The sequence below is a fragment of the Moorena sp. SIO1G6 genome (assembly GCF_010672795.1).
Classification (GTDB): domain Bacteria; phylum Cyanobacteriota; class Cyanobacteriia; order Cyanobacteriales; family Coleofasciculaceae; genus Moorena; species Moorena producens.
In genome coordinates this window covers 57,672-115,342 of sequence record NZ_JAAHFZ010000005.1, presented here as the reverse complement: position 1 = coordinate 115,342, position 57,671 = coordinate 57,672, and the positions used below count along the sequence as shown (strand labels likewise).

Annotated in this window: 39 protein-coding genes and 2 pseudogenes (2 of these 41 cut by a window edge); 22 read left to right on the top strand and 19 right to left on the bottom strand. The window is 43.2% G+C overall.

The window, feature by feature from the left end; translation table 11 throughout:
* Positions 1–1,451 carry the 5' portion of a phenylalanine--tRNA ligase subunit beta gene (gene pheT, locus F6K63_RS06785; protein ID WP_287311384.1) on the bottom strand. It extends 994 nt beyond the left edge of the window, so 1,451 of the gene's 2,445 nt are visible here — the first part of the coding sequence; its start codon is at positions 1,449–1,451; its stop codon lies beyond the left edge, outside the window.
* Positions 1,452–1,695: 244 nt separating this feature from the next.
* On the opposite strand from pheT, the pseudogene F6K63_RS06780 reads away from it, so the two are divergent.
* Both F6K63_RS06780 and F6K63_RS06775 read left to right on the top strand, forming a co-directional pair.
* A pseudogene (locus tag F6K63_RS06780) lies at positions 1,696–2,935 on the top strand (RNA-guided endonuclease InsQ/TnpB family protein).
* A gap of 323 nt (positions 2,936–3,258) precedes the next feature.
* A complete protein-coding gene (locus F6K63_RS06775) occupies positions 3,259–4,860 on the top strand; it encodes a serine/threonine-protein kinase (protein WP_009149252.1) in 1,602 nt (533 codons plus the stop codon).
* Between the two features lie 301 nt (positions 4,861–5,161).
* Here F6K63_RS06775 and F6K63_RS06770 read toward each other — a convergent pair whose 3' ends face one another.
* Positions 5,162–6,970: a DUF7380 domain-containing protein gene (locus F6K63_RS06770; protein WP_287311383.1), complete on the bottom strand. Its 1,809-nt coding sequence runs from the start codon at positions 6,968–6,970 to the stop codon at positions 5,162–5,164.
* A gap of 368 nt (positions 6,971–7,338) precedes the next feature.
* Here F6K63_RS06770 and F6K63_RS06765 point away from each other — a divergent pair, with 368 nt between their 5' ends.
* Positions 7,339–7,473, top strand: coding sequence for a hypothetical protein (locus F6K63_RS06765; protein ID WP_267872078.1), 135 nt, complete (start codon positions 7,339–7,341; stop codon positions 7,471–7,473).
* 241 nt (positions 7,474–7,714) lie between these two features.
* Here F6K63_RS06765 and F6K63_RS06760 read toward each other — a convergent pair whose 3' ends face one another.
* The 4 genes and pseudogenes from F6K63_RS06760 to F6K63_RS37650 form a co-directional block, all read right to left on the bottom strand.
* A complete protein-coding gene (locus F6K63_RS06760) occupies positions 7,715–7,951 on the bottom strand; it encodes a hypothetical protein (RefSeq protein ID WP_009149254.1) in 237 nt (78 codons plus the stop codon).
* A gap of 189 nt (positions 7,952–8,140) precedes the next feature.
* The gene (locus tag F6K63_RS06755) at positions 8,141–8,569 is read right to left on the bottom strand and encodes a hypothetical protein (protein ID WP_287311381.1); all 429 of its coding nucleotides are present in this window, start codon (positions 8,567–8,569) and stop codon (positions 8,141–8,143) included.
* Positions 8,570–8,810: 241 nt separating this feature from the next.
* On the bottom strand, positions 8,811–9,146 hold the full coding sequence (locus F6K63_RS37655) for a XisI protein (protein WP_044494438.1): 336 nt from the start codon (positions 9,144–9,146) through the stop codon (positions 8,811–8,813).
* A 36-nt stretch (positions 9,147–9,182) separates the two neighbouring features.
* A pseudogene (locus F6K63_RS37650) lies at positions 9,183–9,578 on the bottom strand (DUF29 domain-containing protein); the annotation flags it as partial.
* 1,445 nt (positions 9,579–11,023) lie between these two features.
* On the opposite strand from F6K63_RS37650, the gene F6K63_RS06745 reads away from it, so the two are divergent.
* From F6K63_RS06745 to F6K63_RS06730, 4 genes are all read left to right on the top strand, one after another.
* Positions 11,024–12,508: an Ig-like domain-containing domain gene (locus F6K63_RS06745; RefSeq protein WP_287311379.1), complete on the top strand. Its 1,485-nt coding sequence runs from the start codon at positions 11,024–11,026 to the stop codon at positions 12,506–12,508.
* Positions 12,509–13,115: 607 nt separating this feature from the next.
* Positions 13,116–13,493, top strand: coding sequence for a VOC family protein (locus tag F6K63_RS06740; protein WP_009149275.1), 378 nt, complete (start codon positions 13,116–13,118; stop codon positions 13,491–13,493).
* A gap of 27 nt (positions 13,494–13,520) precedes the next feature.
* Positions 13,521–14,837: a recombinase family protein gene (locus F6K63_RS06735; RefSeq protein WP_287311377.1), complete on the top strand. Its 1,317-nt coding sequence runs from the start codon at positions 13,521–13,523 to the stop codon at positions 14,835–14,837.
* Between the two features lie 763 nt (positions 14,838–15,600).
* The gene (locus tag F6K63_RS06730) at positions 15,601–15,834 is read left to right on the top strand and encodes a hypothetical protein (protein WP_287254135.1); all 234 of its coding nucleotides are present in this window, start codon (positions 15,601–15,603) and stop codon (positions 15,832–15,834) included.
* A gap of 55 nt (positions 15,835–15,889) precedes the next feature.
* Here the strand turns inward: F6K63_RS06730 and F6K63_RS06725 are convergent, their stop codons facing one another.
* A complete protein-coding gene (locus F6K63_RS06725) occupies positions 15,890–16,150 on the bottom strand; it encodes a MoaD/ThiS family protein (RefSeq protein WP_287311375.1) in 261 nt (86 codons plus the stop codon).
* A 628-nt stretch (positions 16,151–16,778) separates the two neighbouring features.
* Positions 16,779–17,102: a hypothetical protein gene (locus tag F6K63_RS06720; protein WP_287311373.1), complete on the bottom strand. Its 324-nt coding sequence runs from the start codon at positions 17,100–17,102 to the stop codon at positions 16,779–16,781.
* Between the two features lie 827 nt (positions 17,103–17,929).
* On the opposite strand from F6K63_RS06720, the gene mutS reads away from it, so the two are divergent.
* The 4 genes from mutS to F6K63_RS06700 all read left to right on the top strand — a co-directional run bounded on the left by mutS (position 17,930) and on the right by F6K63_RS06700 (position 23,680).
* Positions 17,930–20,971 carry a DNA mismatch repair protein MutS gene (gene mutS / locus F6K63_RS37645; RefSeq protein WP_287311371.1) on the top strand — a complete coding sequence of 1,014 codons (3,042 nt, stop codon included), beginning with the start codon at positions 17,930–17,932 and terminating at the stop codon, positions 20,969–20,971.
* 347 nt (positions 20,972–21,318) lie between these two features.
* Positions 21,319–21,588 (top strand): hypothetical protein, encoded by a 270-nt coding sequence (locus F6K63_RS06710; RefSeq protein WP_287311369.1) that lies wholly within the window; start codon positions 21,319–21,321, stop codon positions 21,586–21,588.
* A 280-nt stretch (positions 21,589–21,868) separates the two neighbouring features.
* The gene (locus F6K63_RS06705; RefSeq protein WP_071106366.1) at positions 21,869–22,123 is read left to right on the top strand and encodes a hypothetical protein; all 255 of its coding nucleotides are present in this window, start codon (positions 21,869–21,871) and stop codon (positions 22,121–22,123) included.
* Between the two features lie 396 nt (positions 22,124–22,519).
* Positions 22,520–23,680 (top strand): hypothetical protein, encoded by a 1,161-nt coding sequence (locus tag F6K63_RS06700; RefSeq protein WP_287311366.1) that lies wholly within the window; start codon positions 22,520–22,522, stop codon positions 23,678–23,680.
* Between the two features lie 79 nt (positions 23,681–23,759).
* Here the strand turns inward: F6K63_RS06700 and F6K63_RS06695 are convergent, their stop codons facing one another.
* Both F6K63_RS06695 and F6K63_RS06690 read right to left on the bottom strand, forming a co-directional pair.
* Positions 23,760–24,077: a DUF4359 domain-containing protein gene (locus tag F6K63_RS06695; RefSeq protein WP_287311365.1), complete on the bottom strand. Its 318-nt coding sequence runs from the start codon at positions 24,075–24,077 to the stop codon at positions 23,760–23,762.
* Between the two features lie 71 nt (positions 24,078–24,148).
* A complete protein-coding gene (locus F6K63_RS06690; protein WP_287311363.1) occupies positions 24,149–24,349 on the bottom strand; it encodes a hypothetical protein in 201 nt (66 codons plus the stop codon).
* 396 nt (positions 24,350–24,745) lie between these two features.
* Between F6K63_RS06690 and F6K63_RS06685 the strand changes: the two genes are divergently transcribed.
* Positions 24,746–25,930, top strand: coding sequence for an AAA-like domain-containing protein (locus F6K63_RS06685; RefSeq protein WP_287311362.1), 1,185 nt, complete (start codon positions 24,746–24,748; stop codon positions 25,928–25,930).
* 214 nt (positions 25,931–26,144) lie between these two features.
* Positions 26,145–27,440, top strand: coding sequence for a family 10 glycosylhydrolase (locus F6K63_RS06680; RefSeq protein WP_287311360.1), 1,296 nt, complete (start codon positions 26,145–26,147; stop codon positions 27,438–27,440).
* 236 nt (positions 27,441–27,676) lie between these two features.
* Here the strand turns inward: F6K63_RS06680 and cobN are convergent, their stop codons facing one another.
* From cobN to F6K63_RS06640, 8 genes are all read right to left on the bottom strand, one after another.
* Complete coding sequence (gene cobN, locus F6K63_RS06675) at positions 27,677–31,885, bottom strand: cobaltochelatase subunit CobN (RefSeq protein ID WP_287311358.1); 4,209 nt, start codon at positions 31,883–31,885, stop codon at positions 27,677–27,679.
* Between the two features lie 64 nt (positions 31,886–31,949).
* On the bottom strand, positions 31,950–33,170 hold the full coding sequence (locus F6K63_RS06670) for an RNA-guided endonuclease InsQ/TnpB family protein (RefSeq protein WP_287311356.1): 1,221 nt from the start codon (positions 33,168–33,170) through the stop codon (positions 31,950–31,952).
* A gap of 174 nt (positions 33,171–33,344) precedes the next feature.
* Positions 33,345–34,307, bottom strand: a complete 963-nt coding sequence (locus F6K63_RS06665; protein ID WP_287295264.1) for an abortive infection family protein — start codon at positions 34,305–34,307, stop codon at positions 33,345–33,347.
* A gap of 352 nt (positions 34,308–34,659) precedes the next feature.
* Complete coding sequence (locus F6K63_RS06660; RefSeq protein ID WP_287295262.1) at positions 34,660–35,784, bottom strand: DNA cytosine methyltransferase; 1,125 nt, start codon at positions 35,782–35,784, stop codon at positions 34,660–34,662.
* A 1-nt stretch (position 35,785) separates the two neighbouring features.
* A complete protein-coding gene (locus tag F6K63_RS06655; RefSeq protein ID WP_287295260.1) occupies positions 35,786–36,529 on the bottom strand; it encodes a hypothetical protein in 744 nt (247 codons plus the stop codon).
* Between the two features lie 162 nt (positions 36,530–36,691).
* A complete protein-coding gene (locus F6K63_RS06650; protein WP_009149325.1) occupies positions 36,692–36,937 on the bottom strand; it encodes an SDR family NAD(P)-dependent oxidoreductase in 246 nt (81 codons plus the stop codon).
* Positions 36,938–37,089: 152 nt separating this feature from the next.
* A complete protein-coding gene (locus F6K63_RS06645; RefSeq protein WP_287311354.1) occupies positions 37,090–38,301 on the bottom strand; it encodes an RNA-guided endonuclease InsQ/TnpB family protein in 1,212 nt (403 codons plus the stop codon).
* A 371-nt stretch (positions 38,302–38,672) separates the two neighbouring features.
* Complete coding sequence (locus F6K63_RS06640) at positions 38,673–39,047, bottom strand: hypothetical protein (RefSeq protein WP_009149334.1); 375 nt, start codon at positions 39,045–39,047, stop codon at positions 38,673–38,675.
* Positions 39,048–39,404: 357 nt separating this feature from the next.
* Between F6K63_RS06640 and F6K63_RS06635 the strand changes: the two genes are divergently transcribed.
* Both F6K63_RS06635 and F6K63_RS06630 read left to right on the top strand, forming a co-directional pair.
* The gene (locus F6K63_RS06635) at positions 39,405–42,008 is read left to right on the top strand and encodes a UvrD-helicase domain-containing protein (protein ID WP_287311352.1); all 2,604 of its coding nucleotides are present in this window, start codon (positions 39,405–39,407) and stop codon (positions 42,006–42,008) included.
* Positions 42,009–42,424: 416 nt separating this feature from the next.
* Positions 42,425–43,126, top strand: coding sequence for a choice-of-anchor E domain-containing protein (locus tag F6K63_RS06630; protein WP_287311350.1), 702 nt, complete (start codon positions 42,425–42,427; stop codon positions 43,124–43,126).
* Between the two features lie 313 nt (positions 43,127–43,439).
* On the opposite strand, the gene F6K63_RS06625 is transcribed toward F6K63_RS06630, so the two are convergent.
* Entirely contained in the window at positions 43,440–44,897 is a 1,458-nt protein-coding gene (locus F6K63_RS06625) for a dolichyl-phosphate-mannose--protein mannosyltransferase (protein ID WP_287311348.1), read from the bottom strand.
* Between F6K63_RS06625 and F6K63_RS06620 the strand changes: the two genes are divergently transcribed.
* The 7 genes from F6K63_RS06620 to F6K63_RS06590 all read left to right on the top strand — a co-directional run.
* On the top strand, positions 44,833–44,997 hold the full coding sequence (locus F6K63_RS06620) for a hypothetical protein (protein WP_287311474.1): 165 nt from the start codon (positions 44,833–44,835) through the stop codon (positions 44,995–44,997). The two genes, F6K63_RS06625 and F6K63_RS06620, sit on opposite strands and share 65 nt — an antisense overlap.
* A 1,149-nt stretch (positions 44,998–46,146) precedes the next feature.
* Positions 46,147–46,686 carry a hypothetical protein gene (locus tag F6K63_RS06615; RefSeq protein WP_009149351.1) on the top strand — a complete coding sequence of 180 codons (540 nt, stop codon included), beginning with the start codon at positions 46,147–46,149 and terminating at the stop codon, positions 46,684–46,686.
* Between the two features lie 191 nt (positions 46,687–46,877).
* Positions 46,878–47,753: a PEP-CTERM sorting domain-containing protein gene (locus F6K63_RS06610; RefSeq protein ID WP_287311346.1), complete on the top strand. Its 876-nt coding sequence runs from the start codon at positions 46,878–46,880 to the stop codon at positions 47,751–47,753.
* 1,068 nt (positions 47,754–48,821) lie between these two features.
* Entirely contained in the window at positions 48,822–49,553 is a 732-nt protein-coding gene (locus F6K63_RS06605) for a peptidylprolyl isomerase (protein ID WP_009149356.1), read from the top strand.
* 451 nt (positions 49,554–50,004) lie between these two features.
* Entirely contained in the window at positions 50,005–52,983 is a 2,979-nt protein-coding gene (locus tag F6K63_RS06600) for a peptidase domain-containing ABC transporter (RefSeq protein WP_009149359.1), read from the top strand.
* A 426-nt stretch (positions 52,984–53,409) separates the two neighbouring features.
* On the top strand, positions 53,410–55,032 hold the full coding sequence (locus F6K63_RS06595; protein ID WP_287294475.1) for a beta-barrel domain-containing protein: 1,623 nt from the start codon (positions 53,410–53,412) through the stop codon (positions 55,030–55,032).
* Between the two features lie 564 nt (positions 55,033–55,596).
* On the top strand, positions 55,597–57,671 hold the 5' portion of the coding sequence (locus F6K63_RS06590) for an ATP-dependent Clp protease ATP-binding subunit (RefSeq protein ID WP_287294474.1). 313 nt of this gene lie beyond the right edge of the window; 2,075 of the gene's 2,388 nt are visible here — the first part of the coding sequence; it begins with the start codon at positions 55,597–55,599; its stop codon lies off the right edge, out of view.

The following is a 57,671-nucleotide window of genomic DNA, read 5'->3' as shown; positions in this document are numbered from 1 at the left end:
AAATCAATTTCCCGCTCTAAATCCCGGTAGCGGTAGGGCGGTACAATCACTTTCCATTGGGGAGAATCTTCGGTGCAGCGCGGTTGTAGTTGACATCCGAGGGCAGTAAGGATTCTTTCCACATCTTCTGGCAGGATTTCCCCAAGCTCCTCTGCCTCATTAACTGGTCCTAAAATCTGATTGACACGGTCAAGACGTAACTCAATCGAACGTGCCCAAGTGGAGGGGTCAGGGCGCTGGTCAGCAATACTCTGGGTTGTGGGGGTACCAGCAGCTAACTCAGTAATTAATGCGATCGCTCTTTTACAAGCAATATCCAATTCTGCTTGATTGACACCACGCTCATAACGGGCAGATGATTCTGTCCGTATGCTTTGACTGCGGGAAGAACGACGAATAGTCACTGGATCAAACAGTGCTGCTTCCAAAACAATAGTTTGGGTGTTGTCGTTCACTTCTGTGGCTTCCCCACCCATAACCCCAGCCATAGCAACCGGTTGGTCGTTAGCTGTGATCAGTAACGCTTGTGGTTCCAGGGAACGGGTTTGACCATCAAGAGTAGTCAGGGATTCCCCACTGTTAGCAAAGCGGACACCAATGGTCAGGTTTTCGACCCCAGCAACAGCTTGCAAGCGTTCCCGGTCAAAGGCATGGAGGGGCTGACCCCATTCCAAGAGAATGTAATTAGTGACATCCACTACATTATTAATCGGTCGCACTCCAGCGGCTTTCAAGCGCTGTTGTAACCAATCCGGAGAAGGACCAATCTTCACCCCTTCAATCACAGTGCCAATATAGGCGGGGCAAGCTTTCGGTTCAGATACTTTCAAGGTCAAGGCATGGGATGCTTCTGGAATAGACACCTCAACAGTTTCTGGCAAGCTTAAGGATGCCCCAGTTAAGGCCACTACTTCTCTGGCCACGCCCACCATACTTAGAGCATCCGCCCGATTAGCCGTAGACGTAACATCAAGAATGATATCAGTTAACCCCAGTAAAGGACGAGCATCACTGCCTAGGGGTATAGTTTCTGCCTCGAAAATATGAATGCCAGCGGATTCCTTGGCCAAGCCCACTTCTGCTAAGGAACAAATCATCCCTTCTGAGCGAACACCTCGCAGTTTTGAGGCGCGAATTTTCAAATCAATAGTTGGTAGGTAGGTTCCGATGGTGGCCACCGGCACGTAAATGTCTGGTCGGACATTCGACGCACCACAAACAATATTCAATGGGTCACTCCCACCAATATCCACTTGACAAACCCGAAGCTTATTTGCATTAGGGTGAGGCTCTACCTCCAGAACCTTGCCAATCACCACGCCATCGGCCAGGGTTCCCAGGTCTTCAATATCTTCTACCTCAAACCCAGCCATAGTTAAGGTTTGAGCTAGCTCTTCTGGTGTCAGAGTTACCTCTACTAGTTCTCGCAGCCAGTTTAACGATATACGCATGGACTCCTAAATTTTTTTGCTGAACTCTAATATAAGGTAATAAATAAGGTGCAAGTTGCCGGTTACTTCCACCAAAACATTTTTCTATTGTGATCGGGATAACCCCTTAACGCTTGACCAAAAATAATGGGTTTCAAGCCCCGTCCTAAAAGGACGGCTTTAATTTTAATGGCATCCATTCTTGAGCTAACGCTTGCATCATAGCTCAAGAATGGGTGATAATTAGGCTAAGGAGGTAAGCAAAGTGTTTAATCTCACCTACGAGTTCAAGCTAAAACCCACCAAACAACAATCAAAAATATTTGAAGACTGGTTGGAGCAATGCCGCAAGGTCTATAATTATGGATTAGCTGAGCGCAAGGATTGGTATAAGTCTCGTAGCTGTCAGATTAACGCTTGCTCTGTCCGTAGTGAGTACATTATTCCAACAGATGCGTGCGCGTCCTACTTATGCCAGTCAGTGTCGTGGGTTAACTGCTGCTAGGAAAACTATTGAAGAATTAAGAGCTGTTCAAGTTCATGTTTTACAGCAAACACTAAAAAGACTAGAAAAAGCTTTTGTTAGTATGTGGGAGCAAGGCCATGGTTTTCCTCGCTTTAAGAAGCACGGACAAATGCGGTCTTTTGTTTTTCCGCAACTAGGTGTTAAACCCCTCGAACCTGGCAGAGTAAAACTCCCCAAGATTGGCTGGGTGAAGTTGAGACAATCACGAGAGATACCTGGCTTAGCTAGAGTCAAGCAAGCTAGAGTGATTAAACGATCCTCGGGTTGGTATGTAATGCTCACGTTAGCGTGGGACGTAAATATTCCCCAAGTTATGCCTCACGGAGAAGCATTGGGGATTGATGTGGGAATTTCGCATTTTGTGGCTGTCAGCAACGGTGCTCTGTTTCCTAATCCGCGCCCTTTCAAACGCCTCGAACGCAAGCTTAAATTGCTGCAAAGGAGGGTAAGTAGGAAACGCATTGGAAGTGGAAACCGTCGCAAAGCACAAGAGAAAGTCAACAAGTTACACGAACGAATCGCTAACATCAGAAAAGATGACTATTGGGAATTAGCTCATAATCTCTGCGATTGGGCTGGGATGATCTTTGTTGTTGGCGAAGCCTGTCCGAAGGACATAGATCTAAATCTCAAAGGGTTGGCTAGAGGGATGTTGGGTAAGCACTGCCTAGATGCAGGATGGGGACAGTTTTTCCAGGTATTAGAGCAATGCTGTTTTAAGCGTGGCGTTTATTTCCAAAAAGTAGACTCTAAAAAGACTAGTCAAGTCTGCCCCAATTGCTTAACTGAAACTGGCAAAAAGACGTTAGCTGAGCGTGTACATCGTTGTGAAAATTGCGGCTACACAACCGATAGAGATGTGGCAGCTGCTCAAGTAGTCCTTCTACGTGGACTTGCAGCCGTGGGACACAGGGTCAAGATGCTTTCCGAGGGCAAGTTTGTTGGAATCCCTATGAAGAAAGAATCCTCGTCCTTCTAGGACGGGGAGTGTCAAAAAAGTACACTACCTATGGTCAATACTAAATAAACGCTCTAAAATATAGGTAGCTTCATATACATTTTACTTGAATAACCCTTTACTTAACTCAAAATTGTCCTTTGTACCCTTAGATGGATGCCAAAAATAGGGTATCCTGGTTGAGGATCAGGTTTCACCGGAATAGTTGTCTAACTAAGGGGGTAGTAAAAGGCATTTTGCAGAAAATAAAGAAAAGTAAAAGACTATAAATAATCTTTGCTGCTCAGGTACTCCGAGCCAAAGTTTTAGTTCCAGTATGGGCAAAGGAACATCAGTAACGCTGAATGAGCTACTGTCTAAATCCTACCTGCACTCAGGCAAAAAACCCACAACACGCCGACTTTTGTCAGGCGTGCAGTTCTAAATTATTATTACTTGACCGCTATCGTGTGATCAAACCACTCGGTCAAGGGGGATTTGGAGCAACTTTCTTAGCAACAGATCAATCGTTGCCTGGTAAGCCGACCCGTGTAATCAAACAACTCCGCCCAAGTGCTAAAAGTTCAGAGATTTCACCGATGGCAAGGGATCTGTTTGAGCGAGAAGCCCGAACCTTGGGAGAAATTGGGAATCATCCCCAATTCCCACAGTTATTCGATTACTTTCAAGACAATGAGCATTTTTATCTGGTTCAGGAATACATTAGCGGTTTGACACTGCAACAGCAAGTCAGACGGTCTGGTTCATTCTCGGAAGAGGGAGTTAAACAATTTTTAAGTGAAATTCTACCACTCCTGCAATATATTCATCAGAAAAACGTAATTCACCGGGACATTAAACCAGCGAATATAATTCGTCGTGACCAAGACCGCAAACTGGTACTGATTGATTTTGGGGCTGTGAAAAACAGCCAAACCAATCCCTCCAATTCCTCAGACACAGTATTGACCAACTATGCCATAGGAACTCCAGGCTTTGCCCCTCCTGAACAAATGGCATTGCGACCTGTAATTGCTAGCGATATCTATGCAGTGGGGGTTACTTGCCTTTATTTGTTGACGGGTAAATCTCCCAAAGACCTCGATTATAATCCTTCTACTGGAGAAATAGTCTGGCAGACTAATGTCAACGTTAGTGACCACTTTGCTAAGGTTTTAAGAAAAATGCTGGAGTCTTCTGTCCGTTATCGCTATCAGTGCTCAGAAGACATCCTGAGAGCTCTTGACCTAGAGCCATATCTGGAGAGTTTAAACAAAAGCTTAGTGTCGCAACCCCTTGATGACGCTAATTCTCACTTCAACTCAGGGAATTTGGGTCCTGTGAATGGTTATTCATCCCCGTCGTCAGTTCAATCCCGAAGAATGGCAGAGCAAATTAGAGAATGGCGGGAGCGTCGGGGATTGAGCAATGGTCGAAGATCAGAACCTAAAAACGGTGGAGGTTTTACCAGTCACAGGGATTCTACAGCTGTGAGCGGTAGTAGGAGTAGCATTACAGGCAAGTCGAAGGGTAATGGCAAGTTGGAGGCGGAAACGTTATTAAAAGCTTACGGCTCTGGCAGAAGAGACTTTGCGGCTAAAGATTTGAGGGGACTTAACCTTAATAATGCCCAGTTATCTGGGATAATTTTCCGCCAGGGCAAACTGTTAAATATTAGTTTGAAGGGAGCGGATTTATCTAGTGCTAATTTTGGTGAAGCGAATCTCCATCAAGGCGACTTACGCAATGCCAATTTGGGTCGAGCTTACCTGAAAAAAGCTATTTTGACAGGAGCAGACTTGCGTGGGGCGAATCTTAGTTATGCTCATCTCGAAAATGCTAATCTGCGGGGAGCAAATTTGTGTGGGGCAAATCTTGCTAATGCTAAAGTTACTCAGGAACAATTGGCTCAAGCTAAGACTAATTGGACAACGGTACTTCCTACTGGTAAGCGGGGGTTTTGGTGATATAGCAAAGGGAGTGGGGAGTAGGGAGTAGGGAGTAGGGAGTAGGGAGTAGGGAGTAGGGAATTGGGAATCGGGAATCGGGAATCGGGAATCGGGAATAGGAAGAAAGAGATGCGATTATTTTTTGGTGTTATGATAAAGCCGCAATTTTAATAATAAATTGTCTAGCTTGCGGTCGGGTGAAGTGATTGGTTAAACTTTTTTGGTGGTTCAGTAGCGGTCATGAGTTATTTGAGTACATTTGTTATGGGAATTTGACATGCTCCCAACACACCCTACAAAATTAGCGATCGCACTAATGTTAGATTGCGTCAGTACTTGTCTTTGATTGCTCAACTTGCTGCTGATGTATCAACATAGGCAAGCAACAAAGCCTCAATGTAAGGCACCAGACATATGACATCAATGGACTCATAAAGTCACCATCGCTAATCAAACCATGAGCCATACGATTTCTTAAGTTACTACCAGCATGTTCAACCAGTAAACATTTCAATTCAAATAGCATAGTTTCATCAAAAATAGAGGTTATCTTTGAATGAGCAAGAGTCTTGCTCAAACTAAATTCATCCTGAATACCCTTGTCTTTCAACTTAGAAGTAATGATGCCTCTTTGCCACATGATATAACGGATAGAGTTTTCAATTTGGGGAATTAGGATGTGGGTAGATGTGAAAAAGTCTCCAGTAAGTCCAGCATACAGCCCCTTTGCAAACAGGTACTCACGCTGAGGTGGAATAAATGGACTATGGCGAACTATGAAGAGAATATCGTTAAGTCGCACACAATGCTCTAAATTAATCTGATATCTGGCAGGTTCAATATATGCTTGAGCTTGTAGATGATAATACTCAATGGCTTTCTGGCACATATAAAAATTGGTTGCACGCTCCGCTTCTTCAGGATCACTGGAGAGAACAGAAGCTGGTTGAATAGCAACAGTTTTGCCCATTTCATTTATTATGTTAATAGGGACAAGATGAATTCCTAAAGAGTTATGAGCGTCCTGCTGTACTTGTTGTCTCAATTTAGAGACATTAGTTGGAACAGCCAAAACAGACAAAGCGAAGAGTGCCTCTTTAAAGTCTTTGCCCTTAACCGAATTTATGGCTTCCTCTACGACCTTGCTAATATCCATTTTATGAGAAATGGTCATCATCTCGTTGCGACTTTCTTCTTGGTACTGAAGAAGCAGCCTGTGAAGTTCCTCGGCTCTTGCTTTGGCATCCACAGTTTCTTCCTTTGTTCCTCGAATGCTTCTAAAGGCTTTAACAGCTTGTTGTAACAAGCCTGATGCGGCCATGTAGCTTGGTGGAGTTCTTTTGAGAGCAGAGTCGGCTTCCTTGACATAAGTCTCAGCGGCTGACATTGAAGCAGCAAGCTCTTTGCTGTAGTCTTTATCCATACGATGCCATTTTGCTTTAATACTCCAGAATCTTCTTGCTATTGCCCAATTAGAGCTTGATTCTGCTAAATTTGCTGCTTTTTCAGCCAGGGCTGCATATTTGACTGGTTCTCCACATTTATGTTCCTGCAATAGCTCCATTAACCTTGGAGATGGCCACCAAGAGTCTTCGCCTTCATAGCATTCAAGAACTGCTTCTATATGTTTAAAAACAACTTTGTCCTTATTTTTAAATTGGCGTTCCAGCCGAAATGCTCGTTCTATTCTGTCCAAAGAATCCTTCCAATTATTAGAGCTTTCTAAGGTAGTTGCTGATTGTAAGTAAGCGGTAATTGACAACTGAGCCATTAGATCGTCACGTCGTCTGACCCAGAGAATATCTGCTACTCGCGCTTGAAGTTCAGGATCTGATATTTCAGGTGCGATTTCAGCAATAAAATTTAGCTGCTCCTCTGTAAGATTCTTAAACCTATCAGTAAACAACTCTTCGGTTAATGCTGGATTCATTGGAGCGTTAGTCACGGCTGCCAGAATTTCAAAAACAGCTTGTTTTGTGAAATTTCCTGATTCTTGCGCCTCTTGGACTTTTTTATCAAAAGCAATACAATAGGTGATACAATTCTTCGGTTCGCTGCTGTTCACTACATCTTGCCAGCAAGTGTTAGTGAAGTCATTTTTTTTAAGAGGTGGGTTCAGTTCTGACATAGTGCTAATTCATTCTTTTTTTTATACTTTGCCAAAATTTTATTCAATTAGCTTGAGTATAAACACTGAATAATAAATTTTCAAGGACTACCCCACTAGTAACTTAAGCAATCGAATTACTAATTATTATACTAAAATTGTTTGATCATACGGTCTAATTATAATAACGGGCACCTTATATTTATAAGGATTCAGCTGAGACTAAAAATCATAATTTATTACCTATTTACTATAACTTCAGTTGTGGATAACATCTCTACAAAAATCTTGAATATTATCTCTATCAGTATGCTCTTGATAGTTGACTAATATTTCTGAGATTATTTGTTCAGTAGTTTTCCTACCCTGAGGAGGTATCAAGTGGCTCATTGTTGTTATTATTTCCTGAGGAGATTACGGATAAAACAAGGATTAGGGCTGGTGTGGAATTCCATGCGATCGCATATACCCTAATCCGAGATATATTTTTTTTTGAGAGTTATGTTAATATTCTACTGGGTTAGGTGTTAAGCCCTAATCAGTGATTCTGCGGGAAGTTTCCTGAAAGTCGTCGGTTTATCTGGTATGATTTCCTTAACAGCCACAGAAGCTTGAGATTTTGCAGTCTGCTGATAAAGACTCCAGAAGCAATAATCGAGCTAAGAGTCTTTGAAGTATCAAACAACAGTATCGAGTCTTAGATATTGACGTAGTCTAAAGGTGGTGCGTTACGGGGCGGGCTCTCCAAACGTTGATATTGATTGATCATAGCTGATATTCTTGATCAAGACTTGCCGCATAATCGCTCATTCCCACTTCAGCAAGAGCGCGATCTTCCTGGGCAAACTCATGAGAAAGGGCTTTTAACTGAGCAGGATCAAGAACAATCCGACAACGTTTATCTTGAAACTTAAGAAATGCAATAAAATCAGCGACTTGCTGAAGTTGTTCAGCAGTAAGTAGATCCAGGTCTTGCTTGATAGCTTCGGTGCTGATTGACATAGCAGTAACTTAGTACAGTAATGATTTATAGGTTATTGGCCAAAAATTTTGAATCTAGTAGGGCTGATGGCTGATAGCTGATACGCGACACGCTGATAGCTGAGGGCTGTTCGCGTAGCGTGCGCGTAGCGCATATGCTTACAGTTGACTGTACCTCATAAATACGACAAACGCTATCAACAAGTTTAGCTAGGGACAAGGTTCAATTGTCCAATCTTTAGGTTTCTCACTTTTATAACAGGACTGTTGACGACCTGCTTCTTTTAAATTCCATTTACCGGTAGATTGATCGAATTTAAACTGAAGTCGATAACGCCTGCCCCTAACTTTGTCATCAGGTAGATTCATCTGGGTCAGAATCACGATTTTCTCAAAAGCTTGCTGATCAATCACCTTGATTTCTTCAGTAAACTCACTCTTGACCGTTGCTTTGTTACCAAATAACTCTAATGCGATCGCTTCCGGATCATCTCCTATTCCCTTACCTTTGATCTCAGCTAGATTCAAGGGTTGATAACGAGATTTTTCTAACGCATCATCAGAGGGATTACAACCCATTAAGATTAAGCTAATAGTCAACCCTACTACTATAAGCGGTAACCTGTCTTTTCTATCCATGGTCATTTAAAATTAAATTGGTTATAGCCTTGATTTTATCAAACACGAATCAATTTTTGGCGTTGCTGATTCTGGGTATGGTTTCGCCCCCCTAGCCCCCCAAGCGAGCAATCCCTCGCTTGGGGGGAACAAAACTCGGAAAGTCCCCCAAGCGAGCAATCCCTCGCTTGGGGGACCAACGGGGGCTTTAATAAAACCAGATAATCGCGCATTCATTCCTTCATTCAGCAACGCCCAATTTTTAATTGACGGCAAATTCAGTTTGCTGACGCATTTCGGGAGGATAGAAAGCTAAAACAATATTTTCTTTAGGAATGCCAGCATTAATTAAATCAGTAGTGATCCCCGTTTCTATTCCATCATATTCAATATAAATTTTAGTATTTTTTAGAGTAATATATATTAGGTTTCCTCTGATTCTTTTTCCCTGTGACCATCCTACCTGCATTAATCCATAGTGCTCTCGTGTTTCGTCAAAAATGGGGTCAAGTCGGATGTCTCCATGAGAGGGACGAAATTGAGCGTATTTTAGAATAACTTGTTTTATTATTTCTCGATAGGTCGTTTGGGTATCCATTGTTTGACCTCTAATTGGAGGAAACCAATCCGATTGGATTTGCTCAGGGGAATAGGGACAGTGGTCAGGAAAGTCCCAATCGGAAATTCCGGTTTCATTAGCAGCATCGGCTCTCGCATCACCATAAACTTTTGATAAATCTGCCCAGTATCGCTTTAAACTAGGAGTATCTCTGAGATAGCGTTTAAGGTGATTGCGCTCTCGTTTGATCGTGATTTCCCAAGACCTAGACCGTTTTTCAGGTTGATATTCCCATTTCAACAGATGTTGAATCGTTAAACGAATAGAGCAGAAAAAGCGGTCTCGCTCTCGTTTACTCAAGTCTTCAATCTCTTCTAGGAGATTAACCCAGTCTACTTCACTATATCGTTCTTCTTTGATCAGGGAAACTTGTTGTTCAACCCATTGGATGATGTCAGTTTCATAGAGCATTTTTTCCTCCGAAATCTAACTAAACCTGTAGGTTGGGTGGAACGAACTGCTCCCGCTAACCCAACCTACGAATAACGCTACTGCGAGATGTAACAGGACTGCCGTCAGCGCCTGCAAACCAAGAAACCTGGTGAGCAAATAAAAGGTGCTGCCAAATACCCCATCGGTAACACCAAAAGGAAAACCGCCCCACTAACAACGCCCCCACCCCCAGAAAAGGCATGGGGTTTGTCGTTGGGATTGCGAAAACCAATGATCTAGCGCTATGCTGTCACCCCTGTAATGATGCCAGACAGCAAACATGCCAATCAGCGTATGCAGCTTCAATATTCCCTTTGCTGCTGTGTAGGGTTCTGCTAATCCGGCTTCAATTTACCCAAAAATAACAGCAATAACGATAGAAATAGTCGCAAAAAATAAATTCTACCAACTTACCTCATACCAGGGATAATTAGGGGGAAAGTAGCCGATCGGGTCACCAAAGACCGCAAACAATATCATGGAAATCACAAAATGAACCACAATCGGAGCAATTGTCTTGGGATACGGCAAGTGGTGATCGTTGAGTGGGGCGAGATACTCTAGGATATTGTTCTCAATCAGGTCTCAATTAGGAATTGCTCTCAAACCTTACACTAATAAATCACACTAAAAGGATACTATAAAATTAGTTGGCATCTTTGAGATTAGAGCCATAAAAACGACCAGGTTCAGAGTGATAAGCAATAAAATAACATAAAATTGTTGTGGTTTGATGTCTTTCCAAAAAATCACTGCGATTCTCCTAATTTCTAGTTGGTTTCCTTAGGTATAAATCCTCAAAAATGTGGATTTATTTTAGACTTTAGCGGATAGTTTGGCAGATATATAGTTAGTGCAGGGTAATTTTTAACCCAACAACCATTTGTGTCAAATGAATTGTCTCAAATGACACGGTTTCAAAAGCAGGCAGCTAGCTCCAGTTAGTAGATATAGCCACTAGATAGAGCAAGTATAGCCAGACCTGAATTCAGATATATCACCTGGTCTTAGTATAGCCAGCTAACCCTAGGTGTTAGTAGATTTTTCAGGAATTTTTAAGATTTATTACAAAGCCAAAAAGGTTGACAATTTGTCTGATCTAATTTTGAGAATTTGTCTTGTGATAAACCTGATCACCTGGTGATCAATTAAACTAGTCGATATCAGGGATTTTAACTATAGCATTTCTCAGTTATCAATTGCTTAAGGTACTTTCGTCCTAGGTTTTAGGGAGTAGGGAGTAAGGAGTAGGGATTAGGGAGTAGGGAGTAGGGAGTAGGGAGTAGGGAATAGGTACAAAATTCTGTGTACCTCATTACTATCAGAACCGCTAGATAAAGTCTTGGTTGTATAAATTAAATGGCATTTGCTCTGGAAACTCTAGACTAGAACTCTGGACTAATTTTACTGATGGATTTAATTAGATGAAGAGTCAAACCTTTCTTCAACCCATTGACCGTACTGCTGGCGCAGTCATACTTATACTGAGTCTACTGATTGGTATATTACTGTGGACTGGCGATCGCACTGCCCCCAGGGTACGGAAATTTACGTGGCAAGATAAACAAGTCGGTGCGGAGGATAAAGCGTTTATCCTAACCTTCAGCCGTCCTATGGATCAGACTAGTGTGGAAACTAATCTGAAGATTGTTCCACCCATACCGGGCAAAATTAGCTGGGCTGGACGTAAAATGGCTTATACTCCGCTGCTCCCTTTACCCTATGGCACCGAGTATAAATTCCAGCTCACTGGAGCAGTAGACCAATTCGCTAAGCCTGGCAACAAGACTGCCATGGAACCGTTCAAGGCATCTTTCCGTACCCGTGACCGAGCCTTTGCCTATGTGGGTGTTCAGGCAGAAGAAAAGGGGCGATTAATTTTCTATAATCTCACTCGCCAACAAAAAACTATCTTGACCCCTCCAGATTTGGTGGTTATGGACTTTAAGTTCTATCCTGATGGCAGCCGACTTCTTTTTTCTGCTGTTGATAGTCAGAATCAAGAACAGGACTTGCTCTCGGCCAAATTATATACTGTGACCACGGGCATATCTACTCGTGCCCCAGCTCAAGCTCCCGTATCCTCAGACTCTGATGGGTTAGTTGAGCAGGTTCTCGATAGCAAAGACTACCAGAATCTGAAGTTTGATTTGTCTGCTGATGGTAAAACGATTGTGGTGCAGCGGGTCAGTCGGAGTAATCCTTCGGAATTTGGGCTGTGGACCATACAACCTGGTACCAAACCGAGACCATTAGACCATGAACCAGGAGGAGATTTTATGATTACTCCTGATAGCAACGCAATCGCGATGGCTCAAGGTCAGGGAGTGGGCATTTTACCCTTGACACCAAATGCTCAACCCCTAGACTTTTTACCGAAGTTTGGCATGGTCATAAACTTTGCTAAGGATGGTTCAGCAGCAGTGATGGTGAAGTTTAATTCTGACTATACGCGATCGCTATTTTTAGTCAAAAACCAGGGCTCTGAGCAAGAGATACTGCGCACCACTGGTTCTGTCCATAGTTGTGAATTCTCGGCGCAAAACCAGATTCTCTATTGTCTGCTCAGCCAACTCATTGCTGGGGAAGAATTCAAAGAAGAACCTTTCCTAGCAGCGATTAACCTTAAACCTAATGAAAAGAATGAGTATACCTTAAAGCGCTTGATAGTTTTACCGGAGCAACAGGAAGTTCATATGAGTTTGTCCCCAGATGACTTAGGCATACTCTTTGATCAACTGGTTCCTGAACGGTCATCTGAGGAAGGTTTGATCACTGATGAAGGACAAATAATTGCCAATGCTAGACTGTGGCTATTACCTTTAGTGGATGATACATCGTCAGATACTCCAGTGAAGCTGGAAGCGGAACCACTCCTAACTGGATTTAATGCTCGTTGGCTACCTTGAAGGTTAGCAGGTTGAAGGTTAGCTGGTTGAAGGTTAGTAGGTTGAAGGTTAGTAGGTTGAAGGTTAGCTGGTTGAAGGTTAGCTGGTTGAAGGTTAGCTGGTTGAAGGTTAGCTGGTTGAAGGTTAGCTGGTTGAAGGTTAGCTGGTTGAAGGTTAGCTGGTTGAAGGTTAGCTGGTTGAAGGTTGGCTAGTTGAAGGTTGGCTGGTTGAAGGTTGGCTGGTTGAAAGTTAGTAGGTTGAAGGTTAGCCGGTTGAAGGTTAGCCGGTTGAAGGTGTTTTTTTTTGGAAGGGTGTTTGGTTGTTCGCGTAGCGTGGCCTTTTGGCCAAGGGTGAAGGTTGGTAAAATAACCGAGCAACCTGTAACCTGTAACCTGTAACCTGTAACCAAACAACCTTGAAACCTTCAAACCTTCAACCTGTAACCAAACAACCTGTAACCAAACAACCTTAAACCTAATAACCTTCAACCTTAAACCTTCAACCTTCAACCATCAAACCTTCAACCTTAAACCTAATAACCTTCAACCTTCAACCTTCAACCTTCAACCTTCAACCTTCAACCTAATAACCTTCAACCTAATAACCTGTAACTTGACATCAAAAGACTATGGAAATTAATCAGTGTCTTCATGTTGCTGTTTTAGTTTCTGATTTGGAAAAGGCAGAGCATTTTTACGGTAATATTTTGGGATTATCTAAAGTTAATCGAGAGCTGAGATTTCCTGGTGCTTGGTACCAAGTTGGTCAATTCCAAATTCACCTGATGGTTAATCCTAATGCTAAAGTTGACCTAAAAAATCCTGAAAAATGGGGTCGTAATCCCCACATTGCCTTTAGTGTAGTAAATTTAGATGAAGCGAAGGAATGTCTACACGCTCATGGTTACCCGATTCAATTGAGCTCATCTGGTCGTGCGGCATTGTTTACCCAAGATCCAGATTGTAATATTATTGAGCTTAGTGAGATTAATAAGATTAGCACTTAGGGTTTAACGTAGGGATGGGGAGAATAAATGAAAACCATTGCCTACCTGTACAGCAATCCTCTACTTGACCCGGTGCCTGACCCAGAAGTTTGGGGTTTGGAGGTGGATCAGGTCTATCTAGATTTGGGAGGACGCCAGCAGTGGCAGCAGTTAGTTGCGGATTGCCAAGCTCAAGCTCCTGATTACTTGCTAATTCGTCGTCTGGAAGAACTGGGAGAGTGTTTGGCTGAAATTAGCGATCGCATTACCCAAATTGAAACCCTCGGTGTTTGCTTGATTGCCACAGAACAATCTTACAATTCTGCTCAGCTAACGGATGCTACCAACTACACTACAATTCGCGCTAGCTTACTGAAACTAATACACGAAATCCAGCAGGAAGTCAACAGCCGCCGCCTTCGGCAAGGACATGCTCGTAATCGCCTCAAAGCCTTACCTCCACCAGGAAAAGCCCCCTATGGCTATCGGCGGGGCAAAGACCGCTATCTAATTGACCGCAGTACTGCACCGGTGGTTAAGGATTTTTTTGAACAGTTTCTGCTTTATGGTTCCTTGCGGGGTGCAGTACGGTATTTAGAGCAAAAATATGGTAAACGGATTTCCGTGACTACCGGGCGTCGTTGGCTAACAAATCCGGTTTATCGGGGAGACCTTGGCTATCAAAAAAATGGTGAGGTCATTTCCGATACCCATAGCGCCATTTTGAATCGCGAAGAAGCCGCACAGATTGACCGACTGCTCAGGCGCAACCGACAATTACCTCCTCGTACCGCCAGTGCTCCCCGTTCTTTGGCCGGGTTAGTGGTTTGTGAGGAATGCCAGTCGGGGATGACCGTTGTTAGTGTTACTCAATATCGTAAAAACAAACAATATCTCTACCTACGTCCGATTCATTGTCCTAAGCATCCAAAATGCCGTGCTATTAGTTATGAACAGGTTTTGGAGCAAACTATTCAACTGATATGTCAGGAATTACCCCGTGCTGTTGCTGCTATGAATGCTCCCAGCTTGGATGGGGTGAAGGAATCCCTTAAGGGGAAAATTACTCAAAAAAAGGATAATTTAGAGCAACTACCTCTGTTAACCTCTAGTGGGGTGCTTGATCAAGACACTGCTGATTTACGAGCATACAAACTACGCACAGAAATTTCCCAATTACAGGAGCAGCTAGCTGCTTTGCCGCCAGTGAATTTAAAAGCGATCGCTAAGACAGTATCCATTCCTCAATTCTGGATTGATTTATCAGAATCAGAGCGTCGGTTTTACTTTCGGGAGTTTATTCAAAAAATTGAAATCCTGCGTCAGGTAAAAGAATTGCAGCTGCAACTTGTGTTTATTTTTTAAGTAAGCTATCAGCTATCAGCGTGTCGCGTATCAGCTATCAGCGTGTCGCGTATCAGCTCTCAGCTATCAGCTCTCAGCTCTCAGCTCTCAGCTCTCAGCTCTCAGCTCTCAGCTCTCAGCTATCAGCGTGTCGCGTATCAGCTCTCAGCTATCAGCGTGTCGCGTATCAGCTCTCAGCTATCAGCTCTCAGCTATCAGCCAAAGGCCATGCTTGGCCTTTGGCCACGCTGCGCGAACGCGAATGGCTGACGGCTGACCGCTGACCGCACCTCAAGTAGCGTGTGCGTAGCGCATATGCTTACTTTTTTAGGGGTTATTTTTTAGCCTAATGTTGTCTAGTTTTTAGACTATAATTTGCTCAGCCATGCTGCTACTTATAGCTTGCACCTTCAATATCTCAGTTGTAGGCACCCACAAATTATATCATGTCCGGATAATTAGTTATAAAACACCATTACCCTTGAAACCTTACTCCTTTACTTCTGCCTTATGCCTTCTGCCTTCTGCCTTGCTTTCGCGCCTAGTATAAGTATGCAACCGGACTTGATATTACTCCTATTTTAAGCCACGCCGTTTGGCGAGGCATCCTGTAAAGTTATCCAAAGATTAATTACATTAGCTTTCACTAAGCTAGTCCTGCTCAGGAATTTTTGTAAAATTAAATACAGAAAATAGTTAAAGTTTACCCATTGTCTGGGAAGATTTTGGCTCGAAGCAGTCTCAGCTAGGGTAGACGGGAATTTTTTTATCTTGATGACGAACTATGAAACTTTTAGAACCGCAGACCCAAACCCTGACTTGGAACAGCTCCCCTAATCCCAACTTAGATCAGTCCCAGGAAGCGTTCCAACCTGGCACTTGGGTAAGTCTGTTAGAGCTACCTAATCCCTATAGCTTTGATGAAGCGCTACTGCTGTGCCAGATTTCAGAAGACCAGTGGGTATCCTGGATTCCTGATCATGGTGAAGCAACCCTACATATCAGTCAATTTTTCTGAGTTTTTCTAGAAACACAGCCCTTGGAGGCAAAAGGCTTGCAGGCACAATAATCGATTAGCCACCGCTCACAGGAGGAATCAGAACCACTTCATCCCCATCTTGCAAGGGGGTATCGGGGGGAACGAATTGGAGATTGATGCCAAAGCGCGTCACTTCACGCCATTGCTCCAGTTCTGGGTGTTCACTCAGTAAACGGTCTAGCACGGCTGATACTGATGTTTGAGGGGGAAATCCCAACTGGAGTTCTGGCAAGCCATAGGTTTCTTGATAGGCAGCAAAAAGCTTGACTGTAACGGTAATTGATGGTTGAGGCATAGTTGAATTTGGGTTCAAGCTCTTTTCTTCTATTTTATTCTGTTTTATTATATTTGGTTCTGTTTGATTTTAGTCTGCCTGACTAGACTGATACCCTTGGCACTATACTTTACAAATAAGATCAAATAAGATCAAATAAGATCAAATAAGATAGATGCACCCTCATGATCAAAGCAGTATTGACCCTAATTCAGATGTATTGTAAAACCTAAGTGACATATTTGACTAGATTGATCAAATAGCTAGTCCAGGGCAAACGCATCTTATTTTTGTACATGCTGACGGGGTCAGGATTTCAGCGATCGAGTTCTGCCCATGAATCAATTGATTAAATCCTTACTGGATAAGGGTTTGGCAATTTAGATGCCTTTGCTCTGTCTAGATTACAGGTAACTCAGCTAGCCTTCGAGTTAGCTTTAGATTCTCTTTACAAATCAGCTCTAAAACCATTGAGACTGTTTGGGGGCTGGCTAAAGGTGGGCGTAAGGGTTAAAAATATACAGAGGCGCATAGTCTAGTAACTCAACTAGTAAAATCATAAGCAACCTAACTGTAACTTAAGTTCACATTATAAATAAAAGCCTCAGCTATAACTGAGGCTTTTTAAAATAACTTTAAAAATTATAATTTACCAATTCATAAGGTTCTTTATTTCACTCAAAATATTCCGAGAACTGCTATCACAAGGATTAAAGCAAATAAGGTCTACTCTAATATGACCACCAGTAGGAGAACAAACAAGATTGTAAACAGAATTATTTCCTCTTATCCAACGGGTAGAATTGTTTGTATATCCTGGAACATTTTCAATTTGACCTTCATATACAAGAATTCTCATTTTTTCTATACCTTTACGAGCACAACTTCTTTCTCTTTCAGTACTAACTGGTCTCCAACCTGTACTACGTACACTTCCAGTAAGTGCTTTAGCTACTCCTTGGTTTAGGGTCATACTTAGCAAAGCTATAATAGATAGAGTGCTTAGTTTACTCAACATCATGAATTTCCAATATTACTAAAACAGATTATAGTAATAAATTGTGTTTTTAAACGTAACAAATTATTACTAAGTAGTCCAGGGTAAACGCATCTTGTCAATAAAGCGGGGGTAGTTCTCAATAAACCTGGCCTTATTGTGCTTATTGACAATAAATTTTCCACATATAGTGTTTATTTAATTTTTAAAACACTATATATAGGATTGAAAAAATTAGATGCGTTTACCCTGCTAAGTAGTCGAACAAAAGTAAACTTTAATATAGCAATTATAAATCATTTGTAAAATCATACAAATCTGGAATCGTTGCTGGACAAAGGTTATAGCGAACACTTTAGCCAATATATTTCACGAATCATTTAGGACTGCTATAAGTAGTCGGACAAAAGTAAACGGCACTATATTAACTTTTGTAAAATCCTGCGATCCCTCTCAAGGGAGTAGTGCATCCAAGAAGTGTGGCAATGATATGATGTTAAGGGAAAAACTAATCATCACTATCTATGCAGGGTAAGCGCATCTTGTCAACAAACTGGGGGTAGTTCTCAATAAACCCGGTGTTATTGTGCTTATTGACAAGATATTTTATACATATAGTGTTTATGGAAATAAAGAAACACTATATGTATGAATCAATCAATTAGATGTGTTTACTCTGCTGCCTAGTCTTGATAAAAATATTGCGATATAGTAATAACCCCTTAGTGGAAATGAATCTAACAAACCGAGGGTGAGTTGGATTTACCTCTTAATATAGAGTATTGGTATTTCTAGCTTAGTAAATGAGCAGATCCCCTCAAGCATCTACTCCCGAATCCAACGATAACCTTCCCAAAAGGGCAACTGAAGCAGCAAGGAAAGTTGCGCCTGAGAATACTGACCATCGGACAGTGGACCGCAGTAAGCTGACACCGATGATGCACCATTTTGCTGAACTAAAAGACCAGTATTCCCATGCTGTGCTGCTCTACAGAGTTGGGGACTTCTATGAAACCTTCTTTCAGGATGCCAGGATAATTTCTGAAGCCCTGGAACTGGTCTTAACCAGCAAAGAAGCTGGTAAGGGAGTGGGACGGGTGCCAATGACAGGGGTTCCTCACCATGCTTTGGACCGCTACAGCACCATGCTAGTGGAAAAAGGCTATGCGATCGCAATTTGTGACCAAGTGGAAGATGCCTCAGTAGCAGCCAAAGAAGGACGTCAGGTGCGCCGGGAAGTCACCCGTGTCCTTACCCCCGGTACCTTGATGGAAGAGGAGATGCTCCATGCTCGTCGTAACAATTTCTTGGCAGCAGTAGTAATTGCTAAGAATCATTGGGGTTTAGCCTATGCAGATATTTCCACTGGGGAATTTCTGACTACTCAAGACCGAGAGTTAGACCTGCTGGTTCAGGAATTGATGCGCTTGCAGCCGTCGGAGGTATTAATTCCCACCAATGCTCCCGATTTGGGGAGTATGCTAAGACCTGGTCAGACCTCTGAGAGTTTACCAGATTGTTTACCTAATTCATTTTGTTATGCACTCCGTCCCCAACGACACTTTACCTTGGCCGAAGCCCGACAGCGACTGTTGGAACAGTTCAGAGTGCGATCGCTAGAAGGGTTAGGGTGTGAACATCTGCCCCTTGGTGTCCGTGCTGCTGGTGGGTTGTTGGAATATCTAAAAGATACCCAAAAAGAAAATTATGTAGCGTTACAGATATTACGTACCTATACCATTGCTGATTATTTAATTCTCGACCACCAGACTCGTCGCAATCTGGAAATTACTGCTACTGTCCGAGATAACACCTTTAACGGTTCCCTGCTTTGGGCTCTAGATCGAACCAGTACAGCCATGGGAGGTAGAGCATTGCGGCGCTGGCTACTGCAACCATTACTAGAGATTAAGGGAATCCGGGCGCGACATGATACCATCGCGGAATTAGTGGAGAATACTGGACTGCGCCAGGACTTACAGCAGCTGCTTCGGAAAATTTATGACTTAGAGCGGTTGACAGGGAAAGCAAGTTCTGGTAGAGCTAATGCCAGAGATTTAGTCGCCTTAGGGGATTCTTTGTTGAGGTTACCGGAATTAGCTGACCTAGCGGCTTATGGCTCTTCTCCGTATCTGAAAGTGATGCAGAATGTACCGCCACAATTGGAAGAGTTAGGGCACACACTGCAGGAGCATCTGGTAGAGTCACCACCGTTGCATCTGACTGAAGGGAAATTAATTCGGCCTCAGGTCAATCAGCAGTTGGATGAAATGCGTGGTCAAGCCGAGGAGGATCAGCAGTGGATTGCTAATTTGGAAGTAACGGAGCGGGAAAAGACAGATATTCCCAAGCTGAAGGTAGGGTTTAATAAGACCTTTGGCTATTACATTAGTGTACCTCGTGCTAAGACAGCTCAGGTACCAGATAACTATATTCGGAAGCAGACGTTAGTTAATGAAGAGCGCTACATAACCCCAGAGCTGAAAGAACGGGAAGCACGGATTCTCACGGCTCGGGAGGATTTGAATCGTTTAGAGTATGAAATTTTTGTAGGCTTGCGCCATGAGGTAGGGCTGGAAGCTGAAAGGATTCGGGGTGTGTCTCGGGCAGTAGCAGCGTTGGATGTGTTGTCTGGATTAGCAGAGGTAGCTGTTTATCAGGGGTATTGTCGTCCCGATATGGATCAAAGCCGGGAAATTCGGATTATAGATGGACGGCATCCAGTGGTGGAACAGTCCTTGCCCAGTGGCTTGTTTGTACCCAATTCTGCGTTTTTAGGTCAAAACAAGTTGCAGGTTGACGGGGAGTTGAAGGTTGACGGCGAGTTGAAGGTTGACGGGGAGTTGAAGGTTGACGGGGAGTTGAACGTTGAAGGTTCTTCTGAGTTGAACGTTGAAAATTCTAACGAGCAACCTTCTAACCAGCAACCCGATAACGAGCAACCCGATAACGAGCAACCCGATAACGAGCAACCTGCTAACCTTCAACCTTCTAACCTTCAACCTTCTAACCTTCAACCTTCTAACCTTCAACCTTCTAACCTTCAACCTTCTAACCTTCAACCTTCTAACCTTCAACCTTCTAACCTTCAACCAAACAACCTGCAACCAAACAACCTGCAACCTGCCACCGAAACGGATATTCCTGATTTGATTATTTTGACCGGACCTAACGCCAGTGGGAAGAGTTGTTATTTGCGTCAGGTAGGATTGATTCAGTTGATGGCACAGGTGGGAAGTTTTGTGCCAGCATCGGAAGCAAGTTTGGGGATATGCGATCGCATTTTTACCAGAGTGGGTGCAGTGGATGATTTAGCAACAGGCCAGTCTACGTTTATGGTGGAAATGAACGAGACAGCGAATATTCTCAATCATGCTACGGATAAGTCTTTAGTGTTGTTGGATGAGATTGGTCGAGGGACAGCAACCTTTGATGGTCTTTCCATCGCTTGGGCGGTCGGGGAGTATTTGGCCATGGAAATTAAGGCACGGACAATTTTTGCCACCCATTATCATGAGTTGAATGAGTTAGCCTCGATTTTGCCCAATGTCGCTAATTATCAAGTGACCGTAAAAGAGTTAGCGAATGAAATCATCTTTTTGCATCAGGTACAGCCAGGAGGAGCTAACCGTTCTTATGGCATTGAGGCAGGACGTTTAGCGGGTTTACCAACCTCAGTGATTAATCGGGCGAAGCAGGTGATGAAGCAAATTGAGAAGCACAGTAAAATTGCCCTGGGGTTGCGCAAGGGGATTGGCAAACAATTGTTAGCGAGGAAGACAACTGGCCAAAAGATGAGCGACCAAGAGATGACCATCGAGCAGTTGGATATTTTTGATGACTAAGGCAGCATCGTTGTGATCTGATCAACAGCGACACAGTTAACACAGCTACACAGTTAACGCGGATGGGATGAGACCTAGAAGCCGCTAAGGGAAAGCATTTCCGACCACTGCCCTTACGGAAAAAAATCCGATTGCATAAATTTTTCAGCTAGCCCTGATTACTATATAGACCTTAACTAATCAATTTTGGGAGCAGCTCCGTGACTAGATACTACGCCACCTGTAACTTTTAATAGGGATAAACCTTTAGTTTCTAAAGGGTAGCATCGTCGATTATAGCGCCATGTGGTCTATAAGTTTTGTGGATTTGTATTTTTTTTTAAGTTATTGGATGAGCGAGGCTAATCATGAAAGTTAAAGAAGTCTATCAAGATGAACAAGGAAATTCGCATATCGACTATGGAGTTGATCATCTGATGGGGCTAGCCATTAGGAATGATTTAGGACAGACACTGATCCAATTTATTATTTCGATTCCCATGAGTTTCTTATTTTTTATGTTTTTACTTTCCGTTTTCGATGCCTTAATTGAATTAATACCGCAGGTAGATACCAGTATTCAACAGATAGTCCCTCAAGAAAATGGCTCTCTTAGAATGATTATAGTAAATGAGTAGTTTAAATGAGCGATTACCCCTTAAATAGCCAGGGATTCAATCAACTAAAAATACCTTGTTTTGAATTGAAAAATTTTCTCTATAAGCTTTGTAGGATGAGTAAGGTTCATTTAGGGTGGGCAGTGCATCAGACAGATAATGAAGCTTGCAAAGCACGTTGCTAGGCACTGCCCACCCTACGATTAGTGACTTTATCAAAATATTTTTGGTTTGAATTGCGGAATTTTAGCTATAAGGTTTGTAGTTATTTTTATAATTTATTGGATGAGTGAGGAAACTTATGAAAGTTAAAGACGTCTATAAAGATGAACAAGGAAATTGGCATATCGACTATGGATTTGATCATTTGATGGGGCTATCCATTAGGACTTATTTAGGGCACATACTGATCGGATTTATCATTTCGATTCCCATGAGTTTCCTGTTTATTATGTTTTTCTTTTCCGTTTTCAATGAATTAATTCAATCAATTCCGGAGGGAGATAGCAGCATTCAACAGATAGTTCCTCAAGAAAATTACCGTCCTATTCACTAATTATTATACAGGTCAGGAAGATGGTAAACCACTTTCCTAACTAGTGCTGATCATTCAGGGCTATTTCATGCTGATTGCCCCAGTGTTCTGCCCTGCTAGTCTTGCACTGCTAAAGATTTGAGCCATTACCCGAAACTCTGGCTTCAATTTCTGTCATTAGCATGGCTTCGATCCTATGATTCAGGTTCAGCCTCTTGTTGGTTCTCACCTTAATACACTCAAGGACTTGTTTAGAATCAATAGCCCTACTCCCCAAACCGATCAATTCCTGATCTGAACTGCCCGGAAAATTATCCAGAACCAAATTCATATCCAATTGATCCGATTAATTTAATTGCACAATCTAACAAGTCTTTGATGAAAAATTAAATACTTTGATTAAAGTAATGTGTTCTTATGTTTAACTTCAAGCAATCCTGGAACAAAATAGTTCCTAAGATTACATCAACTAGCAAATTTTTGTTGCTCGCTGCTTTGAGCATTAGTGTGATTTTGATATTTTTTAGAGCACCCTCACTAGCACAGTTGCCGCCACTAAAACAATTGCCCATTGAAGAGGGTTCGGAAACACAACCTGTACCGGAAACAGGAATTGAAGAGGGTTTGGAAACACAACCTGCACCGGAAACAGGAATTGAAGAGGGTTTGGAAACACAACCTCCACTGCAAATCAGAATTAAAGAGGGTTCGGAAACAGAATCTGCACCGGAAATTGGAATTGAAGAGGATTTGGAAACAGAACCTGCACCGGAAATCGGATGGGAGTTCTTAGGTAGCCGAGAACTCAATCAAGTAGAAATTAACGAAACTAAGTATAAAGGTGAGTGCCCAGGTTACAGCTGGTCCTCTCGGGAAGCCCGGTTTACTTCCAGTACTACTCCCCCAGCTCGTAAAAGACGTGTAATTGTTAGAAATATTACCAGAGGAGTGGCTAGTGACCCATATCCTTACACTGACCGAAAGTACGATGAGGGTAGATCTTCAGAAGGGACAGAGATGAGTTTTGGCACAAAACATCATAGTAAATATTTTCATGTTTTAAACGGAGAGAATAAATTTGAGTATGAGATTAAAGAACGCGATCGTGTACTTGAGTCTGGAGTTTTCAATGCTGTAATTAAAAGAAATGTGGATGTCAGACAAAGAGATTCGTATCCTATTACCAAATCAGTTTGTATGAACTCAGAAGTTCCTATGTCTTTGTGTGCTGATATCAGGACTCTTACTAAGTACAAATGTCGGAGCAACTGGGTTCTCCGAAGCTTTCTCATACCAAATACCCCTGAAGTTGCTACACTTATATCCAATCAGACTCCCTACTCGGTAAAGTATTGGATCAATGATAGGATACAAAAATTGTCATCAGGAAGCGATAGAATCTATACCAATAGCTTTATAACAATAAAGTTTAAATCTTGCTCTGTAGGAACAGGTGATGAAAAAAAGTCTAAAGAATGTACTATAAAAACCAGGAGTTTAGAACGAGGTAAAAGATATAAGTTTACAGTCTATGAATTAGACTATGAATCATTTTATATAGAAGATTTTCCACGATAATACTAATAAAAAAAGCTAAATAAAACAGTTATCAGCTGACAGCTGATAGCTGAGAGCTGATAGCTGAATGCTTACATAATTAAAGCTCCAAAAATTTGCCCCCTAGCCCAACAGTGTGAAATTTTTTACCCCAGAAGTTAGTGGTATAGATACTGAAAAGGAAATAGTTTTGGTGACGAGTGTAGCTTTCGATCACTGGCTTAACTGCATCAGGTGGTAAAGGTTTACCGACAAAACAAGCTGCTTTTACCCCAAGAGGAAGGGATTTCTGCTGGCAGTAAGTATCATGTAAATGCCATGCCGCATGATCAAGATAAGCATCTTTAGTTGGATTAGTGAGTGCCATAATACTGGACACTAAAGCTAAGAAAACGGTGTTATTGATGCGCTGATACATAATTTCTTGTTATTAAATGTTGGTAATTAGTTGCGTAGGGTGCGTAGGGTGCGTTAGGGGCGGACTTGCCCTTATTTTTCGCTCAAGCGCCAGCCTTGGGATAGTCCGCCCCGTAACGCACCGCCAGTGTTAGGTTGCTGCCCGGAAATTGAAACGGGCAAGATGCCCGTTCCACTCCAGATGCCCATTCCGCCAAGATGCCCGTTCCACCAAGATGTCCATTCCACCCACCGGGTCAAACAGCTTTTAGGAGATGCACCCTGATTAGTCAACCGGATTTGATCGGAATTTAATCTAAGCTCGACCTAGGGAAAGCCCAGTTAAATTCCTTTGTTAAATATTTTTTCGTTACGTTGTGGGTCTATTCCGGAAAATCTAACCTCTTGATTACTATTGTTGCTAAATCAGCTATTTTTCAAGTGATTAACCGGACTTGATCTAATTCTATTTTCCGAGAGTCGAAGTTATCCTTTACCTAGCTAAAATCTGTTCGCGTAGCGCATAAGCTGACAATTCCAGTGCCTAGGATATTTTCACACTTTATTCACAAGCTATGCTTATATTTTTTATCTAGTAGCGTTATAGTAATCTGGTAATTTTTTATTAAAAAAATAAGTTAAACTATTTGATTTATTTTGGTATACCAGACGAAAATTAATAACAACTTCATGATTAAAAATTACCCTCTATACCAAGTCGGTGGCAGTCTAGCAAGTGATTCGCCTAGCTATGTAGAAAGACAAGCAGATGTCCAACTCTATAACGCCTTAAAAAGGGGTGAGTTTTGTTATGTGATGGCTCCCCGACAAATGGTAAAGTCTTCTCTATCGGTGCGAATCAGACATCAGCTAAAACAAGAAGGATTTAAATGCAGTACTATTGATATGACGCGCATCGGTAGCGAAACAATTACCCCAACTCAGTGGTACAAAGGAGTGGTGGCTGAGTTAGTAAGAGGGTTCAAGTTATTCGGTGACTTTAATTTCCAATCCTGGTGGCACGAGGAAGAGTATTTTTCACTGCTTCAGCGATTGAGTAATTTCCTGGAAGATATCCTGCTGGTAAAATTTACTACTGAACGAATTGTTATCATCATTGATGAAATTGATACTATTATCAACTTACCTTTTCCGGTTGAGGATTTTTTTGCCCTGATCCGATTCTGCTATAACCAAAGAGTAATTAATCCCGACTATAATCGCATTGTTTTTGCTTTGTTCGGGGTAGCTAAGCCAAGGGATTTGATGACTGGCCAAAAGCGGACACCGTTTAATATCGGGAAAGCCGTAGAACTAAATGGCTTTGAATTCCATGAAGCATATCCCCTTGTCAAGGGATTAGAGGGAACAGGGAGTCATCCTAAAACGATTCTCAAGGAGATACTGACTTGGACAGGAGGGCAACCTTTTCTGACCCAAAAACTATGTCAGTTGCTGCTAGACTCAGTAAGGGACGGGTTGACTATTGCTCCTGGTAATGAGGCATCTTGGGTAGAGAGAATTGTACAAACTCGCATTATTGATAATTGGGAATCCCAGGATGAACCCGAACATTTGCGAAGTATCTCGGCTAGCCTTTTGAGTAATAATTTGACTAATAAATATTATGCTGACAAATTGCTGGGACTTTATCAGCAGATTTTAGCTGGAGATGATGTACCGATGGATAACAGCGAAGAGTGCAACGAATTGCTGCTATCGGGTTTGGTGGTTAATCAACAAGGATGGCTGAGGGTGAATAACCCTATATATCAAGCAATTTTTAATTCTGAATGGGTTAGCAAACAACTAGAGAATATTCGTACCGATTGTCAAAATTTTTGCTATTCTGGACTTAGTCTTCTATACTGTTAGTTGAAGCGAATAAAATGCTAGCTATACCTGGAATTTTGGTTTCAGCCCCTTGATATAACTTAAAGTATAGCGTTTCTGATAGCTATGAGCTAAACAGATTTTTTTACCTATTTATTCTTACCTGCTCCCTGCTTCATAAAAACCATAATTTTGTACATAATTACTATGATAATTGCTATAATATATTAAACTATTGCTGGGGAATAAGTTTAATATGTCAAAGAAAAAGAATGAAAACAGTGGATGTGGATGCGCAAATATTCCTATTTCTCTAATCTTACTGGTGTTAGGAGGTGGTTACTGGTGGTTGAACCATCAAGGAGGTTTCGCTATTATTAGCAAATTACCTCAAAATCTCCCCATAGCTATTCCTCAAAATCTACCAATAGCTATTCCTGGTTTAAATTCGACACCAGCCGAACCACAACCTTCGGCTCCTACTAAGCCTTCTGTAACCACTGCACCTTCCTTCCCAAATTCGCCAATTGTTAAACCTAATCATCAGCCACCTTCACCAACACCAATAACAGCTCAAAAACCTCAAAAACCTCAAACAGCTCAAAAATTAAAAACACCAATTGTTAAACCTAATCATCAGCCAGCATCACCAACAACTCAAACTCCTTTGGAGAAAAAAGCAATCAGAGGAATTTATATAAGTCGTTATAACGTAACTAATAATGCTAGTGAAGAGAAAATTAGAAAACAAGTTCGTCATTATCACTCTCAAGGAATTAATACGATTATTCATGGTGTATGGGGTAATATTTGTCCTATGTACACTAGTGAAGTGATGCAAAAAACTTTCGGTTATAAAAGTTGTCCCAATCAGTTTCGCGACCGCTGGTTAACTTGGCTAATTGATGAAGCACACAAACACGGCATGGAAGTTCATGCTTACTTTGAAAAAGGTATCAAAATAGATAAAAATAGCCCGATTTTTGATTTAGCTATTGAACGCAAATGGGTTGTACCTGGCGTTGACCGCACCTATCCAGGAATCGAGCATTATATTCTGGATGTAGAAATTCCTGAAGTTGCTAATTTCTTTAGAGATATTTTAGTGGAATTTGTCCAAAAATATCCTAAAATTGATGCAGTCCAATGGGACGATTATCTGGGTTACCATGCCGAGTTACCAGGGAAAGTAAATCGCACTAAGAAGCTAACCACTTTTTCACAAGAAATGATCGGTGCTATGAAACAAGCTAACCCAAAGGTTAGTTTTGATCTTTGTCATCATAATCCTTATTGGGCTAAAAAATATTTTGCTGCCGACTGGCAAAAATGGAATGTAGATCGAGTTTTTATTCAAGCTTATAATGATAAAAATTTTACCAAAGAAGTAGATTATGCCGAAACCTATGATGGAATTGCTATTACTGATCAACAATTCCATCGCTTGCCAGAAATAGTGGCTAATAATAAAATTAAGGCTATTTTAGTGTTTCCTGATCGGACAAATCCAGAAGACGTAGCTTCTAAGTTAAAACAATTTTATGTTAAATAGATGTAAGCGTCGTAAGCAATCAGCTATCAGCTATCAGCTATCAGCTATCAGCAATCAGCAATCAGCTATCAGCTATCAGCTATCAGCTATCAGCTATCAGCTATCAGCTATCAGCTAATGGGCTACGCGCAAGCGCACCTTTGAATAAAATAAGCTGACGGCTGACCGCACCTCAAGTAGGGTGAGCTTTGGCTCACGGCTGAATGCTTACTAAGCATCTAACTAGACTTCCGGAGCTATACAATGCCAAAATTTTCCCCTTCAATCACTGCTTCTGCTTCTAATGCGATCGCTCTCAATTTCTCTAAGGTCTCTGGTTCAACTGACTGCCACAATCCTCGCTGATTGGCTTCCAGTAACCGTTCTGCCATATCTCGCAAGGCCCATGGATTCTTTTGTTGGATAAACTCTTGCACGTCTGGGTCAAATAAATACCCCTGAGCTACTCCTTGATACATATGGTCTGCGACACAATTAGCGGTAGCATCATAGGCAAACAAATAATCTACCGTTGCTGCCATTTCAAATGCTCCTTTGTAACCATGGCGCATCACTCCCTCAATCCACTTAGGATTCACGACACGAGAACGGTACACTCGGGCAATCTCTTCCTTTAGCTGTCGAACTTTGGGCTTTTCAGGGATAGAATTATCACCAAAGTAGGTTTGAGGATTTTTGCCAGTTAACCCCCGCACTGCTACGGTTAACCCCCCCTGAAACTGGTAATAATCATCTGAATCAAGTAAATCATGTTCCCGATTATCCTGATTGTGTAATACAACTTGCATCTGTTTGAGACGCTGCTCAAAGGCTTCTGGGGCTCCCTTGGGGGAAGATGAGCTGTAGGCGTAACTACTCCAGTTAATGTAAGCGCGAGCTAAATCATGCTCATCTTGCCAGTTTTGAGATTCAATCAAACCCTGTAACCCGGCACCATAGGCTCCTGGTTTTGAGCCAAAGATGCGGTAGTGCGATCGCATTTGGGCTTGGGACTGACTCAACCCTACCTGTAACCAAGAGTCTGTTTCCTGTTTCACCTGGGCTGCTAGAGGATTGTCTGATGGTGATTCATCCAGGCTTGCCACAGCAACTACTGCATTGTGAAATAGGTCGATTAAATTCGGGAAACTATCTCTAAAGAAGCCAGAGATGCGCAAGGTGACATCCACCCGAGGACGTTGTAATACAGACACTGGCAATATTTCAAAGTCTACCACCCGCCGTGAGGACCCATCCCAAATCGGTCGCACTCCCAACAAGGCCAGAGCCTCGGAAATATCATCTCCCCCGGTACGCATGGTAGATGTGCCCCATACCGAAATCCCTAGGGTTTTGGGATATTCACCATTTTCTTGGGTATAGCGCTCCACTAGCACTTCAGCTGCCTTTCTGCCCACATCCCAAGCTGTTTCTGTGGGTATGGCACGGATATCAACAGAGTAAAAATTGCGACCTGTGGGCAGAACCTCCGGTCGTCCTCTAGTCGGCGCACCAGATGGCCCACTGGGTACATATCTGCCATCTAATCCCCTTAACAATTGGGTGAGTTCCTGATTAGTTTGTTGTAGTGCTGGTAACAGGCGATCGCGTATCCAATCTAATTCTTTTTTTGTTGTTTTACTAATCGGTAATTGGTAATCAGTAATCGCTAATGGATCATTAGTGATGATTTGTTCTACTAATTCAGATGCTTTTTCTTCCAATACTTCAACCAAATCACCAACAGTATATTTCCCAGTATAGCATTTATCTATTCCCTGTTCCCTTTCTATACTGCTTGTTGCTATATCTTTTACAGTTGAAAAATCTTCCGTTAGGGGATCAAAATTCCAACCTAAATCCTGAGCCAAAGCACGAGTTAAGCCGATGCGATTCTTTCCTGGATGACGAGCAATTGCTACTATTAAATCCTGCAATTGACGTCCTTGGGGGCATCGACTAAAGACATGTAAACCATCTCGAATCTGAGCTTCTTTTAATTCACAAAGATAAGCATCAATTTGATTAGTAATTTCCGATTCTCCAGCTTCGATGTCGTCTACTGCAATCCCCAAATCTTCGTGCAAGTGCTCATCAAGGATAAGTTTAACAATGCGGACGCGAATAATTGGTAACCGAGACAAATCCAAACTCTGGGCTTCATAATACTCATCAACCAATCCCTCCAACTGTTGCAGAGGACCATAAAGTTCAGCACGAGTCATGGGAGGGGTTAAATGATCAATAATCACCCCTTGAGCGCGACGCTTTGCTTGAGCTCCCTCCCCCGGATCATTGACAATAAATGGATACAAATGAGGCATGGCTGCCAACGCTACTTCTGGATAACAGCACTCTGACAAGGCCACACTCTTACCCGGTAACCACTCCAAATTCCCATGCTTGCCTACATGAACAATCGCTTGGGCACCAAAACACTTCCGCAACCAATAATAAAATGCCAAATACCCATCAGTCGGTTCCAAATCCGGAGCATGATAATTCAAAGCTGGGTCAATATCATAACCCCGAGAGGGTTGAATCCCTACAAACACATTTCCCAACTGAATCCCTGAAATGGGAAATGCTGAAATCTCTGTTATCTCTCCGTTGCCATCTTTGCTGTCTTTACCGTTAAGATCAAACTCTCCCCAACGCTCACGGATTCCCTTTTGAACCGCTATCGGTAACCCTTGAAAATAGTCCCAATACTCCTGCCCACTCAACTCTTGTCGTACCAAACGTAACTGCCATCCTTCCGGATCATTGGTCACCCCAGCGGTCAACCACTCAATCAACTCATCCCCAGTTTCCGGAATCCTGTCAACCCAATACCCAGCATCCCGTAACCCTTTTAAAATCTCTACACAACTGGCCGGGGTATCTAATCCTACTCCATTGGCCAGCCTGCCATCTCGATTGGGGTAATTAGCTAAAATCAGAGCAACCTTTCTCTGATTCGGTAGGGTTTGCCGTAACTGTAGCCAATTCATGGCTAAATCTGCTACAAACTGAATGCGATCGCATACCGGTTCATAAACCACTACATCCGTTTCCAGAGCAGCATTCCACCGTTGCGCCGACTTAAAGGAAATGGCACGACTAATAATTCGCCCATCCACCTCTGGCAAAGCCACATTCATGGCAGTATCCCTGGGCATCAATCCCTGAAACCCAGACTCCCACTGTTCCACGGTGCCACTACTTAAAATAACCTGCAACACAGGTACATCCAGCCCTTCCCACAACTCCAACTGATGTACTTCAGCATCCAACTTAGCTACCGAGAAACTTGTCGTATTCAGCAACACTGCGATCGCGTAGCGTGAGCAAAGCTCAATCGCACTACTAGAGCTATCGGGATTTTGGAAATAGCCTAACAATTCCCGTTGTACCTCTAGATCCCGTAAAGAAGACACAAATACTGGCACCGGTTCCAAGCCCCGTTCTACCAAAGCCTGACATAACCCATCAATCGGTGCTGTATTTCCCGCTAAGTAATGGGCACGGTAGAACAAAATACCTACTTTAAGATTGCCAGTAGCTTGAAGGTTGTTTGGTTGAAGGTTGTTTGGTTGAAGGTTGGTTTTGGTTGAAGGTTGGTTTTGGTTGAAGGTTGTTCGCGTAGCGTGGCCTTTTGGCCAAGGTTGTTCGGTTGTTTGCCTTTGGCCTTCGAGAAGGGTAGGTTGTTTGCCCTTGGCGTTGCCTTCGGGTAGGTTATTTGGTTGCTGGTTATCGTCCCAACCTCCAACCTTCAACCTGTTAACCTTCAACCTGTTAACCTTCAACCTGTTAACCTTCAACCTGCTAACCTTCAACCTGTTAACCTTCAACCTATTAACCTTCAACCTGTTAACCTTCAACCTGTTAACCTTCAACCTGCTAACCTTAAACCTGCTAACCTTTATCCCCGATTGCCATGGATAAACCCCAACCCGAGGCACAGGTTTTGGTGGTGCTGGATTATTCGTTTGCTCCAGGCATACATCTGCCACAAATTTCAGAGCGTTAGTGAAATTCTCTACACCGCCTTCTGTAAAGTAGCGCCATAATTGATTCACTATCGGAATAGTTTCTGTGGAGTGACTAGTTAAGGTAGGGTCTGGTCGGTCATCTCCTGGTAAAACCAATAACCTAGCGCCAGTTTGTTCTACTGTTTCTTTCACCACTTCTAAGCCATAAGACCAGTAGGAGCGTCCACCCAATAATCTGATAATGATAATCCGTGCTTTGGCTAAAATATCCTCAGCATAGGTATCAATGGTTAGTTGTTGCTGCAACTGCAACAGATTAGCGACTCGGATAGCTGGGAAATCTGGGGGAAGTTGGGATACCGATGCGGCTAAGGTTTGGATATCCGTGTCAGCAGCAGTCAGGAAAATAATTGGTGCTGGGGTTTGTTCGATGAAGATAACCCCTTCAGCTTCAGGGTTCCATCCTCCTGGAGTAGCGGCGATGCGATGCATAGTTTAGGGTGCGATTCGTTGATCCTAAATGAGTCTATTGGAGTGACATACTCCCGACGTTACCCTAACGGGACAACGCGGGCTTCTTGCCAACACCACCCAACGGTTTGGTTGCTCGGCAAGCTTTACTACTGACGGGATGCCCCACCGCCAAATTCAAAATGTTTCTAGCTGCATTTATATCCCTGTCAGCAACATATCCACAATCAGGGCAAGAATGAATGCGGTCTTTTAGTTTCTTAGGTACTTTTTTTCCACAATTAGAGCAGTTCTGACTAGTGTTTCTGGGATTCACAGGAACCGTTAACAACCCAGCATTTAAGGCTTTGGTTGCAAGGATTGACAGGAATTGACCCCATCCAGCATCAAGAACTGATTTTGCCATTATAGTTCTGGCCAGACCTTTGATGTTTAGCTTCTCGTGAGCTACCAGGTCATGGTTATCTAGCAAGTTTTTGGCAGTTTTGAAATGAAAATCTTTTCTGGTATCAGCTACTTTTTTGTGAGCTTTACCTAGTTTTGCTACAGCCTTTTTCCGATTATTACTACCTTTCTTAGATCGGCTAACGGTTTTCTGGATTTTTTTGAGCAGTTTTTGAGCTTTTCTGTAATACTGGGGAATCTCCACTTCTGAGCCATCGGACTTGATCAAAAATGATTTGAGACCCATGTCAATGCCCACGGGATTAGACACTTCATCGACCGGAATAGTCTGAGGAATAGTGTCATCTTGAATTGACAGGGTTACATAGATTCCGTCGGCTTTTCGGGTAACAGTAGCTGTTTTAATCTTAAATCCATCAGGGATTGGCCTGTGATAGACTATCTTGACCCATCCAAATTTAGGTAGTTTCAAAAGATTACCTTTGATAGGGTCTTTTCCTAGAGACGGAAAGGTTAAAGAACGGTACCGCCCTTTTCCTTTGAACCGTGGTCTACCATTCTTTTTACCTTTGGAATCTCCTTTGAGGTATCGTTTAAAAGCTAGATCTACTCGCTTAACACAGTCCTGTAATACATGAGCATGGATGTCGGTGTACCACGGTCTGTCTTTCTTTAATTGAGGTAGAGTTCGCTTCTGGGAAAAATAATCAGGATTATCCCTTAACTCTGGCAGGTGGCATATAAGCGGGCAAGCATTACTAGAGCAGCGATTCTCCTCGTACCAGTTAAATCGATCAGCCAACAAGTAATTGTATTGACACCGCAACATCTCTAGCCATCGATCTAACTCGGCTGTTTGTTTTTTAGATAATCTCAACCTGTATTGATAAGCTGCTCTCATAACACTTGCCTCTCTGTTTATCGACCTACTACAATTCTAATATACAGCTAGTCAAATGGTTTGAAGTTACCGTATGAAAGTGGTTGTGGTGATGGTGATAATTTCACCTCTGGTTTTGCAGCCAGGGGTCGGGGGCGACTCTCTGAATGAGTTTAATGAGGCATGCAAAGGGTTTTAATTGTTAGGTTTGTTGTTTTTCTGCATTTGATACTCCTTTGTTGCAAATAGAAAGTCGCATAGTGTATAGGCCGAATTAACTGCTAGTCTGGCATGATGTTCCGACGGTTGATAGGATCTGGCGTGAGCATCGCTCATGTTATTTCGCAAAGTAGCCAAGCCATGAACTATACTTGTTAGACCAGAGAGAATTTGCTTTAAACACTGTGCAAGGTTTTCCTGTCCTGGAGAAAGCTTAAGGTGTTTTTGAACCTGCTTATACAGTTTCTGTAAGTCTCCCTTATACTCCGGTGGATTAGAATCAAACTCTTGTTCTATTGCAGACAAAACTGCCTCAACGAGAGAGCGTGCGTTAGTGATTGCACCATCAAAATCACCTTCAGCAAGCTTCTTGTCACATTTACTGATTTGCTCATCAATAAATTTATGTGTTACTTCCTGCGAATTTCCATAAGGATGTGATAATTCAATTTGAGAACCATCCAATTTATAAACATTCCATTTGTTGTTTCCTGAAGATTGTAGTTTATAACTATCAAATTCAAGATATTTGTTCAGAAGCTCGACTGCTTTTTGATTATCACTTGTTTCTTTCAAAAAATGACGAGTATCAATAGCCGCGAGCAGGATATCTTTCATGATTGGCCTATCGTTAAACTCACTTAACTTCTCCTCAGCGTATTGCCAACGTGCAGGAAAACCTGGACCGTATTCATCCTCCCAACCCGAACAACTAAATTGGTTAAAAAATTCAACCAATTGCTTACCATTTCGATAGGGTGAACAATTTCCATTACCTGTAATGATATCACGAAGAACTAATATGGTTTCTTTTGATAATTTCACGCTTAAATCAACCTTTAAAACCTGATCACACAATTCTAAAGTACAGGTCATAGCAAGGAATATGCCACGATTGCTGCTGCCTTCGATCGCGTAGCGTGAGCAAAGCTCAATCACTATTCGCTGTGGTGAACAGTGTGGGAATCTTTCGTTCTACATTAGGCTAACAAACTCAAAGAAGGGCGGCAAGGTCTCGGACTTTTTACAACTTAATAACCGTGATAGTAAAGTTTACTCTACCCTGGTACTGGGGTGACAAGATTACCGCTACAGTAGGGAATGGTCACCAATTTTTCAAGGGGAGTAAAAAGGCGGTAACTGGGAGCCTAGCCCAGAATTCCTATAATAATCTCCAGCTTCGACCTGCCCATTGTCACCCTGTTAAAACCGCTAGGTATGGCTGGGGTCTTGTTGGGCTTTGTCCTTCAAAGCAACCTACCAATCGGCTTGATCATACCAAATTATTGAGTTATAAATTCAATTCCAGTTGTAATACCGTATTATTAGTAAATAAATTCATTGGTTGGCCTAAACACTGTGCTTCGTAAACTGCTTGAAGAAAACAGGCAACTCGATAGGCAAATTGTACAGGAACAGCGTTGCCAATCTGCTGGTGGACATGACGTTTATTTCCTCCATGAAATACCCATGAGTCTGGGAAAGTTTGAAGTCGGGCATATTCACGATTAGTAAAGCGTCGCAGACGGCTTGCACTGATACGCCAGAGCTTTAAGCTAATATTTGGATTCCTTACAAATTGCCCATTGACGCGATCTTTTTCCTTTCTTTCTGCCACCACATTTCCCTGAGCCCACCCCCAAATAGTTCCAGTATCAATAGCAGGAAATGGGGCATCCAAAGATCTTATTGGGTGTCCGTCAGATCCAGTTCGAGAGAATCTACATGGTACAGGGGTCTCAGTAGGATCAAATGCCTTTCCAGTCTCCTCATGAACACGGCTTTTGAACCCCCATTCAGGACAATGATTAGGAAGCGAAATAAATGGATTTGCAGCCAGATCAGCTAAATATGCTGATGCTGGTGTATCTGGCTCTGGCGTGGGCCAGTGAAAAGCTGAGGGAAATCGGTCGAAGCTGGCAATAAAAATAAATCTTCTTCTCGTTTGAGGCACTCCAAAACCAGATACTCTGAAGACATTATATTTTATGTAGTATCCAAGACTCTTTAAATGCTCTGAAATTACCTCAACAAAAGGCTTTCCACTTTTGGGTTCTTTCATTCTCCTGAGATTGAGAACATTCTCAATTACGATAAAGCGAGGCTTCTTGATCTTTGCCATTCTGACAACTTCTTGAAACAGAAAATTCCTCTCGTCGTTTTCCTTTCGATTCCCGCCCAGTGAAAACCCCTGACATGGAACCCCTGCTAAAATTACATCACTATCAGGTAAATCTCTTTCTGATACTTCTCGAATATCAGCTTCTTCAACATCCCATTCAGGTCGATTATTACGGAGTGTTTTAACGCTCCATGTATCAATATCTGTGGAGTATAGATGTTTAAAACCAGCCATTTCAAAGCCGATATCTAAGCCACCGGCACCAGAAAAAAGACTTGTGAATGAAAGTTCCATATCAACGAAGAGTGACTGTTGGCCCTAAAGATTTTGCTGCACGGAAAACTTTAAATGTGTGTTTCTTTCCTGCGTTTGGATTATCTATATAGGAAGGTGTAAGCGTATGTTCAATCATATCAAAGTAATAACCCCTTATCAGCCTTGGAGTCTCTATACGTGTGATAGTACCCGAGTGTTTTAAATCTATACCAAATTTAAAGCCAGTTGGAGCAATCAGAGTAACTTGGCGTTCTGTGCCATCCGTAAGGGCAAATGGTGTAGGTGCAACATACATTTTTCGGTCACGAATCATAATGTCTCCATAGCTACCGAAACCTTTAAGATTCTTATTTTTATGGATATAAGAATGGTCTGCATTTAAGAAATTGCCATGACACATGACAAGATCATAGACTGGATAGTTCTTTTCCTTGGTTTTTGCTGGGTATCGTCCAAACACATAGTAAATTGTCCTCCCATTATGCAGACCTGAGGGCACTTGACTATTGCAGTCATAGTTTGCTTCCCTGCCTGGAAATCCTAATCCTTTGATCTCGAAGCCAAGGGGGAAATCAACAAGCCTGAAGTCTGGATAAGCATTTCTTGAAGGTTCATCGAAGTTCAAGGAAAGCCTTTCAAGACGAACAGCAAACCAATTTTGAAAGCTAAACTCTTTGTCCGTGGAAGAAACGCGACTTATCAACTCGCTGGCATCGATGGCGCGAACGCATTCTAAGAAAACCTTTGCTATGATTTGATCCATAATGATTTGTCTAGCCCAATGTTGCGATCACTCTCACCTTTAGGTACACGCAACTGTAGTGCATTTGGTGCTTGACAATGGAAGCACATCCCAAAGACAAAGTCAATGTTAACAGTTCTGCAAGACCATCTACCGAGACTCAGCAAAGTCTAACGGTTAAGGTCAGCGGGGCGAAACCTTGCCATAAGTGTCTTGAATTTCATTCACTGCAGCCTGGATACTTGCCTCATCGGTGATGTCCATACGCAGCGGGTGAGCACCCAACTCTCTAAGGTCAGCCATTTTTTCGACACTACGTGCCGCTACTACCACGGTCAGACCATCCTTCAGCAGAGATTTGGCCATTTCTTTGCCCATACCCGATGATGCGCCGGTAATCAGTGCGACTTTGGATTTACCATTTGCCATGATATTGAAGTTCCCTGTGTGTAGTGGACTTGTTCATCTTAAACTGAGAAACTAGCAACCTTCACAGATTTTGTTACTGCTACTGTCTTGCGATCGCGCTTAATACGGTCAATTTCTTTGAGAGTAAATGATGTTAATTGACACTCCCCGGTCTAAAGACGCGGGGATTCTTCGCTCAACGACCCGACTTGCTGAACCTGGCCGGGACCAAGGACAGTAGAGGTCAGATCTCCCGAAGCGTTGGGATCTAGGATCCAGGTTCCGGTGTGCCCCACCGTACCCAAGGCTCGTTTTAAAATGTTCAGCGCAGCATTGTGGTCTCTATCTAACTTGCATCCACACTTACAGACGTGGGTTCTAGTTGATAGTGATTTTTTGACTGTTTCACCGCACTTAGAGCAGTTTTGACTTGTATAAGCAGGGTTTACTGCTACAGTTACTCTGCCAAATTTAGTCCCAAAATGCTCTAACCATTTTCTGAACTGATACCAGCCAGCATCATTAATAGACTTAGCCAGGCAATGATTCTTTACTAGATTCTTAACCCTTAAATCTTCGTAGGCTACCAGGTCGTTAGACCGGATTACGCAACGTGCCAGTCTCTTGGCATGTTCTTCACGTTGTCTACTTATTTTAAGGTGTGTCCTGCCTAGCCTATTAACTGCTTTCCTACGGTTGGCTGAGCCTTTCTTTTTGCGAGATACTCGACGTTGGTAAAATTTTAAACGCTTTTCTCCCTTCCTGTAGAAATGAGGATTAGGTTCAGTATTTCCATCAGAGTCAGTATAAAACTCCTTTAGTCCTACATCCAATCCGACGTTTCTACAGGAAGGTTTTAGGTCTTCTTTTATGTCAACTGCTATGCAAAATTGCACATAGTACCCATCAGCTCGTTTCACAATTCGGACTCGCTTAATTTGATTTTTGTCAAATTGCCACAAGTCCCATTTCCCTTTGAGTTTAAGTTTCCCTATTCCTTTCTTGTCGCTAAAGGTTATAGCCTTTTTATCAGGAGACAGTTTCCACCCAGACTGCTTGTACTCTACCGACCTACATTGCTTCTGAAATCTAGGAAAACCCTTTTTGCCGGGTTTTTTCTTTTTGCAGTTGTCATAAAACCGGACTATAGATGACCATGCACGCTCAGAAGCTGCTTGTCGTGCCGTTGAGTTTAGTTCATTAGCAAAAGGAAACTGTTTAGCTAGTATCTTGCAGTATTTACTAAGATCATATTTTCCAGTCCCTTTATTGTCCATCCACAATCTAATGCAAGAATTACGAATAAACTTGACCGTCCGAATAGCCTCGTCTATTGCAGTGTACTGACTATCTTTACCGTACGCTTTGAATTCAAGTATGATCACCGGATATCGACCTCCTCCGTTACTATTTTATTCTACACTATCTGGCGACAAATACCCGGACAGATTCAAATATTTACGGCGACTAAAGTCGCTACTAGCTTTCATCCCGGAGACGAAACCTGATTAATAGTGCAGCCTTACAACAAAACCTGTCACCTTTAATGCATAGCCTACCAACTTGCTTTGGCTGCACTATTCTTGCGGTAACTTCTGACCCGGTTTAAAAACACGGGGCTTTCAGCTTTGGGTGTTCCGTAATACTTGGCTTGTGCAACAGCCTTTGTGACACTTTCACTACAAAATGCTGAAATCGCCTGTACCCCATCCATTGGGCACAGGCGACAGGGGTCAGAAAAAAATCCTAAGAGCGATTAGAAACCGACAGCCATCCAACCTATGGTTTCTTTTGTATGTCCTCCATCTGACAGAGCCTGCCTTGGACCACCCCGAACTAATTCGTTCATTTTGAACTTAAAGCCCTTCGTGGTTACATCTGCGATCCTGACACCAGGGGTATCTGCTCCATTAAAGGTTTGAACCATTGGAATCACGATCACATCTGAGCCTTCCCGAAATGGCTCTGCGAAGAACACTTCTTTAAATGTGCTTGTGTCATTATTTGTTGTTTCCACTGGGCCTGGTGAACACAGCTCAATAATGCCTGCTTGAATCGACGCATGAGCTGGGGTAGCAATGAGTACCAGTGCAGCCATCAAAGACATCAAAAAAATCGCAACTCGCTTCATAATTTCCTCCTTAAAATGTGAAATGAGAAAAGCGAAAGAAGTCTTTTAGAGTTAACCTTGCTAAGAGTATCGTGAGCAGAACTGACACTGCCCATGTAATTTTGGCATGTTTTATTAAAAAAAAAACGCAGAAATTGTTAAGTTATTGTTGCGTAATTACTAATCACTCTAACAATAAATGAATAATCATTAAGCTACTCTAAGATCTCAGTGCCCTGTGAAAATCTGTCCCTACTCCCGAGGTCTAATGGTTGAATGAGCAACCAGGGTAAACCTTAAGGGATAGCGGTTTGCAACCTGGGCTAATTACAATACCAAAAAATAACCAAAAAATAGTCAGTTGCAGCAAATCTCAACATGTCAGAGGATACAGATACCAAGTCAGACTCAGGGCAAACCCCGCTCTCCGCTTGGCGTGCCCAAGAACTACAACGACTCCGCAATAGTTTAAGAAGGGGACAACAACCGATGGCCGAGTGGCAAGGGGGAACCTTAGCGGTTTCTGCTGTCCCTGGTGCTGGTAAATCTACTGGCATGGCAAAAGCTGCAGCAATTGCGATCGCAAATTACCAACTCCATAGCAGATATCAATTGCTGGTAGTCACCTTCACTCGCTCTGCCGCTGCCAGTATAAGAGCTAAAATCCGCGATGACCTAAAAACCCTTAAGGTCCCACAAAATAGTTTTGTAGTCTATACCTTACATGGTTTAGCCCTCTACATTGCTAACCGTCATCCAGAATTATCGGGATTGAATCTAGACAGTAGTACTCTAGTAACTCCAAATCAAAGTCATCGCTTAATCCGTGCTTGTGTGGAACAGTGGATTGCTAATTATCCACGCCGGTATCTGACCTTGCTCGAAGGTCGAAGCTTTGATGGAGAAGAAACAGAACGGTTGCGCCGACAATCCGTATTGCGAACGGAAGTTTTACCTAACCTGGCCTACACCGTTATCCATGAAGCCAAAAGTTCTGGATTATTACCAGCAGATTTGTGGCACCTCAGTGAACAGACAACCGATGAATATGGGATATTAGCGATCGCAGCAGGACTGTATCAACAGTATCAAACCATAGTGCGATCGCGTGAATTCATCGACTACGACGACATGATTCTAGCTGCGCTGAGAGTGCTAGAAAACGATGCCATCCGTCAGCTCTGGCAAAATCAATTTTTTGCCGTCTTTGAAGACGAAGCCCAAGATTCCACACCCTTACAATACCGACTCTTGCAAACCCTAGCCACATTGCCAGCTACTTCCGAACCAAACCTTCAACCTTCAACCTCCCAACCTTCAACCTCCCAACCTTCAACCTCCCAACCTTCAACCTCCCAACCTTCAACCTCTCAACCTTCAACCTTCCAACCTTCAACCTCCCAACCTTCAACCTCCCAACCTTCAACCTCCCAACCTTCAACCTCCCAACCTTCAACCTCTCAACCTTCAACCTTCCAACCTTCAACCTCCCAACCTTCAACCTCCCAACCTTCAACCTCCCAACACCATACCCTAAATCTGATCCGAGTTGGAGACCCCAATCAAGCCATTAACTCTACCTTTACCCCAGCTGACCCAATTTATTTCAATTGGTTTTGCCAAGAATGTCAGGGAATAGGACGTTTAGCCACCATGGATCAAGCGGGTCGCAGTAGCCAGGTTATCATCAATGCTGCCAACTTTATCGTGAATTGGGTCAATAGCACCTATGGCAGCAAAAACTCTACCGAAACAGTACCACAGCCAGACTCTATCCCCCAAACCCAACCGTCTCCCGAGCTACCCTTTCGTCCTCAAACCATTCGTCGAGTAGATGCCAATGACCCTCAACCGGATGCCAACCCAAATCCAGAAGGGAGAGGTTTAGAACTTTACACTCCTAAAGACATTTACCACACAGTCGAGCTGATTGGAAAGCGAGTAGTGGAGCTATTTGCCAAAAACCAAAACCATAACGCTGCTGTGTTAGTACGGGAGAATCGACAAGGGAGCTTTGTGGTGGAACAACTGGAGTATCTTAAACGCCAGCATGAGATTGAAGTGTATGATGTCCAAAAACGCGATCGCGAATCCCACGTTCCCAGTCAAATCCTAACACTGCTGCAATTTCTCGACCGTCCCCATTCTCCGGATTACCTAAAAGCTGCCCTAGATGTCTTGGTAAAACGTCAGTTAATTCCCACCCAAGACCTCAATGCTCTATCCACCTATCCCGAACAATTCCTCTATCCTGGTCCATTGGACCCACCCCAGACAAAAGCAGTTATCAAAGCTCGCCGCTACTGCTGTGATTTACTGCGTGCTCGTTTAGAACTCCCCAATTATCACCTAATTTCCTTCCTGGCTCAGACCTTAAACTATGACCAATCCGAGCTAGCCACAGCAGATAAATTAGCCGAACGGATAGCAAAACAGACCTTTGGCAACAGTTCTATCAGTGAAACTCTAGCAGTACTTCAGGAAATCGTTAGCTCAGAACGTTTTGAACCTGTAGACCCAGACAATACAGACTCCCCTTATCTGCGTTCCCATCAACTGACTGTGATCACCATGCACAAAGCCAAAGGATTAGACTGGGACTATGTTTTCTTGCCCTTTCTCCATGAAGACACCCTTCCAGGTAATCCGTGGGTACCTACTGCCGCTCAGTTTTTGGGAGAATTTACCCTAGCAGAAGTAGCCAGAGCTCAAATTCGTGCCTATCTTCACGGTAAACCCTTACCCATGGCACCCGAGGCTTGGGAACAAGCCGCACAGCTTAAGACTGCTGAAGAATTCCGCTTGCTCTATGTAGCCATGACCCGAGCTAAACGGTTGCTGTGGATGGCCGCCGCCGATTTGGGACCATTTCGGTGGAATACCTTTAGTGGTAAAGGAGATAACTTGCAGCAGAAGAAACCCTGTCCAGTATTGCCAGCATTGAATGCTCAGTTTCCAAATTCTTTAATGGTTAATGATTAATGGTTAATGGTTAATGGTTAATGGTTAATGATTAATGGTTAATGATTAATTTAACACTGACAATTTTTAAGTTTAAATTTACCGATTAACAAAAATACAGGGACTATTTTGTAAGTGATTAATGGGACTTTATCTATAGCAATGGCTGCTCAATTATTGACAAATTAAAGGGACTAATAATTGCTCAAATATTTATGTGACAAGCTAAATTATTACCTGTTCCCTGTTCCCTGTTCCCTGTTCCCTGTTCCCTGTTCCCTTTTCCCTGAGCACAGCGCTATAACACAAATAATAAAAAAATAAATCAGAAAATATTCGGATAAAAAATATTTGACAAGGCCATAAATACCAAAAAATAAAATTGCCATTCACCAAAAAAATAATTAATTTGTAAATGAAGATTGAATTTCATATCAATGAAAACCAAATATCTGATTTGCTTAGCTACTGTTTCTGTCTTAACCAGTATTGTGGCAACTACTACTGCAGCTAGGAGTGCCACGATCGTTCAATCCGCTTCAGTGCCACTGATGCCGACAAATATCAATGACGAGCCTCTCACACCTGTTATCAACCCCTTCGACACCAGTCTCGGTACCCTTGATGCCGTAACCATAGAATTTAACGGGCTAATGTCAGGAGACGCACGGAGCGAAAGCCTAGACGCAAAGCCAGCAACTCTGACTTGGAATCTGGAAGGCTTATTCACATTGGTCGGAGCAAATAATACAACCCTGTTCACACAGACAGCAACAGTAAGAGATTCAGCCGTTGTCGCTGCCTATGATGGCACATTAGATTTCCAGGGCGAGTCTGCAGTTTCATTCATCGGACTAACAGCTAATGTATCTGGTGAGAAGACATTCACAAATGGTTCCGTATTTAATGCATTCCTGGGCACTCAACCCGTAGACTTTTTCTTCTCTGCGGAAACCATATCGATTGTTAACGGAACCGCTAATATACTCAATGCGATCGCAACAAAAGCCGCAGCCGATGTTACGGTTACTTACGACTACACACGAACACCAGAGCCAGTACCAGAAGCCTCGAGTCTCCTTGGCTTAGGTTTAGTCGCAGGACTAAAACTGTTCTGGAAACGAAAGGAATATTGTTAATTGTTAATATCCAATTTTAAATTGCTTTAAGTGATAGCTTTTAAAGCTACTTATTTTAAGGCTGTTTCGGTTTCCTTAGATCTGATCAAGAAATCATCGATATAACGTTTTCAGCCGGTCTAATTATTGAATACTTGATGGTTTTTGATTTGAAGTCTTTTCCTAATATCATGCAGGAATTGCTCAGCCCTATCTTGGTTTCTGTCATTTTTATTTACTAGCCACAGGCGGCAAAAGAAATGCTGAACAACTTCCCACTCCTCATTATCTAAAACATCAATAGGTGCTGAACCCTGATAGTAATAAGTTTTCCCTAAATCCAGGAGCGGAACCACATCCGCAACTGATACCCTGACTCAGACAAAGGTAGACCTAAGTAAATTGGTAACCAGAATATAAAAGCTAGTACAACTACCAAGATTACGGTGACACCAGCACTACGATACTGGTTTTGCTCACTGTGTAGCCAGCGGTCAACTAGCCAAGCTAGTGCTAATCCTGAAAACACTGAAGCTCCCATATAATGATAAAGAAACGTGCAGCGAGTCACTTTCGTCCAGGGCAATAGGTTAGCGGCGTAGTTTACGATCAAATAGAGGGTAATCCAGGTATAGGAGGTTGGTATGGATTTCCAGCCCACCCCTTCGATGATGCGTTGGGTTAACAGCAGCAACAGCAACAAAATTGCTGTAGTCGAGAGCCACCATAGGAAAGGATTGCCCATGGCATGGACATCATAGATTAAATTGCTCCCACCAGCCGATAAGGGGGAGTCAGTGGAAACAGCCTCAGGGGTGTGACTAGCAGTCTGATAAAAGTAAGCAACCGGACGCCACATTAACAGCCAACTATACCACCGGGAACAGTAAGGATGGACGTCAGTGCCACTGCCGACATTTTGATGGAAGGTTAAAATTTTGACTTGAGACTCCCAGAATCCAGGGGTAGGATTCATCAGTAAGTGAGGAATCCACAGGAGGCTGTAGGTGAGAGCTGGTAAAATTACCAAGTTCAGCAGGATGTGCCCGACATTCAGTTGGGTCAGGTGTTGTAATGGATGGCTTAACGATGGTATGGGACGAGTACGGGTTGTCTGCCCAAAATAGGTTCTAAATAATTGCCATACCCAAGCGACAGCCCATACTATATAAATACCTAACAAAAACCACAAGCCATTCCACTTAATCGCTGCGGAAGCACCAAAAAAGACACCAGATAAGATTAGCATCAGCCAGCGTTTTGTAGCCTGATGATTCAGAGCTAGCAGAAAAAACAACTGACCCAGTAATCCCAAGATCACTAAATATATATTGTTCAGGGCATAGCGGGATTCTACCAGGAATAAACCATCAGTAGCTGCGAACAGAGCAGCAATCAAGGCATAGCTGCGACGTCGATTGAGTTGATAAGCCAGAGCTGCCACTACGATCGGAATCAAAGAACCAGTCAGGGCATTCAGCCATCGGTAACTCCAGGTAGAGCGTAACGAACCAGTCAGGTCGTTAACTGTATCCTGTCCAAAGGGGAGGTGAGAGCCAATCCAGATGCCAATGGCAATGATGTACTGACTTAGGGGAGGATGGGGATTGAAAAAGGAAGTACCGGTTAAGTAGTTATTGGCAAATATAGCGTAGTAAACTTCATCGAATACTAGGCGATTAAATCGACCCAGTCCCCAAAATCGCAGGGCGAGTGACAGTAAAACAATGGCAGTCATGCCAATGCTAAACCAGGGGATAGACGAATCAGACGGCTTTTTTGGCAAAATCATCACCATCGAGGCTTGGGTTATCGGTCAATGGCACACTAGACTTCGCGGCAGTTGTCGGGAACAGGGAACAGCGGATCTGGGAACAGTGGACAAGAATTGACGCAAACACTAATTAGAAAAATACTTTTGCAAGAGGTCTACTCAATCTGGAGTAGAGGAGACCTTGATCAGAAATTCTTTTCTGGGGGAAGAGCGGGAAGAGAGATAAGAGTGGAAAGACAACACTGCCCTTTTATCCCCCTTGTCTGCCTTCCCTAATTCCGAAAGTATAACAGGACTTACGCACAGACTCCATGGGTATGGTTGTCAAGGTTTTGCAAACCCTACAGGTAGCGTTAAATTGAGGTATTTGCGTAAGTCCTATATAAAATATGCCAATTAAATGCACACTAGCTTAATAACCTGTAAGCTGATCACCTACAACCTGTAACTTATATAGCACTACCCATTAAGATGTTTGACATTGTCTTGATGCAATAGCGAGTGGGGGAAACCACGGCAGTCGCTCATGGGGGGGACCCCCAAGACCGCGCTGCCTCCCCAAGACCGTAATGGTGCGTTTGACCTTGGCGAATTAAATTCGCCACGGGTCGCACCTCTGCATCGCTTCTAAACTCCGAAACCTAGTCAATGCTTACTTTTGACTTCTGACTTCTCACTTGAGACTTGCGCGTAGCGCTATACCTGCTCAGCATCTGTAGCTCGGATAAATGAAATTGGTACACCTTATCCCTCTTATACCTTTTGTAGTTTTTAGGATTTTAAACCCTTTAAAGGTTTTGCACGCTTATCCTCCCTTCGTTTCTCCCTCGTGCCTATACAATTGTGATATAACCAAAAAAATTATCAGACAAGTATTCCGGATTTTCCTCTAACTGGATTGAAAAATTAATAATAGGCATCACCACTTGACCTTTCATTATTATTATCAAATTGCTTCACAATTTTCACACAAAGTCTCACTAAACTTAAACTATTGATAAAGATTATGAATGAAAAATATTTTTAGTATTAAACCAGAGTTAACATTCCAAAAAAATCGTTATAATTTAGCAGGTTTTTATGGACAAATAGAAAAATATATTTTTCTCCTTTAGGAGAGTAATTCCTGGGTGTGCTGCCACTCTAAACCCTCAGTAGCAGAGGCATATTTTTATCGTTAATAGAGAAAAATATGCCTCTGCTAATGACTTAAAATTCAAGGATTCAAACAATCAAAACCCACAGAGTTAGCACATACTAAACACTTATGAGTACCAGAGATACTAATCAAATAAATGGCAGAAACAGTAATCAAATAAATGACACAGAGATTAATCAAATAAATGGCACAGAGCACGATGACGACCTCCGAGGTAGCGATGAACAAGTTGTACGAGATGAGATCTACGGCCAAGGGGGTGCTGACAGTCTATTCGGAGGTCCCGGAGGTGACTATATCAACCCTGGTATTGATAATTCTGCTGATGTGATCTGGTATAAGACGTTTTCCGAGAGGACGGACCTGATCGAAAACTTCGATCCCAACGATGAAGATATTGTGGTTCTAACCTCTGGTTTCTTTTGGGATCTTGTTGAAGAATACGGTTTGAATTCAGATGCCAATGTTGACGATTGGTTGAAAATTGAGTTGGAAATTGATCAGTTTGGTTCACATGCTCTTATTAAAGTAGATCGAGATGGTCTTCAAGGCAACACCCCCTTCAGAACATTAGCTACCCTGAAAAATGTTGATCCAAACGATCTAACTATAGATATTCAAGAAGATGGCGATTTTATCATCGGATGATTAACCACAGGTGATTTAGGATTGTCAAGATCAGCTTCGAGGTTACGTGTGGAACCAATCAGCAATCCGGTCAGTCTTCAACCCAAGACTGTCAGATGGGTTTCCAGCGTCTACTCGGACAAAATATCCACTTTGGAACTGGGAAGCATCTACCCATGACTAATCTCTAGTTCTCAACAAAGATAATAAATATGTTTCAGCTTAAAAACCACAAGTGCTTCTCTTTGAGAACAGGTATTGTCAGCCTGATCGGTGTGGCCAGTTTATTGGATACTAATCCTGCCTCAGCTGCCATCATCACTAATGGTAGTTTTGAAAACGATTTTACGGGCTGGGAAACATTGGGTAGTGCTTCTGTGCGCACCGCAGGTTTTGGTAGTAAACCTACTGACGGCAGTTTCTATGCCCAGCTAGATACATTCCTTCCCCAGGAAAAAGAGAACTTCCTGGAGCTAGCCAATTTTCTAGAGCTGAACATTACAGCGCTGGATAATCTGGGCGCGGGAAAGGGGGAGGTGTTTGAAGGATCAGCAATCAGAACTACCTTTACAGCCGTTGCAGGAGATGTGCTTAATTTCGATTACAACTTCCTCACAGATGATTACGGTTCCGAATATTTTAATGACTTCGCTTTTGTGGGAATTTCCGGTCAGGTGAGTGGTTTGGCTGATACGTTCTCAGTATTAGCTGATTCCATGACACCTTTTGTGAATGAAACTGGTTTTAGCAGGTACTCTCAGACAATTGCTGCTTCTGGAACCTACACCTTCACCATAGGTGTGACAGATGTTGGGGATGGTGCTTTTGATTCAGGACTACTAATCGATAATGTCAATGTAGTCAGACTGGAACCAACTGATCCCCCCTCCGTTCCAACACCAACTGATCCCCCCTCCGTTCCAACACCAACTGATCCCCCCTCCGTTCCAACACCAACTGATCCCACCTCCGTTCCAGAACCAACCTCTATATTGGCGTTAATAGCCATCGGGGCTTTAGGGGTGAGAAGTCAGTTGAACAAACACAAAAAAAAGTGTGAGGGAACTACTAAAACACTGCACAGCTAATTGGGAGACCCGCGAAAAATGGACTAAAGACTCTGACCAATGAACTAGAGCGATAAGGAGCGAGTGTTGGTTCGGAGTAATTCTAATCATGACAGAACGCCATGGGCGATTTCTATTCTGCAATAGTTACGCTTCACGCCTATCCCAACGGCAGGAAAATCTCTTAGCTTAGACTAATTACCTTAGACTAACAAAGTTACAAACAAAGTTACACATGCTCTAAAATCCGAATTATGTTATTATGAAATGATACCGATTAGGCTAATCAGTGAACAACGTAAAATCAATCTCCGCAACAAGTAATAGCTCGTTGCTCTAGGGCTTGTGCTCCTCGTGTTGTTATTTCAGGTCCAATGAGCAGAACTTTATCGCAAACCCAAATCTTTTGAAAACTTAATATATAGTCAACCCAAGTGGCGAGTACTCAGCTATAGCGCTACGCTTAGCGTCAGAAGTTAGAAGTCAGCAAGGTTCGAAGTAGGCGATTACTTACGTTTCGGAGTTTAGGAATGTCAAACATCATATGTAGTGCTATATCAGCGGTCAGCCCAGTTGCTTAGAACTGACCCTCAACCAATAACCAAACGCTCCGTGGGCAATGCACAATCAACGGCCTTACTGAACTAAGCAATGAGATCAAGTAGTGTGGTATCAGTAGTCAGTTACCCAGTACCCATTACCAATTAGCTATTATAGCGCTACGCGCAAGTCTCAAGTGAGAAGTCAGAAGTCAAAAGTAAGCATTGACTAGGTTTCGGAGTTTAGAAGCGATGCAGAGGTGCGACCCGTGGCGAATTGAATTCGCCAACGGAAAGCGCACCATTACGGTCTTGGGGAGGCAGCGCGGTCTTGGGGGTCCCCCCCATGAGCGACTGCCGTGGTTTCCCCCACTCGCTATTGCATCAAGACAATGTCAAACATCTTAATGGGTAGTGCTATACCAATACCCTATTTTCGTGAATGTGGAAAAACTGTACTGTTGAAGCTTGAAAATTAGGAATTATAATATACGGTGGGTAATATCTCCATCCTATCCACCTAGCGCTACCACAAAGCCAAACATTTCTTATGGGGACAACTACAGTTTTACGAATAGGCGATCGCGTCATTAGTGCAGAAGAAATTGTTCCCCTGCTAGCTGGTTACCAATTGCTGCCACCGTTAATCCGTGAGATTATCATTGACGAGGCAGTGGCTACCGCAAGCTGCACACCAGAGGAGAAGGCTCAAGCCTATCAGCAGTTCTTGGAAAAAAATCAGCTCATTGACGAGACGGCTAAACAGGCTTGGCTAAAGCAGCGTGGTATGAATCCAGCTCAATTAGAAGCCCTAGCGGTACGAAGTATTCTGATTGAGAAATACAAACAACAAACCTGGAGTCACAAACTGGAATCTTATTTTCTGGAGAGGAAGGGACAATTAGACCGGGTGATTTATTCCCTGATTCGGACTAAAGACCCAGGGGTAGCCCAAGAAATATATTTCCGGATTCAAGAAGGAGAAGAGTCTTTTGCTGACCTAGCCAGGGAATATTCCCAAGGACCAGAAGCTCAGACTGGCGGATTAATCGGTCCGGTTGAACTGAGCGTACCTCACCCCGCCTTAGCCCAAATGCTTCGCCTGAGCCAACCCGGACAACTGTTCCCACCGACACGCTTGGGAGAATGGCTGTTAATCGTGCGTTTGGAGAAGTTTATGCCAGCCCAGTTAGATGATTCGATGCGCCAGCGACTACTGAATGAATGTTTCAGCACCTGGCTAAGTGAGCAACTGAATCAGCAATTAGCGGCGCTAGATTAACGACTTGACTTTCTAATGAAACTAAACTCAAGAAACTAAATAGATGGCTAAAATTCCGGATTTGGGGGAAAATAGGCGGGATTTGGCTAATAGTTTGGGCTAACCGCGCCAGATGGGGAAGATTCCGAAAAACCCCTCTAGCTTGGGGATATGGTAATCCTGAAGCTGTGCCGTGGCTAAATGATCAGTAGTCTATGGTGTACGGTAAAATTTTTGTTCTTTAAGGCTAGTCTCAATAGACTTTGCCTGATTCCATCATAGCATAGCCAACTAGTTACATTTCTTGATGGAAGCGCTAAGCAATTCCTAGGGTGCGTTACAGAGTCTTTACATAAAAGACAGACCTACTATGCTTAGCATATCCTAATAAATACCCCATTAGAAGCTGTTATCAAATTTAATTAAGCTAACTAATCTCAAATTTAAGCTAAGTAATCTCCTAAGAGGCTCAATGACCTATACAACAACAATTCAAGAGTTTCTAGCTGGTATTTCTCCGTTCAATAAATTGTCAAGGACAGCACTGCAAAAACTGTCCACGAGTTGCCAACTGTTGCGCTACCGCATGGGTCAGACAATTGTGGTCAGGGATAAAATGCCAGGCCAAATCTCGATTTTATTCCAAGGAAAAGCCCGTCTCATCGGCTATGACCAACGCCGTCAAACCCCCACAACCCTCAAATTACTACAACCAGGAGCGATTATTGGCTGGGTCAGTTTGGTCAGGGGCATACCCTGTGAAACTGCGATCGCATCGGTGGAAGCGGTTTGTGTCACCATCAATGCGGCTGACTTCTTAGGGCTGCTAGATACAGAAAAATCTTTCTCAGATGCCTTCAAAGCCCGTTGTGGTCTAGTGGAAATCTTTGATCTTTTGGGAACAGAGTTGGGGCGTCGGGCTGAGGCAGAGACTGACCTCAAAGCACTTGCCCTGTTAGCCTGGTCAGACGCTTTAGTTTATAACCTGCCTCGGGGCAAGCAAATGTCAAGCCAACTCGACCCCAATCGAGTATGGTTTGTGAGTGGGGGAGCAGCCGCCAATTTACCAGTAGGGTCTTGTCTGAGTTCAGAAGCATTGTCTAGCTTACAGGTCAATGGTCATGGTGCAACGCGCTTGGTGGGAATTCCAGAAGCTATTTTCTCTGAGCAAACCGCCAATGACTCGGAAACCCTGGCTGAGCCTACCGATACAATTCCCAGTATACCTCAAGACGATATTCCCCAGGCTCCAGACCGACCGGATCAAGCTCCCGAGACGATTTACACTGGCCAGACTACTCCTACAAAATTCCCCTTTATACGGGGTAAAGGAGCAGTGCAGGAATCCTTGGCTTGTTTCCAAATGCTGAGTAAGTACTTTAAAATTCCTTTCCGGCGAGATAGTATACGGAAGGTGCTAAAAAACCAGCATGCTCGCACCGGTCAAATCTCCCTTCAGCACTGTGGTGCAGTGGCAGAACTGATGGGATTAACTGCCCAACTCGCAACAGTACCAGCTAACGCTATCAAACGTTTACCTACCCCAGCCATGCTGTTGTGGCACGATAGCTTAGCTATTCTCTATGAAGCCAGTGAACGGCAAATAGTGCTGGCGGTGCCACAGCTGGGAATTCAACGGCTTAAACCCAAAGATTTTGAAGAAAACTGGGGAGAAGGCGGGCAGGTACTTCTGTTAAAACCTACCAAAGACACCCCTACCCAGCGGTTTGGTCTGAGTTGGTTTTGGCCTTCTATCGTTCGTTACCGCAAGGTATTGACGGAAGTTTTAATTGCTTCTTTCTTTGTCCAACTGTTGGGTCTAGCCTATCCCTTGATTATCCGGGTACTCATTGACAAAGTGATATCCCAAAACAGTACCGATACCTTGCAAGTACTGGGAATTTTACTGTTGGTGGTGTCGGTTTTTGAGGGGGTTTTAATCACCCTGCGTACCTACCTGTTTGTAGATACGACCAACCGTATCGATATGGCTCTCGGTTCCGAGATTATCGACCACCTGTTGCGCTTACCGTTAAATTATTTCGAGAAACGACCCGTTGGGGAGTTGTCCACTCGGATCAATGAGCTAGAAAATATCCGCCAGTTTTTGACCGGGACAGCCCTAACCGTGGTGTTAGATTCAGTCTTTTCTGTAATCTACATCGTGGTCATGTTCCTCTTTAGTTGGGTGCTGACCCTGGTGACTTTGTCAGTAATCCCTTTGTTCATGCTCCTGACCCTGATCGTTTCCCCAATTGTCCGGCAACAGCTACGCAATAAAGCGGAACGGAATGCTCAAACCCAATCCTATCTAGTGGAGGTATTATCTGGCATTTCCACCGTTAAAGCCCAGAATATTGAATTGCGATCGCGTTGGAAATGGCAAGAGAAATATGCGCGCTATGTTAGTGAAGGCTTCAAGAATGTGCTAACCTCTACCGCTGCTAGTTCTATGAGCACCTTCTTGAACAAACTCTCGGGTTTACTTGTGCTTTGGGTAGGGGTCTATCTAGTACTAGATGGACAATTAAGCTTAGGGGGGTTGATTGCCTTTCGGATTATTGGGGGCTACGTTACCAGTCCCTTGCTGCGTTTAGCCCAACTTTGGCAAAACTTCCAGTCTACAGCCCTATCTCTCGAACGCCTCAGTGACATTGTCGATACACCCAAAGAAGTGGCTGAAGCAGACCAGGGTAATATCCCCTTGCCCTCTATCACGGGAGACATTCGCTATGAAAATCTCTCCTTCCGCTTTGCCAAGAGTGGACCAATGCAACTGAATAACATTAACGTCGAGATTCCAGCTGGTTCATTTGTAGGGATTGTGGGGCAAAGTGGTTCCGGTAAGAGTACCATGACCAAACTTTTGGCTAGACTCTATGGTCCAGAGTCCGGTCGCATCATTGTCGATGGTTACGATATCTCGAAAGTCGAACTCTATTCCCTGCGGCGTCAGATTGGGATTGTGCCTCAGGAAACCCTCTTGTTTGAGGGAACCGTTCAAGAGAATATTGCTCTGACCAATCCTGATGCAGACAGTGAGGAAATTATTCAGGCAGCAAAGATAGCAGTGGCCCACGATTTTATCATGGAATTGCCTTTGGGTTACAATAGCAGCGTTGGCGAAAGGGGTTCAGGTCTTTCCGGGGGACAACGACAGCGTATTGCGATCGCCAGAACGATTTTGCAATCACCCCAGTTAATGATATTAGATGAAGCCACCAGCGCCCTCGATTATGACACCGAGCGGCAAGTGTGTTTAAATCTAGCGGAAGCTTTTCAACAAAGCACGGTATTGTTCATTACCCACCGCCTAGGAACCATTCGCAACGCTGATATCATTTTGATGATGGATCGGGGTTCAATAGTAGAGCAAGGTACTCATGATGAACTGATGGCTCAGAAAGGTCGTTACTATTGCCTCTACATGCAACAAGATGCTCAAATGTAGCTATGAAGGGTGAAGGGTGAAGGATTAACCATGAAGGGTTAAGCATTAAGGATTAAGGGTGAAGGATTAAGTGTGTATTGTCTCGGTATTTGCTATTTGGTTTAACCCTTGGTATCGGATAGACTAGGCTCAAGGATAAAAAAATACTAGTGGTCGGGTAGTTGGTTTTACAGAGGCTATCAAGTGAGAGCGAGAAGTTTTGGCTAACTCCCCCTAAAGTAAGTGATAAAAATGATCAATGAGTCAGTTTTTTATTAGTTACTAAATTTAATTATTCAACCAGATAATTATCTTAACATTCCGAGAAAATCCTTCATTCTTTATTATTTATCCTTCATTCTTTATTATTTATCCTTCATTATTTATTATTTATCCTTCATTATTCATCCTTTCCGAAGTATTAACGAATAGCAGGAGCTAATAACTATGAGCCCATATAATGGCAATGGTAATGGCAATGGTAATGGCAATGGTTCCAAACCAAATCCAAAAATAAACTTAGGTTCTGTGGGTACTATTAGCAAAATGGCAGTTCCTCAAGACACCAGGGACAGACGTCGTGCTTCTAATAGTCACCTCGAATTCGACCAGCCGGTTATTCTAGAACAATCGCCCCATTGGTCTCATGCCATTCTCTGGGCACTGTTGAGTCTAACAACTTTTGGTATGGTGTGGGCTTACTTTGCCAAAATTGACTATGCCGTTCCCGCTCGGGGCAAGCTAGAGCCACAAGGTGCGGTTAAAGAAGTCCAAGCTCCTGTGGGTGGAGTGGTGACAAAAATTCATATTAAGGAAGGAGAGCCGGTTAAAGAAGGGCAATTGCTCCTTTCGTTTGAGCCCAAGGCTACTCAGGCTCAACTCACGTCTCTCAATAAACGCCGTGCTACCTTAATCAGAGAAAACCAGTTTTATCAGGCTGCAATTAGTAATCCTAATTATCCACCTGTACCACCACCAGGTATGGATATACAACTGTCCTCACAACTGCCTTCTCTGATCGCTAGTCGAAACACGCTACTGTCAGAAATTGGACTTTATCGCGCTCAACTTAGTGGAGGTTCTTCTAGGGCTAATCTTAACCCTGAACAACGAATTCGTTTACAATATGGTACTGCTGCACTTGACGCTCGGATCGCTGAACTTGAGAGTAGAATTGGCTCCCTAGAGGAACAGCTGAAACAGAATCAGATTCAACTTGCCAATGGCCGAGACATCCTAACAGTTGAGGAGGGTATTCTGACAGACCTCAGACCCCTGTATGAACAAGGGGGCTTTTCTAAGATTCAGTTCTTGAGGCAGCAAAATGAGGTCAAAAATCGCCAAACTGAGGTAAACGCTAGGATTGAAGAAGAAAAACGCTTGCAAAAAGAAATTGCTGGGGTCAGAGCGAATCTACTCAGTACCATTGCGTCTTCTCAACGAGAACTGGCTGATTTGATGGCCCAGAATAAAGAAAGAATTGATAGCATAAACACCCAAATAGCTAGCATTATCAGTCAATTAAACCAACGCATTGTTGATAACAATAAGCAGATGGCAGAAATTGATAGCCAGTTGCAGCAGGCTCAACTAACCCTAAGCTATCAAGAACTACGAGCTCCTGTTGATGGAACAGTCTTTGATTTGCAACCCTCAACTCCTGGTTTTGTTGCCAATACCACTCAGCCAGTGCTCAAAATTGTTCCCGGTAGCTCTCTGATTGCTAAGGTATATCTTACCAACCGAGACATCGGGTTTGTGGATGAAGGTATGGAAACCGAAGTCAGAGTTGACTCTTTTCCCTTTAGTGAGTTTGGTGATGTAAAAGGTGAGGTACTATCTATTGGTTCTGATGCCCTACCACCGGATCCTGCGGAACTGCGTCAAGACTATACTTTCCCTGCCAAAATTAAATTGGATAAACAGTTCATTCAAGCTTATGGCAAAGAAGTGCAATTGCAATCGGGTATGTCTATCAGTGCCAATATCCGGGTGCGTAAACGAACAGTGATGAGTATTTTCACCGAGATGTTTTTGGATAAGACTGAAAGCTTGACCAAAATGCGTTAGCTATCAGCTATCAGCTATCAGCTATCAGCTATCAGCTATCAGCTATCAGCTATCAGCTATCAGCTCTCAGCTCTCAGCTCTCAGCTCTCAGCTCTCAGCTATCAGCTATCAGCTATCAGCTATCAGCTATCAGCTATCAGCTCTCAGCTATCAGCTATCAGCTATCAGCTATCAGTTTTGTGGCACAGGCTTCTAGCCTGTGCCACAAAGCTGTTCCCGTAGCGTGGCCAACGGCCAAGGGCAAATCCCCACACTTTTCTCGAACTATTAAATTCTCCCGTTCAAGGTTTATTTTAAATAAGCTGATGGCACCTCAAGTAGCTTGCGCGTAGCGCATATGCTGACAGCTGAATGCTGACGGCTGAATGCTTACATGTTTCCCTACCTAAGCGATCGCTCTAGGTGTTGGTTGTTGCTATTGGCGGCAACCACTCCTCAAGATTACGGTTCTACCGACTGCTGAGTTTAAGCACAGATGGGTACATTGATGGAAGTAAAGTACATAAAACTTTACACCAGGGTGATCTCTCACCCACTGCTTAAATTCGGTAAGGTGAACCGGGGATGTTTGAACATTTTACAGATAAAGCGATCAAATCCATCATGCTGGCTCAGGAGGAAACCCGTCGCTTGGGACACAGCCTCGTAGGAACTGAGCAATTGCTGTTGGGTTTGATTGCACAACGAACAGCTGTGGCAGCCAGAGTGCTGAGGGATTTTGGTGTTACCCTCGAAGATGCTCGCTACTCGGTGGAAAACACTGTGGGTAGGGGTTCGAGAATGTTTAGCTCAGAACTCCCTTTCACCCCCAAAGCCAAAGAAGTTTTTCAGCAATCTTTCCAGGAAGCTAAGCAACTTGGACACAACTACATCGATACTGAACATTTGTTGCTAGCTATCATTCAAGACAGGAACAGCGTTGCGACTCAAGTACTGGTAAACCTGGGTGTAGACCTAACAGAATTACGCACCCATGTCATTAGTACGATAGCAGAATTAACAGCAGCAACGACTGCTAAGGGACAAGGTTCCTCGTTTATAGGGAATACTCAAAACCAGAAAGCTACCTTAGAAGAATTTGGGACTAATCTGACCAAGTTAGCTGCAGAGGGCAAACTGGATCCGGTGGTTGGTCGTCAGCAGGAAATCGAGCGGGTGGTGCAGATTTTAGGTCGTCGTAGCAAGAATAACCCGATATTACTGGGGGAACCTGGAGTTGGGAAAACTGCGATCGCAGAAGGTCTAGCCCAACGGATTGTATCTCAAGATGTTCCAGACCTGTTGGCAGACAAACAAGTGATTAGCCTAGATATGGCTTTATTGGTTTCTGGTACTCGCTTCCGGGGAGACTTTGAAGAACGGCTCAAGCAGGTTGTGTCTGAAGTCCAGGAATCTGGGAATATTATCCTAGTAATTGACGAAATTCACACCTTAGTCGGTGCAGGCTCCTTAGAAGGGGGTATGGATGCGGCTAATCTCCTTAAGCCTGCTCTAGCTAGAGGTGAACTCCAGTGTTTGGGAGCTACTACTCTGGATGAATACCGCAAGTATATTGAGAAAGACGCAGCACTAGAACGTCGTTTCCAGCCAGTCATGGTCTCGGAACCCTCTGTAGAGGATACCATTGACATACTCCATGGTTTGCGCTCAACCTACGAGGAGTATCACAAAGTCCAGATTTCCGACCAAGCGTTACTGGCTGCAGCTCAATTGTCAGACCGCTATATCTCGGACCGCTATTTACCCGACAAAGCCATTGACCTGATTGACGAAGCTGGGAGTCGGGTTCACTTGATGCACTCAAAACCTTCCTCAAGGGCTAGAGCAGAATCAGAGTGGGAGAGTGAGGGAATTGAAGGTAAGTTATCCCCATCCCCAACTATTCCGATTGTGGATCAAGAACACATTGCTCAGATTGTAGGGTCTTGGACTGGGATACCGGTCAATAAACTGACGGAATCTGAATCAGCTCTGCTGCTGCACTTGGAAGAAACCTTGCACGAGCGGATCATTGGTCAAGACGAAGCTGTTACTGCTGTGTCTCGGGCAATTCGTCGGGCAAGAGTTGGATTAAAGGATCCCAATCGACCGATTGCTAGCTTTATCTTCTCTGGTCCGACTGGAGTTGGTAAGACAGAACTGGCTAAATCTTTGGCTTCCTACCTGTTTGGGTCAGAAGACAAGATGATTCGTCTTGACATGTCGGAATATATGGAACGCCACACTGTTTCCAAGCTCATTGGTTCTCCCCCAGGGTTTGTGGGTTACGACGAAGGTGGTCAACTTACTGAAGCTGTCCGACGCCAGCCTTACTCGGTGGTACTATTTGACGAAATCGAGAAAGCTCACCCTGACGTTTTCAATGTACTGTTGCAACTGTTAGATGATGGTCGCTTAACCGATGCTAGAGGTCGTACTGTAGATTTCAAGAACACAATATTAATCATGACCTCCAACATCGGTTCTAAAGTGATTGAAAAAGGAGGTAGTGTTTTTGGCTTTGAGTCGTCAAAAACCTATGAGGAGTCTAGGTACAACCAGATCCGCACTCAGGTCAATGAAAATCTGAAAGACTATTTCCGTCCTGAGTTCCTCAACCGCCTTGACGATATAATTGTCTTCCGTCAGCTCAAGAAGAA

What these genes read in the sequence shown, in the direction of transcription:
- F6K63_RS06775 (WP_009149252.1), top strand. Translation starts at nt 3,259, where the DNA reads ATGAGCTACTGTCTAAATCCTACCTGCACTCAGGCAAAAAACCCACAA.
- F6K63_RS06770 (WP_287311383.1), bottom strand. Translation starts at nt 6,970, where the DNA reads ATGTCAGAACTGAACCCACCTCTTAAAAAAAATGACTTCACTAACACT.
- F6K63_RS06760 (WP_009149254.1), bottom strand. Translation starts at nt 7,951, where the DNA reads ATGTCAATCAGCACCGAAGCTATCAAGCAAGACCTGGATCTACTTACT.
- F6K63_RS06755 (WP_287311381.1), bottom strand. Translation starts at nt 8,569, where the DNA reads ATGGATAGAAAAGACAGGTTACCGCTTATAGTAGTAGGGTTGACTATT.
- F6K63_RS37655 (WP_044494438.1), bottom strand. Translation starts at nt 9,146, where the DNA reads ATGGATACCCAAACGACCTATCGAGAAATAATAAAACAAGTTATTCTA.
- F6K63_RS06745 (WP_287311379.1), top strand. Translation starts at nt 11,024, where the DNA reads ATGAAGAGTCAAACCTTTCTTCAACCCATTGACCGTACTGCTGGCGCA.
- F6K63_RS06740 (WP_009149275.1), top strand. Translation starts at nt 13,116, where the DNA reads ATGGAAATTAATCAGTGTCTTCATGTTGCTGTTTTAGTTTCTGATTTG.
- F6K63_RS06735 (WP_287311377.1), top strand. Translation starts at nt 13,521, where the DNA reads ATGAAAACCATTGCCTACCTGTACAGCAATCCTCTACTTGACCCGGTG.
- F6K63_RS06730 (WP_287254135.1), top strand. Translation starts at nt 15,601, where the DNA reads ATGAAACTTTTAGAACCGCAGACCCAAACCCTGACTTGGAACAGCTCC.
- F6K63_RS06725 (WP_287311375.1), bottom strand. Translation starts at nt 16,150, where the DNA reads ATGCCTCAACCATCAATTACCGTTACAGTCAAGCTTTTTGCTGCCTAT.
- F6K63_RS06720 (WP_287311373.1), bottom strand. Translation starts at nt 17,102, where the DNA reads ATGACCCTAAACCAAGGAGTAGCTAAAGCACTTACTGGAAGTGTACGT.
- mutS (WP_287311371.1), top strand. Translation starts at nt 17,930, where the DNA reads ATGAGCAGATCCCCTCAAGCATCTACTCCCGAATCCAACGATAACCTT.
- F6K63_RS06710 (WP_287311369.1), top strand. Translation starts at nt 21,319, where the DNA reads ATGAAAGTTAAAGAAGTCTATCAAGATGAACAAGGAAATTCGCATATC.
- F6K63_RS06705 (WP_071106366.1), top strand. Translation starts at nt 21,869, where the DNA reads ATGAAAGTTAAAGACGTCTATAAAGATGAACAAGGAAATTGGCATATC.
- F6K63_RS06700 (WP_287311366.1), top strand. Translation starts at nt 22,520, where the DNA reads ATGTTTAACTTCAAGCAATCCTGGAACAAAATAGTTCCTAAGATTACA.
- F6K63_RS06695 (WP_287311365.1), bottom strand. Translation starts at nt 24,077, where the DNA reads ATGTATCAGCGCATCAATAACACCGTTTTCTTAGCTTTAGTGTCCAGT.
- F6K63_RS06685 (WP_287311362.1), top strand. Translation starts at nt 24,746, where the DNA reads ATGATTAAAAATTACCCTCTATACCAAGTCGGTGGCAGTCTAGCAAGT.
- F6K63_RS06680 (WP_287311360.1), top strand. Translation starts at nt 26,145, where the DNA reads ATGTCAAAGAAAAAGAATGAAAACAGTGGATGTGGATGCGCAAATATT.
- cobN (WP_287311358.1), bottom strand. Translation starts at nt 31,885, where the DNA reads ATGCATCGCATCGCCGCTACTCCAGGAGGATGGAACCCTGAAGCTGAA.
- F6K63_RS06670 (WP_287311356.1), bottom strand. Translation starts at nt 33,170, where the DNA reads ATGAGAGCAGCTTATCAATACAGGTTGAGATTATCTAAAAAACAAACA.
- F6K63_RS06660 (WP_287295262.1), bottom strand. Translation starts at nt 35,784, where the DNA reads ATGGAACTTTCATTCACAAGTCTTTTTTCTGGTGCCGGTGGCTTAGAT.
- F6K63_RS06655 (WP_287295260.1), bottom strand. Translation starts at nt 36,529, where the DNA reads ATGGATCAAATCATAGCAAAGGTTTTCTTAGAATGCGTTCGCGCCATC.
- F6K63_RS06650 (WP_009149325.1), bottom strand. Translation starts at nt 36,937, where the DNA reads ATGGCAAATGGTAAATCCAAAGTCGCACTGATTACCGGCGCATCATCG.
- F6K63_RS06640 (WP_009149334.1), bottom strand. Translation starts at nt 39,047, where the DNA reads ATGAAGCGAGTTGCGATTTTTTTGATGTCTTTGATGGCTGCACTGGTA.
- F6K63_RS06635 (WP_287311352.1), top strand. Translation starts at nt 39,405, where the DNA reads ATGTCAGAGGATACAGATACCAAGTCAGACTCAGGGCAAACCCCGCTC.
- F6K63_RS06630 (WP_287311350.1), top strand. Translation starts at nt 42,425, where the DNA reads ATGAAAACCAAATATCTGATTTGCTTAGCTACTGTTTCTGTCTTAACC.
- F6K63_RS06620 (WP_287311474.1), top strand. Translation starts at nt 44,833, where the DNA reads ATGGCAGTCATGCCAATGCTAAACCAGGGGATAGACGAATCAGACGGC.
- F6K63_RS06625 (WP_287311348.1), bottom strand. Translation starts at nt 44,897, where the DNA reads ATGATTTTGCCAAAAAAGCCGTCTGATTCGTCTATCCCCTGGTTTAGC.
- F6K63_RS06615 (WP_009149351.1), top strand. Translation starts at nt 46,147, where the DNA reads ATGAGTACCAGAGATACTAATCAAATAAATGGCAGAAACAGTAATCAA.
- F6K63_RS06610 (WP_287311346.1), top strand. Translation starts at nt 46,878, where the DNA reads ATGTTTCAGCTTAAAAACCACAAGTGCTTCTCTTTGAGAACAGGTATT.
- F6K63_RS06605 (WP_009149356.1), top strand. Translation starts at nt 48,822, where the DNA reads ATGGGGACAACTACAGTTTTACGAATAGGCGATCGCGTCATTAGTGCA.
- F6K63_RS06600 (WP_009149359.1), top strand. Translation starts at nt 50,005, where the DNA reads ATGACCTATACAACAACAATTCAAGAGTTTCTAGCTGGTATTTCTCCG.
- F6K63_RS06595 (WP_287294475.1), top strand. Translation starts at nt 53,410, where the DNA reads ATGAGCCCATATAATGGCAATGGTAATGGCAATGGTAATGGCAATGGT.